This is a genomic window from Desulfotomaculum sp. (assembly GCF_982386235.1).
This window is the reverse complement of sequence record NZ_CEVWQM010000012.1, coordinates 1-55,964: the sequence shown is the minus strand read 5'-3', so window position 1 is coordinate 55,964 and position 55,964 is coordinate 1. Positions and strand designations below refer to the sequence as shown.

General features: G+C 43.2%; 62 protein-coding genes, 4 tRNA genes and 1 other annotated feature (1 of these 67 running past the window's edge). Of the genes, 44 read left to right on the top strand and 22 right to left on the bottom strand.

Annotated elements, in window-relative coordinates; genetic code table 11:
• Both AC1U9Z_RS08980 and AC1U9Z_RS08975 read left to right on the top strand, forming a co-directional pair.
• On the top strand, window positions 1–3,173 hold the 3' portion of the coding sequence (locus tag AC1U9Z_RS08980) for a DEAD/DEAH box helicase (RefSeq protein WP_479957117.1). Its footprint begins 94 nt before the window's first position; only the last 3,173 of its 3,267 coding nucleotides appear in the window; its start codon lies beyond the left edge, outside the window; it ends in the stop codon at window positions 3,171–3,173.
• A gap of 11 nt (window positions 3,174–3,184) precedes the next feature.
• Window positions 3,185–3,388 carry a hypothetical protein gene (locus AC1U9Z_RS08975; RefSeq protein ID WP_479957115.1) on the top strand — a complete coding sequence of 68 codons (204 nt, stop codon included), beginning with the start codon at window positions 3,185–3,187 and terminating at the stop codon, window positions 3,386–3,388.
• A 74-nt stretch (window positions 3,389–3,462) separates the two neighbouring features.
• On the opposite strand, the gene AC1U9Z_RS08970 is transcribed toward AC1U9Z_RS08975, so the two are convergent.
• The 3 genes from AC1U9Z_RS08970 to AC1U9Z_RS08960 all read right to left on the bottom strand — a co-directional run bounded on the left by AC1U9Z_RS08970 (window position 3,463) and on the right by AC1U9Z_RS08960 (window position 3,792).
• Window positions 3,463–3,538, bottom strand: a tRNA-Thr gene (locus tag AC1U9Z_RS08970).
• 94 nt (window positions 3,539–3,632) lie between these two features.
• Window positions 3,633–3,708: transfer RNA gene (locus AC1U9Z_RS08965), tRNA-Thr, on the bottom strand.
• Between the two features lie 8 nt (window positions 3,709–3,716).
• Window positions 3,717–3,792: transfer RNA gene (locus AC1U9Z_RS08960), tRNA-Val, on the bottom strand.
• Between the two features lie 174 nt (window positions 3,793–3,966).
• Here AC1U9Z_RS08960 and AC1U9Z_RS08955 point away from each other — a divergent pair.
• From AC1U9Z_RS08955 to AC1U9Z_RS08925, 7 genes are all read left to right on the top strand, one after another.
• Window positions 3,967–4,149, top strand: a complete 183-nt coding sequence (locus AC1U9Z_RS08955) for a DUF362 domain-containing protein (protein ID WP_442886055.1) — start codon at window positions 3,967–3,969, stop codon at window positions 4,147–4,149.
• A gap of 13 nt (window positions 4,150–4,162) precedes the next feature.
• Window positions 4,163–5,788 (top strand): hydroxylamine reductase, encoded by a 1,626-nt coding sequence (hcp, locus tag AC1U9Z_RS08950; protein ID WP_479957113.1) that lies wholly within the window; start codon window positions 4,163–4,165, stop codon window positions 5,786–5,788.
• Between the two features lie 193 nt (window positions 5,789–5,981).
• Window positions 5,982–6,410, top strand: a complete 429-nt coding sequence (locus tag AC1U9Z_RS08945; RefSeq protein ID WP_333530637.1) for a NapC/NirT family cytochrome c — start codon at window positions 5,982–5,984, stop codon at window positions 6,408–6,410.
• A 21-nt stretch (window positions 6,411–6,431) separates the two neighbouring features.
• Window positions 6,432–7,685, top strand: a complete 1,254-nt coding sequence (locus AC1U9Z_RS08940; RefSeq protein ID WP_479957111.1) for an ammonia-forming cytochrome c nitrite reductase subunit c552 — start codon at window positions 6,432–6,434, stop codon at window positions 7,683–7,685.
• A gap of 26 nt (window positions 7,686–7,711) precedes the next feature.
• On the top strand, window positions 7,712–8,755 hold the full coding sequence (locus AC1U9Z_RS08935; RefSeq protein ID WP_479957109.1) for a cytochrome c biogenesis ResB family protein: 1,044 nt from the start codon (window positions 7,712–7,714) through the stop codon (window positions 8,753–8,755).
• Window positions 8,755–9,558: a c-type cytochrome biogenesis protein CcsB gene (gene ccsB / locus AC1U9Z_RS08930; protein WP_479957107.1), complete on the top strand. Its 804-nt coding sequence runs from the start codon at window positions 8,755–8,757 to the stop codon at window positions 9,556–9,558. The genes AC1U9Z_RS08935 and ccsB overlap by 1 nt, the downstream gene beginning before the upstream one ends.
• Window positions 9,559–9,611: 53 nt before the next feature.
• The gene (locus AC1U9Z_RS08925; RefSeq protein WP_333530633.1) at window positions 9,612–9,944 is read left to right on the top strand and encodes a hypothetical protein; all 333 of its coding nucleotides are present in this window, start codon (window positions 9,612–9,614) and stop codon (window positions 9,942–9,944) included.
• Window positions 9,945–10,075: 131 nt separating this feature from the next.
• On the opposite strand, the gene AC1U9Z_RS08920 is transcribed toward AC1U9Z_RS08925, so the two are convergent.
• Together AC1U9Z_RS08920 and AC1U9Z_RS08915 are read right to left on the bottom strand one after the other, a co-directional pair.
• Window positions 10,076–10,660, bottom strand: a complete 585-nt coding sequence (locus AC1U9Z_RS08920; protein WP_479957105.1) for a hypothetical protein — start codon at window positions 10,658–10,660, stop codon at window positions 10,076–10,078.
• A gap of 299 nt (window positions 10,661–10,959) precedes the next feature.
• The gene (locus AC1U9Z_RS08915; protein ID WP_479957104.1) at window positions 10,960–11,253 is read right to left on the bottom strand and encodes a hypothetical protein; all 294 of its coding nucleotides are present in this window, start codon (window positions 11,251–11,253) and stop codon (window positions 10,960–10,962) included.
• Window positions 11,254–11,487: 234 nt separating this feature from the next.
• On the opposite strand from AC1U9Z_RS08915, the gene AC1U9Z_RS08910 reads away from it, so the two are divergent.
• Both AC1U9Z_RS08910 and AC1U9Z_RS08905 read left to right on the top strand, forming a co-directional pair.
• On the top strand, window positions 11,488–12,057 hold the full coding sequence (locus AC1U9Z_RS08910) for a 5' nucleotidase, NT5C type (RefSeq protein WP_479957102.1): 570 nt from the start codon (window positions 11,488–11,490) through the stop codon (window positions 12,055–12,057).
• 297 nt (window positions 12,058–12,354) lie between these two features.
• On the top strand, window positions 12,355–14,769 hold the full coding sequence (locus tag AC1U9Z_RS08905) for an S-layer homology domain-containing protein (protein WP_479957100.1): 2,415 nt from the start codon (window positions 12,355–12,357) through the stop codon (window positions 14,767–14,769).
• Between the two features lie 40 nt (window positions 14,770–14,809).
• Here the strand turns inward: AC1U9Z_RS08905 and AC1U9Z_RS08900 are convergent, their stop codons facing one another.
• On the bottom strand, window positions 14,810–15,073 hold the full coding sequence (locus AC1U9Z_RS08900) for a ribbon-helix-helix domain-containing protein (protein WP_333529193.1): 264 nt from the start codon (window positions 15,071–15,073) through the stop codon (window positions 14,810–14,812).
• Between the two features lie 231 nt (window positions 15,074–15,304).
• Here AC1U9Z_RS08900 and AC1U9Z_RS08895 point away from each other — a divergent pair, with 231 nt between their 5' ends.
• Complete coding sequence (locus AC1U9Z_RS08895) at window positions 15,305–15,613, top strand: helix-turn-helix domain-containing protein (RefSeq protein WP_479957097.1); 309 nt, start codon at window positions 15,305–15,307, stop codon at window positions 15,611–15,613.
• A gap of 176 nt (window positions 15,614–15,789) precedes the next feature.
• On the opposite strand, the gene AC1U9Z_RS08890 is transcribed toward AC1U9Z_RS08895, so the two are convergent.
• The 3 genes from AC1U9Z_RS08890 to trkA form a co-directional block, all read right to left on the bottom strand.
• Window positions 15,790–16,080 (bottom strand): zinc-ribbon domain containing protein, encoded by a 291-nt coding sequence (locus tag AC1U9Z_RS08890; RefSeq protein ID WP_333529191.1) that lies wholly within the window; start codon window positions 16,078–16,080, stop codon window positions 15,790–15,792.
• 178 nt (window positions 16,081–16,258) lie between these two features.
• Window positions 16,259–17,206, bottom strand: a complete 948-nt coding sequence (locus tag AC1U9Z_RS08885) for an NAD(P)H-dependent flavin oxidoreductase (RefSeq protein ID WP_333529190.1) — start codon at window positions 17,204–17,206, stop codon at window positions 16,259–16,261.
• A gap of 218 nt (window positions 17,207–17,424) precedes the next feature.
• Window positions 17,425–18,774, bottom strand: a complete 1,350-nt coding sequence (trkA, locus tag AC1U9Z_RS08880; RefSeq protein ID WP_333529189.1) for a Trk system potassium transporter TrkA — start codon at window positions 18,772–18,774, stop codon at window positions 17,425–17,427.
• A gap of 217 nt (window positions 18,775–18,991) precedes the next feature.
• Between trkA and AC1U9Z_RS08875 the strand changes: the two genes are divergently transcribed.
• A complete protein-coding gene (locus AC1U9Z_RS08875; protein ID WP_479957095.1) occupies window positions 18,992–20,401 on the top strand; it encodes an NAD-dependent malic enzyme in 1,410 nt (469 codons plus the stop codon).
• A 92-nt stretch (window positions 20,402–20,493) separates the two neighbouring features.
• Here the strand turns inward: AC1U9Z_RS08875 and AC1U9Z_RS08870 are convergent, their stop codons facing one another.
• From AC1U9Z_RS08870 to AC1U9Z_RS08860, 3 genes are read right to left on the bottom strand one after another with little or no spacing between them, the layout of a single operon-like run.
• Window positions 20,494–21,066 (bottom strand): manganese catalase family protein, encoded by a 573-nt coding sequence (locus AC1U9Z_RS08870; RefSeq protein ID WP_479957173.1) that lies wholly within the window; start codon window positions 21,064–21,066, stop codon window positions 20,494–20,496.
• Between the two features lie 18 nt (window positions 21,067–21,084).
• A complete protein-coding gene (locus AC1U9Z_RS08865) occupies window positions 21,085–21,339 on the bottom strand; it encodes a spore coat protein CotJB (RefSeq protein WP_333529195.1) in 255 nt (84 codons plus the stop codon).
• 30 nt (window positions 21,340–21,369) lie between these two features.
• Window positions 21,370–21,669, bottom strand: coding sequence for a spore coat associated protein CotJA (locus AC1U9Z_RS08860; RefSeq protein ID WP_333529187.1), 300 nt, complete (start codon window positions 21,667–21,669; stop codon window positions 21,370–21,372).
• A gap of 250 nt (window positions 21,670–21,919) precedes the next feature.
• On the opposite strand from AC1U9Z_RS08860, the gene AC1U9Z_RS08855 reads away from it, so the two are divergent.
• From AC1U9Z_RS08855 to AC1U9Z_RS08845, 3 genes are all read left to right on the top strand, one after another.
• Window positions 21,920–23,353 (top strand): glucose-6-phosphate isomerase, encoded by a 1,434-nt coding sequence (locus AC1U9Z_RS08855; protein WP_479957093.1) that lies wholly within the window; start codon window positions 21,920–21,922, stop codon window positions 23,351–23,353.
• An 80-nt stretch (window positions 23,354–23,433) separates the two neighbouring features.
• A complete protein-coding gene (locus AC1U9Z_RS08850) occupies window positions 23,434–23,766 on the top strand; it encodes a hypothetical protein (RefSeq protein WP_333529185.1) in 333 nt (110 codons plus the stop codon).
• Between the two features lie 435 nt (window positions 23,767–24,201).
• On the top strand, window positions 24,202–24,843 hold the full coding sequence (locus tag AC1U9Z_RS08845) for a rhomboid family intramembrane serine protease (RefSeq protein WP_333529184.1): 642 nt from the start codon (window positions 24,202–24,204) through the stop codon (window positions 24,841–24,843).
• A 52-nt stretch (window positions 24,844–24,895) separates the two neighbouring features.
• On the opposite strand, the gene AC1U9Z_RS08840 is transcribed toward AC1U9Z_RS08845, so the two are convergent.
• On the bottom strand, window positions 24,896–25,228 hold the full coding sequence (locus tag AC1U9Z_RS08840; RefSeq protein WP_479957088.1) for a YmaF family protein: 333 nt from the start codon (window positions 25,226–25,228) through the stop codon (window positions 24,896–24,898).
• Between the two features lie 191 nt (window positions 25,229–25,419).
• On the opposite strand from AC1U9Z_RS08840, the gene AC1U9Z_RS08835 reads away from it, so the two are divergent.
• The 15 genes from AC1U9Z_RS08835 (at window position 25,420) to AC1U9Z_RS08765 (ending at window position 36,286) form a co-directional block, all read left to right on the top strand.
• Window positions 25,420–25,875, top strand: a complete 456-nt coding sequence (locus AC1U9Z_RS08835) for an N-acetyltransferase (protein ID WP_333529181.1) — start codon at window positions 25,420–25,422, stop codon at window positions 25,873–25,875.
• A 16-nt stretch (window positions 25,876–25,891) separates the two neighbouring features.
• The gene (locus AC1U9Z_RS08830) at window positions 25,892–26,266 is read left to right on the top strand and encodes a zinc ribbon domain-containing protein (protein WP_479957086.1); all 375 of its coding nucleotides are present in this window, start codon (window positions 25,892–25,894) and stop codon (window positions 26,264–26,266) included.
• Between the two features lie 122 nt (window positions 26,267–26,388).
• Window positions 26,389–26,904 carry an acetolactate synthase small subunit gene (gene ilvN, locus AC1U9Z_RS08825; RefSeq protein WP_333529179.1) on the top strand — a complete coding sequence of 172 codons (516 nt, stop codon included), beginning with the start codon at window positions 26,389–26,391 and terminating at the stop codon, window positions 26,902–26,904.
• A gap of 64 nt (window positions 26,905–26,968) precedes the next feature.
• Complete coding sequence (locus AC1U9Z_RS08820) at window positions 26,969–27,244, top strand: CopG family ribbon-helix-helix protein (protein WP_333529178.1); 276 nt, start codon at window positions 26,969–26,971, stop codon at window positions 27,242–27,244.
• 7 nt (window positions 27,245–27,251) lie between these two features.
• Window positions 27,252–27,602, top strand: coding sequence for a type II toxin-antitoxin system PemK/MazF family toxin (locus AC1U9Z_RS08815; RefSeq protein WP_333529177.1), 351 nt, complete (start codon window positions 27,252–27,254; stop codon window positions 27,600–27,602).
• Between the two features lie 185 nt (window positions 27,603–27,787).
• Window positions 27,788–28,492: a gamma-glutamyl-gamma-aminobutyrate hydrolase family protein gene (locus tag AC1U9Z_RS08810; RefSeq protein WP_479957083.1), complete on the top strand. Its 705-nt coding sequence runs from the start codon at window positions 27,788–27,790 to the stop codon at window positions 28,490–28,492.
• 26 nt (window positions 28,493–28,518) lie between these two features.
• The gene (locus tag AC1U9Z_RS08805; protein ID WP_479957081.1) at window positions 28,519–29,676 is read left to right on the top strand and encodes an amidohydrolase; all 1,158 of its coding nucleotides are present in this window, start codon (window positions 28,519–28,521) and stop codon (window positions 29,674–29,676) included.
• 125 nt (window positions 29,677–29,801) lie between these two features.
• On the top strand, window positions 29,802–30,209 hold the full coding sequence (locus AC1U9Z_RS08800; protein WP_479957079.1) for a response regulator: 408 nt from the start codon (window positions 29,802–29,804) through the stop codon (window positions 30,207–30,209).
• A 196-nt stretch (window positions 30,210–30,405) separates the two neighbouring features.
• Window positions 30,406–30,891: a tRNA (adenosine(37)-N6)-threonylcarbamoyltransferase complex ATPase subunit type 1 TsaE gene (gene tsaE / locus AC1U9Z_RS08795; RefSeq protein WP_479957077.1), complete on the top strand. Its 486-nt coding sequence runs from the start codon at window positions 30,406–30,408 to the stop codon at window positions 30,889–30,891.
• Window positions 30,872–31,576: a tRNA (adenosine(37)-N6)-threonylcarbamoyltransferase complex dimerization subunit type 1 TsaB gene (tsaB, locus tag AC1U9Z_RS08790; protein ID WP_479957075.1), complete on the top strand. Its 705-nt coding sequence runs from the start codon at window positions 30,872–30,874 to the stop codon at window positions 31,574–31,576. Before tsaE ends, tsaB begins: the two co-directional genes overlap by 20 nt.
• An 8-nt stretch (window positions 31,577–31,584) precedes the next feature.
• Entirely contained in the window at window positions 31,585–32,058 is a 474-nt protein-coding gene (gene rimI / locus AC1U9Z_RS08785) for a ribosomal protein S18-alanine N-acetyltransferase (RefSeq protein WP_479957073.1), read from the top strand.
• An 80-nt stretch (window positions 32,059–32,138) separates the two neighbouring features.
• The gene (gene tsaD, locus AC1U9Z_RS08780) at window positions 32,139–33,161 is read left to right on the top strand and encodes a tRNA (adenosine(37)-N6)-threonylcarbamoyltransferase complex transferase subunit TsaD (protein ID WP_479957071.1); all 1,023 of its coding nucleotides are present in this window, start codon (window positions 32,139–32,141) and stop codon (window positions 33,159–33,161) included.
• A 268-nt stretch (window positions 33,162–33,429) separates the two neighbouring features.
• Window positions 33,430–33,672, top strand: a binding site (T-box leader).
• Between the two features lie 202 nt (window positions 33,673–33,874).
• The gene (locus AC1U9Z_RS08775; RefSeq protein WP_333529168.1) at window positions 33,875–35,179 is read left to right on the top strand and encodes a phenylacetate--CoA ligase family protein; all 1,305 of its coding nucleotides are present in this window, start codon (window positions 33,875–33,877) and stop codon (window positions 35,177–35,179) included.
• A 24-nt stretch (window positions 35,180–35,203) separates the two neighbouring features.
• Complete coding sequence (locus AC1U9Z_RS08770) at window positions 35,204–35,635, top strand: ACT domain-containing protein (RefSeq protein ID WP_333529167.1); 432 nt, start codon at window positions 35,204–35,206, stop codon at window positions 35,633–35,635.
• Window positions 35,636–35,695: 60 nt separating this feature from the next.
• On the top strand, window positions 35,696–36,286 hold the full coding sequence (locus AC1U9Z_RS08765; protein WP_479957068.1) for a 5-formyltetrahydrofolate cyclo-ligase: 591 nt from the start codon (window positions 35,696–35,698) through the stop codon (window positions 36,284–36,286).
• Here AC1U9Z_RS08765 and hemZ read toward each other — a convergent pair.
• Window positions 36,283–37,749: a coproporphyrinogen dehydrogenase HemZ gene (gene hemZ / locus AC1U9Z_RS08760; protein ID WP_479957066.1), complete on the bottom strand. Its 1,467-nt coding sequence runs from the start codon at window positions 37,747–37,749 to the stop codon at window positions 36,283–36,285. The genes AC1U9Z_RS08765 and hemZ overlap by 4 nt on opposite strands.
• A 140-nt stretch (window positions 37,750–37,889) precedes the next feature.
• Here hemZ and AC1U9Z_RS08755 point away from each other — a divergent pair, with 140 nt between their 5' ends.
• The 4 genes from AC1U9Z_RS08755 to AC1U9Z_RS08740 all read left to right on the top strand — a co-directional run bounded on the left by AC1U9Z_RS08755 (window position 37,890) and on the right by AC1U9Z_RS08740 (window position 41,763).
• Window positions 37,890–38,069, top strand: coding sequence for a hypothetical protein (locus tag AC1U9Z_RS08755; protein ID WP_333529164.1), 180 nt, complete (start codon window positions 37,890–37,892; stop codon window positions 38,067–38,069).
• Between the two features lie 89 nt (window positions 38,070–38,158).
• Window positions 38,159–39,412 carry a molybdopterin molybdotransferase MoeA gene (locus tag AC1U9Z_RS08750; protein ID WP_479957065.1) on the top strand — a complete coding sequence of 418 codons (1,254 nt, stop codon included), beginning with the start codon at window positions 38,159–38,161 and terminating at the stop codon, window positions 39,410–39,412.
• A gap of 24 nt (window positions 39,413–39,436) precedes the next feature.
• Window positions 39,437–41,371, top strand: coding sequence for a molybdopterin biosynthesis protein (locus AC1U9Z_RS08745; RefSeq protein ID WP_479957063.1), 1,935 nt, complete (start codon window positions 39,437–39,439; stop codon window positions 41,369–41,371).
• A gap of 8 nt (window positions 41,372–41,379) precedes the next feature.
• A complete protein-coding gene (locus AC1U9Z_RS08740; RefSeq protein ID WP_479957061.1) occupies window positions 41,380–41,763 on the top strand; it encodes a winged helix-turn-helix domain-containing protein in 384 nt (127 codons plus the stop codon).
• 53 nt (window positions 41,764–41,816) lie between these two features.
• Here AC1U9Z_RS08740 and fdhD read toward each other — a convergent pair whose 3' ends face one another.
• Window positions 41,817–42,605 carry a formate dehydrogenase accessory sulfurtransferase FdhD gene (gene fdhD / locus AC1U9Z_RS08735; protein ID WP_479957059.1) on the bottom strand — a complete coding sequence of 263 codons (789 nt, stop codon included), beginning with the start codon at window positions 42,603–42,605 and terminating at the stop codon, window positions 41,817–41,819.
• Window positions 42,606–42,716: 111 nt separating this feature from the next.
• Between fdhD and AC1U9Z_RS08730 the strand changes: the two genes are divergently transcribed.
• From AC1U9Z_RS08730 to groL, 3 genes are all read left to right on the top strand, one after another.
• Complete coding sequence (locus tag AC1U9Z_RS08730; RefSeq protein ID WP_479957058.1) at window positions 42,717–43,205, top strand: MogA/MoaB family molybdenum cofactor biosynthesis protein; 489 nt, start codon at window positions 42,717–42,719, stop codon at window positions 43,203–43,205.
• 307 nt (window positions 43,206–43,512) lie between these two features.
• On the top strand, window positions 43,513–43,797 hold the full coding sequence (gene groES / locus AC1U9Z_RS08725; protein ID WP_333529158.1) for a co-chaperone GroES: 285 nt from the start codon (window positions 43,513–43,515) through the stop codon (window positions 43,795–43,797).
• Window positions 43,798–43,853: 56 nt separating this feature from the next.
• The gene (gene groL, locus AC1U9Z_RS08720) at window positions 43,854–45,482 is read left to right on the top strand and encodes a chaperonin GroEL (RefSeq protein WP_333529157.1); all 1,629 of its coding nucleotides are present in this window, start codon (window positions 43,854–43,856) and stop codon (window positions 45,480–45,482) included.
• A 97-nt stretch (window positions 45,483–45,579) separates the two neighbouring features.
• Here the strand turns inward: groL and AC1U9Z_RS08715 are convergent, their stop codons facing one another.
• Complete coding sequence (locus AC1U9Z_RS08715) at window positions 45,580–46,101, bottom strand: tyrosine-type recombinase/integrase (RefSeq protein WP_479957053.1); 522 nt, start codon at window positions 46,099–46,101, stop codon at window positions 45,580–45,582.
• Between the two features lie 450 nt (window positions 46,102–46,551).
• Between AC1U9Z_RS08715 and AC1U9Z_RS08710 the strand changes: the two genes are divergently transcribed.
• Together AC1U9Z_RS08710 and AC1U9Z_RS08705 are read left to right on the top strand one after the other, a co-directional pair.
• Window positions 46,552–47,013 carry a hypothetical protein gene (locus AC1U9Z_RS08710; RefSeq protein ID WP_479957051.1) on the top strand — a complete coding sequence of 154 codons (462 nt, stop codon included), beginning with the start codon at window positions 46,552–46,554 and terminating at the stop codon, window positions 47,011–47,013.
• A gap of 113 nt (window positions 47,014–47,126) precedes the next feature.
• Entirely contained in the window at window positions 47,127–47,345 is a 219-nt protein-coding gene (locus AC1U9Z_RS08705) for a hypothetical protein (RefSeq protein ID WP_333529154.1), read from the top strand.
• Between the two features lie 69 nt (window positions 47,346–47,414).
• Here AC1U9Z_RS08705 and AC1U9Z_RS08700 read toward each other — a convergent pair.
• Window positions 47,415–47,490, bottom strand: a tRNA-Met gene (locus AC1U9Z_RS08700).
• Window positions 47,491–48,153: 663 nt separating this feature from the next.
• On the opposite strand from AC1U9Z_RS08700, the gene AC1U9Z_RS08695 reads away from it, so the two are divergent.
• Window positions 48,154–48,447 (top strand): hypothetical protein, encoded by a 294-nt coding sequence (locus AC1U9Z_RS08695; protein ID WP_333529153.1) that lies wholly within the window; start codon window positions 48,154–48,156, stop codon window positions 48,445–48,447.
• Window positions 48,448–48,828: 381 nt separating this feature from the next.
• Here the strand turns inward: AC1U9Z_RS08695 and AC1U9Z_RS08690 are convergent, their stop codons facing one another.
• Genes AC1U9Z_RS08690 through AC1U9Z_RS08680 form a run of 3 tightly spaced genes read right to left on the bottom strand, consistent with a single transcriptional unit; the run spans window position 48,829 to window position 50,822 of the window.
• Window positions 48,829–50,076 (bottom strand): DUF4153 domain-containing protein, encoded by a 1,248-nt coding sequence (locus AC1U9Z_RS08690; RefSeq protein WP_479957048.1) that lies wholly within the window; start codon window positions 50,074–50,076, stop codon window positions 48,829–48,831.
• A 40-nt stretch (window positions 50,077–50,116) separates the two neighbouring features.
• A complete protein-coding gene (locus AC1U9Z_RS08685) occupies window positions 50,117–50,338 on the bottom strand; it encodes a helix-turn-helix domain-containing protein (protein WP_333529151.1) in 222 nt (73 codons plus the stop codon).
• Window positions 50,339–50,348: 10 nt separating this feature from the next.
• Window positions 50,349–50,822: a DUF2975 domain-containing protein gene (locus AC1U9Z_RS08680; protein WP_479957046.1), complete on the bottom strand. Its 474-nt coding sequence runs from the start codon at window positions 50,820–50,822 to the stop codon at window positions 50,349–50,351.
• 189 nt (window positions 50,823–51,011) lie between these two features.
• Here AC1U9Z_RS08680 and AC1U9Z_RS08675 point away from each other — a divergent pair, with 189 nt between their 5' ends.
• Window positions 51,012–51,176, top strand: a complete 165-nt coding sequence (locus AC1U9Z_RS08675) for a hypothetical protein (RefSeq protein WP_479957044.1) — start codon at window positions 51,012–51,014, stop codon at window positions 51,174–51,176.
• On the opposite strand, the gene AC1U9Z_RS08670 is transcribed toward AC1U9Z_RS08675, so the two are convergent.
• Window positions 51,160–51,867: a formate dehydrogenase subunit gamma gene (locus AC1U9Z_RS08670; RefSeq protein WP_333529148.1), complete on the bottom strand. Its 708-nt coding sequence runs from the start codon at window positions 51,865–51,867 to the stop codon at window positions 51,160–51,162. The genes AC1U9Z_RS08675 and AC1U9Z_RS08670 overlap by 17 nt on opposite strands.
• Before the next feature lies 1 nt (window position 51,868).
• A complete protein-coding gene (locus AC1U9Z_RS08665; protein WP_479957041.1) occupies window positions 51,869–52,879 on the bottom strand; it encodes a multiheme c-type cytochrome in 1,011 nt (336 codons plus the stop codon).
• A gap of 606 nt (window positions 52,880–53,485) precedes the next feature.
• Here AC1U9Z_RS08665 and serC point away from each other — a divergent pair.
• Window positions 53,486–54,571, top strand: coding sequence for a 3-phosphoserine/phosphohydroxythreonine transaminase (serC, locus tag AC1U9Z_RS08660; protein WP_479957039.1), 1,086 nt, complete (start codon window positions 53,486–53,488; stop codon window positions 54,569–54,571).
• A 284-nt stretch (window positions 54,572–54,855) separates the two neighbouring features.
• Entirely contained in the window at window positions 54,856–55,800 is a 945-nt protein-coding gene (cysK, locus tag AC1U9Z_RS08655; protein WP_479957037.1) for a cysteine synthase A, read from the top strand.
• Window positions 55,801–55,964: the final 164 nt, after the last annotated feature.

Genomic DNA, 55,964 nt, shown 5'->3' with positions numbered 1-55,964 from the left:
AAGGGCGTGTACTTGAGCTTGAGCAGGATCCGACATATAAGACTTGGTTTGCCCAGGTGGCTGGCAGTGAGGTATATTCGGTAGAGGTTAGGTTAATGGGACGCGACATAGATGCCAGTTGCGACTGCCCCGCCTATCAAACCCATTGGACCTGTAAGCATATCGTGGCAGTCCTACTGGAAATTGAACAAATACAACAAAGGGAAATCAAGCAACCCCAGAGGGGTATGGCAAGATCGGCAAAGGCTGAACTGGATTCACGCAAATATTACCAAACAGGTCAATTGATTGATTCCTTTGTAAATGGATTTAAACCCACCAATGTAGATGAACGAAACCACCATAAACAAATGTTAATAGTTGAATATATTATCAAGGGGTATGCCACAGGATATTTTCACCGTAATAATTTACTTAAGCTGGAGTTAAAGATAGGTGAAAAACGGCCTTATATTATTAAAAATATTCACGAATTCCTACAGTGTATGGAAAATCAGGGTAGCTATTATTTCACAAAGAAGTTCACCTATCAACCATCGGAACATGCTTTTTCAGCAGAGGATCTAGAAGTAATTAAAATCCTTCAGGAGATCAGCAAACAGGAGGAATTTTATCACCGGCAACAGAGTTACTATCATTCTGCAATAGGGGAGGAGCGGGCACTGTGTATTCCGCCCATGGTGGCAGATAAGCTGTTTGCAAAACTACAAGGTCGAAATGTAACCTTTGAAGAACAAGTTGGCCTAACCTTTCAACCCGATAGTGAAGAATTTAAACTGCCCTTTCGGTTCAACTTAGAAAAAGGAGCCACCGGGGATTTTCAAATCGATCTGACCTCACTAGAAGGTACCACTTACTATGATTCCTATGGCTGGCTGGTGCAAAATAATATTGTTTATAAATTATCCCCTACTCAGAAAGATTTGTTTGATAATATTAAAAGTTTCTTAAAAGAACCCAATGGAAGTATTCTACAGGTGGCACAAAATCAAATGCAAGGCTTGATCTCCCACGTAATACCGGGATTGCAACGAATTGGTCGGGTGGCAATAGCGGAGCAAGTGTCTGATCAAATCCTAAACCCAGATTTAATTGTCAAGGTATTTGTGGATCGGCAAGCCGAGCGTCTCATGGCCAGAATCGAATATCATTATGGTGACATTATCATTGATCCTTTTCAAAGGGAGCAGGTAGAAAAGATTGAGAAAGAAATAATACTCATGCGGCAGGTGGAAAAAGAACAGGAAATTATGAAAATCTTTGAAAACACTCCTTTAAGGTTTAACGGAAGGGAATGTTACCTAGAGGGTGAAGATGAGATTTATGAGTTTCTATATATGTCTCTGCCAAGGCTTCAGGAGCAGGCGGAGCTGTTTTTGACCAATGCTGTTAAAGCTTTGATTATGCCCAGGCAACATGCACCTATGACCAAGGTGGATATTAATTCCGAGGGTAATTTATTGGAGATTAACTTTGACCTGGAGGGAATTGACCGCCAAGAGATAACACAGATTTTACAATCCGTGGTGGAAAAAAAGAGGTATTATCGCTTAACCAATGGTGCCTTTATTTCCCTGGAGGACGAAGCCTTTCAAACAATGAACCACTTGTTTGGGGAATTACAACTTCCAAAAGGGTGGCATAAAAAGGAAGCACTCCAACTCCCGGTATATCGTGGCTTGCAAATTGATGGCATCATTAACGGCGCAAATCAGAATTTTGTCAAACTAGGCAAGAAATTTCGCCGCTTAGTTCAAGATCTGAAGAATCCCGAGGCAATTGATTTTGTACTACCAGCAGACCTAAAAGCAACACTGAGGGATTACCAACAGACTGGCTATCAGTGGCTGAAAACCATGGCACATTACAGGCTGGGCGGCATCTTGGCTGATGACATGGGTCTTGGCAAGACGCTGCAAGCCATTGCTCTTCTCCTTTCAGAAAAAATTGAAGCGAAAGGGCAGGAACGAATTTCGCTTGTTGTTTCTCCTGCTTCTCTGGTTTACAACTGGAAAAGTGAGTTTGAAAAATTTGCACCTAATTTAGAGGTTGTGGTAGTTTACGGTACACCTGATGAACGAAGCAGACTTCTACGTGAATGTAAGCCAGATGTCTTTATCACCTCTTATCCATTATTGCGACAGGATTTTGAATTATATCAAGGGATGGAATTTGACACCCTAATTTTAGATGAGGCACAGGCCATTAAAAACCATTTAACTAAAACGGCCAAAGCAGTCAAAGGGATCCAGGCAGCCAAACGCTTTGCCCTAAGCGGAACGCCAATCGAAAATTCCTTGGATGAACTTTGGTCCCTCTTTGATGCCATACAGCCGGGCTTTTTTCAGAGTCAACGCAGCTTTAGCAATCTGTCACGGGATCGTATTGCCCGGATGGTTCGGCCCTTTATATTAAGGCGGATAAAACAAGACGTACTAAGAGAGCTGCCGGAAAAAATTGAAACCGTGCATCAATCTGAATTAACCAAAGGACAGAAGGAACTGTATCTTGCTTATTTAGAAAAAATAAGACAGGAAACGAAGGATTCCTTACAAGTCGAGGGATTCGAAAAAAGCCGCATTAAGATCTTGGCAGGATTAACACGTCTTAGACAATTGTGCTGCCACCCTTCCCTCTTTCTGGAAAATTATAACGGCCAGTCCGGTAAACTAGAGCAGCTCATGGAAATGATTGAAAACGCCCTGGAAAATAATCGAAGGCTCTTGGTATTTTCTCAATTTGCCAGTATGTTGCGGCTCATTAGTGAAGAGCTTAATCGAATGAATAAGAGCTATTTTTACCTTGATGGACAAACCCCTGCAAAGGAACGTGTGGAAATGACCCAACGTTTTAATAGTGGGGAGAAGGAGCTTTTTCTTATCTCTTTAAAAGCGGGAGGAACTGGCCTGAATTTAACAGGTGCCGATACAGTGATTTTATATGACTTATGGTGGAACCCTGCCGTAGAAGAACAGGCAGCGGGACGGGCCCACCGCATGGGACAAAGAAATTGTGTTCAGGTGATGAAACTCATTACCAGGGGTACCATTGAGGAAAAAATATACGAGATGCAACAGCAGAAAAAAGAATTAATTGAACAAGTCATTCAGCCGGGGGAAGCAGCCCTGTCTAGCTTATCCGAGGATGATCTTAAAGAAATATTAGGTATTTAGAGTTCTCCCAGGTGGAAAAAATCAACAGCAGGGAAGGATTTTCGAGGGATGTTAAAGCACCAATAAATAAAGAAGGCCGTTGCCTTTCTCCTGGCGGAAAGGCACTAACCGGTAGATGGTGCTATACAGAAGAACAGTTAGAAATAGTAAGGTCGGGAGAGAAAGAGCAAAACAGTGGCAAACGAAACCTAGGCATAGGTGGTAAAATATATTAATTGGTAAATTATGTAAAATGATTATGGTAAAAAAATCCCTTGGTATTCATGGTAATACCAAGGGATTTTTTTACTGGAGCTGAGGAAGGGACTTGAACCCTCGACCTATTGATTACGAATCAATTGCTCTACCAACTGAGCTACCCCAGCCTAATTCAATTGCTATAGTATCAAAGACGAACCTAGAATGCAAGTGGTACTTACAAACAAAAGAGGATCTTGCCAAAAAGCAAGATCCTGACATTGGAGCTGCTAATCGGGATTGAACCGATGACCTTATCCTTACCAAGGATACGCTCTACCTACTGAGCTATAGCAGCATAATGAATGGTGGGCGATGACGGGATCGAACCGCCGACATCCTGCTTGTAAGGCAGGCGCTCTCCCAGCTGAGCTAATCGCCCATTGACATGACTTATGTTAACAGAAATAAAAAGACAAGTCAACAAAAATCTATATTTGCGACAACCGTTACAATAACCTTACATTTTGCCACTATTTATTGCTAGTTGTCAACAAGCCCTGTATAATTAAAAAAATAGGTTAGTTGTAAAATTGTGGTAAGGGGAGGTGTGAGCTTGCGTCCAGTGGTTAATGAAGAAACATGTATTGCCTGTGCTACATGTGAAGGTGTATGTCCGGCTGACCCCAATGTCTTTGAGGTAAGGGATGTATCAAAAGTAGTAAACCCAGATGCCTGCACGGAATGCGGCGCATGTGTGGATAATTGCCCTACAAGTTCAATTCAACTAATTGATTAAAGGGGGATATAATATGTTTTGTAACCAATGTGAACAGACTGCCAAGGGTGTTGGCTGTACCGTAGTTGGTGTATGCGGCAAAAAACCGGAAGTTTCCAATTTACAAGATCTACTATTACATACAGTGAAGGGCCTGTCCCTTTATGCAGCAGAAGGTCGAAAAGTAGGAGTGGTAGATGCCGCTGTAAATCATTTTACAGTGGAAGCTATTTTTTCCACACTGACAAACGTAAACTTTGATGCTGCTCGCTTTCAAAAGCTAATTAATCAGGGTATGGAACTCACTGAAGGGATGAAGGAAAAGGTAGCCGCTGCAGGTGGCAATACTACCTTTGCCGACCCCTCTGCCAACTTGAAAATAGCGCAGGATTTAGAAGGTTTAATCAAACAGGCTGAAGAACTGGGTCACGTAGTAAGTAAAGATGCCGATACAGATATTCAATCCCTCCAGCAAACCCTTGTTTATGGGCTAAAGGGTATTTCCGCCTATGCAGACCATGCCAAGATTCTAGGTCAGGAAGCGGATAAGGTGTATGCCTATATCCATGAAGCAATGGCAGCACTGGCCAATAAAGAACTTGGTTTGAACGATTGGGTGGGCTTGGTTCTCAAATGCGGTGAGGCCAACCTCTGGGCTATGGAACTGCTGGATGCAGCCAATACCGGTAAATTTGGTCATCCAGTACCTACCGAAGTTCCACTGGGACATAAAAAGGGTAAGTGCATCCTGGTATCCGGGCACGACTTGCTGGATCTTGCGAATCTTCTTGAGCAAACCGAGGGCAAGGGAATCTACGTTTACACCCATGGTGAGATGCTCCCCACCCATGGTTATCCCGAGTTGAAGAAATATAAGCACTTCTATGGCCATTTTGGAACTGCCTGGAACAATCAAAGAAAGGAATTTCCCACTTTCCCAGGGGCAATCCTAATGACCACCAACTGCATTCAAGATCCCCAGGCCTATATGGAAGGTATTTTCACCACTGGACTAGTTGGTTGGCCCGGTGTAACGCACGTTAAAAATGATGATTTCTCGGCAGTGATTGAAAGGGCTCTGGCTATGCCTGGTTTCGAGGAAGATGAAGATAAAGGCAGCGTGCTGGTAGGCTTTGCCCGCAATACCGTGCTGAGTGTAGCAGATAAAGTAATTGCCGGAGTCAAGGAGGGGGCCATCAAGCATTTCTTCTTAGTTGGTGGCTGCGATGGTGCCAAGGCTGGCCGCAGTTACTATACGGAGTTTGTGGAAAAGGCACCCCAAGACACAATCATCCTTACCCTGGCCTGTGGTAAGTTCCGTTTCTTTGACAAGAAACTAGGTGATATTGGTGGTATTCCTCGGTTGCTGGATGTTGGTCAGTGCAATGATGCTTACTCTGCCATTCAAATTGCCGTGGCCTTGGCCAATGCCTTTGAGTGCGGCGTAAATGATTTACCACTTTCCCTGGTACTCTCCTGGTATGAACAAAAGGCAGTGGCTATTTTACTGACATTATTACACTTAGGAATTAAGGACATTCGGTTAGGACCCAGTTTACCGGCCTTTATTTCACCCAATGTTCTGGATGTACTAGTCAAGAATTTCAACATTAAGCCGATTACCACTGCGGAAGCGGATCTAGCAGCTATCTTGGGTTAAAAGCTTTATGAATACATTGAAATAGGACTTGGGGTATTTGCCCCAAGTCTTTTTTCAAAAAAGAACATGGCATTTAAGCTATTGGTTAATACCAAAAAAATATTTTCAGAAACCTTTTATCTGGAATAATCTGTCTAGAGTTGCCAGTTCGTTTACTATATATTAATCATAAGGAGGTGAGGTCGGCGGGGTAATGAAGAAAAAACTTATGTGGTTAGCTGCTTTTGGTTTTATCAGCTTTGCTTTGATGCTGATAACAAAGGTTCCTGCTCTTGGGTTAGACAAGGCAGAGTTTTGCGGCCAATGTCATGTTATGGATGAACAGGTAGACACATATTTACATTCAGCACATAGGTCAGGAGCTACCTGCGGGGATTGTCATATTCCCCATAGCCTGGTGTACGGTGCTACCTATAAAGCATATACCGGAACAAGGGACATCGTTGCTGTCGTCACGGACACTGCTCCCAAGGAAATTAGAGTGACAAAACTAGGCAAAGACATTCTTCAAGAAAATTGTTTAAGATGCCACGGACAAATGCTGGAGCTAGTGGGGGACACGAAAAGGGACGGTGGAAAATATTGCTTCGATTGTCACCGCAGTACCCCGCACCAGAAATGATGAGAGGGGTGGTTATTTAAATTGATTCCAAAAGAATACCGTAATTTAGTTTTCTTTTCCCTGGTAGTAATCGTGATCTTGGGGGCTTCGGTATTTTATTTCTATAATGCTCATAACACAGACCTAGAGGAAGGTCCGCTTGGCGAGATTGCAGCCAATGAGGTTGACCCAGCGGTGTGGGGCAAATATTATCCTAAACATTACGATAGTTACTTGGAGAATTCTCAAAACACAGCTAAGCCATCACACTTTGAGACCAAGCCCTATATGGAACCCATCTATGCAGGCCTTGGTTATGCTGTGGAATTTAACGAACCACGGGGCCATCTCTATACGCTGGATGATATCAGAGAAGTAAACCCTAATCGCTATAAAACAGGTGCTGCTTGTAATACCTGTAAATCTTCCCAAATACCCGGGCTTATCGATAAGTACGGCGAAGATTACTACCTTAAATCTTTTGAGGAAATAAATTCACAGCTTAAGCATCCCATCGCCTGTCTTGATTGCCACGATCCTAAAACAATGGATCTGAGAATCAGCAGACCTGCCTTAATCGAAGCCTTTGAACGCCAAGGTAAGGACATTACCAAGGTCACCAGGCAGGAAATGAGAAGCCTGGTCTGTGCCCAATGCCATGTGACGTATTACTTCCAACCAGAAACCAAGAAACTAACCTTCCCCTGGGATAATGGTATTAAAGCAGATCAAATCCTCGCCTATTTTGATGAAAAGAACTATAGTGAGTGGCATCACCCGGATGCTGGAACTGGACTAGCCAAGGCAAGGCATGCCGAATATGAAATTTTCATGGGCAGCACTCACCAGTCGGCGGGGTTAGCCTGTGCGGATTGTCATATGCCCTATGTTAAGCAGGGCAATGTAAAAATCAGCTCCCACTACTGGACCAGCCCCCTAAACAACATCGAGGAAAGTTGTACCGTCTGCCACCGGGAGGGTGTGGACTGGCTTGAGAGCAGGGTCAAGGACACCCAGACAAAAACCAAAGAAATACAGGACATTGCCGGTGAGGCAGTGGTTCAAGCCATTAACGAGATAAAAGCTGCCAAAGATACCCCTGGCGTAAACCAGGAATTGCTTAAGCAGGCCCAGGATATGCATCGCAAGGGTCAATGGTATTTGGATTATGTGATGGTAACCAATGGTTACGGCTTCCACAACCCCACAGAATCAATGAATAATTTGGGCAAGGCCATCGACTATGCCCACAAAGCAATACAATTTGCTAAGGATGCCGTAAAGAATCCAGCCTAAAACCAATCCTACTGGAGTGAAATGTATTGACAGATACAAATAGCAAATTTACAAGACCTGGGGGGAAGGGAGTTATCCATCTCCTTTCCTCCATGAAAATGGGTCTTTTTCTTTTATTATTAATAGGTGCCGCATCCTCCCTCGGTAGTTTAATTCCCCAGGGCGAGGAAGCATTCTTTTACAAAAACCACTATGGGGAGTTAATGGGCGCTTTCATTTTACTATTGTCCCTAAATAAGTTGTATGGTTCTTGGTGGTTCATTCTACTGGGGGCAGTTTTTGCAACCAATATTCTATTGTGTTCGGTTAAACGCCTTAAAACACGAAACAGTATTCGTGCAGTAGGTTCAGTGGTTCTTCACCTAAGTATACTGGTTATTTTCATTGGATCACTGGTATCCGGACTAATTGGTCAAAGTGAATACCTAGAACTAGGTACAGGGGAGTCAATCGATCTTGCCACAAAGGGCTTCCCGGGATATACCTTGCATGTTAAGGATTTTAAGATTGAGTATTATGATAACCTTGAGCCAAAGCAATACATTAGTAAGCTAACCTTATCCGGTGAAAAAAATGAGGTAAACAGTGAAATAAGTGTCAACCATCCACTCAAGGCTGAGGGCTTTACCATTTATCAGCAGAGTTATGGCTGGAAGGTCAAAGGCCATATTGACGTCGGAGGGAAAGAGCAGCAATTTGACCTGGTCAATGGTGCGGATGTAATTGTTAAGGAAAATATTAAAATGAGGGTCATCTACGTACCAGATTTTGACCCAAGCAGTGGCGATCTTCGTTCAAGGTCCCCTTTACCCAATAACCCACATCTAGCATGCGCTATCCTGCAAAATGATCAGCTGCTTGCCGTAGAAGTGATTCCAGAAGGGGCAACAAAGGAACTAGCTGGCTACCCCGTTACCTTTTCCAGCTATCGCTACTATACAGGGCTAGAGGTAAAACAAGATCCTGGTGTGAAAATTATCTACACTGGCTTTGTATTAATCGTAATAGGGTTCTTAATAAGATATCTTGCACCGTTAAAAACCGCGCAAAAAAGTGAGGTGGGGCTTTAATGGAAGGGACACTGAACCTAGCTGCTTATGGTCTGCTCTTTCTTGGTGTAGTGACTAGCCTGGTTTGCCTTTGGCAGCCTAATAAAATCCTTAGCAAAATCTCCTTAGCTACAGTTGCCTTAGCTTTTGTCTGCTTAACCCTGGCACTTATTGCCAGAAGTGTTACCAGTGGTCGGCTGCCCTTTGCAACTATGTATGAATTTACCTTTCTTTTTGCCTGGGGTATTTTATTCTTTTTCCTGATCCTAAGAACCAAGTTTGTTTCCGATCTCCTAACCTCGCTGGTTGCCTTGCTAGCAATCATTATTATTTCTTATGGCAGCACCTTGCCTTCTGATATTCGGCCATTGATGCCAGCCCTGCAGAGCTTCTGGCTAGAACTCCATGTTATCACGGCAATCGTTGCCTACGGTGCCTTTGGACTTTCCTGCTGCTTGGGTATTTTATACATGGTAAAGGAAAAAGTAGGGGATCAAGGCATGGGTAAGTCTCTGCCTGAGTTATCGAAGCTCGACAATATGCTGCACTGGTCAGTGGCCCTAGGATTTCCCTTTATGACGCTTGTCTTAATTACAGGGGCTGTGTGGGCCGAAGAAGTGTGGGGCAGATGGTGGAGTTGGGACCCCAAGGAAACCTGGGCACTGATTACCTGGTTTATCTACGCAGGCTATTTACATGCCAGGAAGACCTATGGATTGCAGGGCAAAAAGGCAGCAATGATGGCAATCATAGGTTTTGCTGCCGTATTGTTTACTTTGTTTGGCGTATCATTATTATTACCCGGTGCCCATAGCTATGTGTAAAAGGAACCCCCAAGAATAGCCCATCATACCATAGTTAAAAACGGGGGTAAATGATGGCATATGAAAATGGCTATGATGTGATGAATTACATTGGTGGCACCATTGAAAGCTATCGAGCGGATTCACATATTTTTTCAAAGGCTGCTAGCTTTTTGCATCTTTTTTTATTAAGGAAGGATTGGCCCCATTGTTATCCGGAGTTAGATCAAGCAATAACCACAATTTTGGCACAACCACTTAGTTACCTACTGGAGGAATTTGCTCAAAAATACCTGGATGATCCTAAGATGGAATGGCCAATGGATATTCCGGCAAAGTTTCAAGATGAATTTAAGGTTTTCTATTTAACAGTTAGCCCTCTTTTGGAGCAGTGTCAAGAGAATTAAAAAGTAAGAAAAGAAAACCGGACGGCAAAACCGCCCGGTTTTTAATAGTTGTTAGTCGTTAGCTTGTAGCTATCCCCAAGATCCTTTGCTGTCGCTTGGATGATACCAAAGCCGGTAGGGTGAATTCATTATTATCTAGGATTTTGGGCAATTTGTGAACCAGTACAGGTAATGGGTCCAATTACATTGGCCTGACCGCCATTAAGGAGTTGGGCAGTTACAAAATAATTTACGCTAGGTACTTTATGACAATGATCATCTTCACAGGGATTGTGAACTTTGTGGGCAAAGGGTAAATCAACGTGGGTAAAGGTTGTGGTTTGCAGGTTATCTTCGGTTGCATTAGCACTTTGGCAGCAGCTGAAAATAAGATCACGATGGTGCTTCCGATTCTCCCTAAAGATTTTAAATAATATATCCACATTATTCCCCTGTCGTGCCCCGTCCGGTGCATTGGCAATTGCTTCCCAGCCAACTGTACAAGTTAACCAAACACGGTCGCAATCATCCTCAATGCTAAGTTCATTTTCATCAGTTAATGATGCAATGGTGGTAGGTGTGCTAGTAAGGGGTATGGAGGTAGCACCACAGGTATTACTGGGCTCCAGGGTAAAGGCTTCAAATTCAGTTAATAAACCGCGCCTTTTATTAAAGAGAGAGTTTGAGGATACAACATCGTCAGTGGTTTCTGCTAAATCTTTTTCATCCTTCGTCATAAAACAGACCTCCCCTACATAGTTTGATAATTTATATATAGTATGCAGGAGAGTTGGTATTGTGAGGGTGTTATGTAACAAATTGGCAGGTTAATTAGCTAGTAGCCATTAGCAGGAAGCTGGAAGGTAGAAAGTAAATGACCTTAATTTTAACGGTTCAACGAAGAAGAAAATTTGTGTCATCCTGAGCGATAGCGAAGGATCTTGGGTTTAACCTTTCAATGCAGGAGGATCCTTCGCTATCACTCAGGGTGACAAAGATTTATGGCAACCGGTTCTTGGTGGCTAACAGCTAATAGCTAAACGAATCCTTCGTGTTTTTGAATAATACTAATGGCCTTGTTGACTAGGTCATCCTTGGTTTTTAGCGTAAAGAAAAAACCGCGGTTAAAGTCTACCTCGCCTAGCTGCTCCCCAAAACCATCTGGATGAAGTGTGGAGGCAGAAAGGTAATCTGCACTCTTATGACGATCAAGCCTATCAACAAAGGGATATTCAAAACCAGCTTCCTGCAATGCTTCTGCCGCGCCGCGGGCAGCTACTCTGTCATTAAAAAAAGCATAGATGGTTCGTTCACCGGGGGATAGAGTCATGGATTACACCTCACATTGTTATTTATGGTTATTATGTCCAAAGGATTAGTTCTTTATCTATGTTTATCTTTTATACGATCTGAAATTATAATTTAATGGATGGTAGTACAAGAAAAGCTAAGTTCGCGCTATCGGATATGGCGCGAACTTGGCTTTTCTAATTTGACGAAGTAGAAAGTTTCTCGCTATACTATTTTACAGGGACAAAGGATGCTGGGATACTAGGAGGGGAACATGAGAATTGGGATTGATCTAGACGGAACCGTTGCCGACAATCTTGAATTGTTGGTGGAAACAATGAATAAGTATTCTGGTAAGAGTTTGCGTGGGGAAGAAATCAACCAATATAGCTTATGTAAAGTCTACAATGTGAGCGAAGAACAATTCTTTAAATTGATGGCTGAGAAGGAAGAGGGAATTATTAAAAAGAGCCCAGTTATACCTTTGGCCAGAGAAAGTATTTATAAACTGGTTCAGCAAGACTGGGAGGTTCATATTATCACGGCCCGAAATCCCAGATATCAGGAAGTGACGGAAAAATGGTTAAGGGACTATGATATACCCTATAGCCAGTTACACCTATTAAATTCCCATAATAAATTGGCAGTTTGTCAGGATTTAAAAGTCAAACTTATGGTCGAAGACAATATTCATAATGCCTATCAGCTTAATGGTGGTGGCGTTCCAGTGATATTATTTGAGGCTCCTCATAATAGGCAATGGCCCTGGCAGGGTATTCGCTGCACCTCGTGGCAGGATATTTATCAGTCAATTGATCAAATGTTTACTAAAAAACGGCCATGAGCCATGAGCAGTGAGCTTAAAACAATAGCGATGTCATCCTGAGCGACAGCGAAAGATGACACAAAATTTTTATTCTTAGAGTATTTTAACTTTCTGCTAATAGCTAAAGGCAAAAGCCCAAGGCCCAGAGTCATCTAACAGGGTGCCATTTATTTTCCATTTTTGATACAGGAATTATTATTTTTGTAACGAAGTGTTAAATAAAGCGTCTTAACTATATAGAAGCATGTTGGCCCAGTCGGATACCTGTCGTGCCCCCAATAGGCATCCGCCTGGTCCAACCAAGGAGGTATTGTTTTGTTAGGAAAAAGGCACCTTTTTTCGGTAGTGATTCTGATCTTTGCCATGTTAGTCGGCACTTCAGCTTGGGCGGCATCTCCCCACCTTTATAAAGATACCACAGGCCAGTGGTGGGAGCAGTCTGTGGCCGAATGTAGTGCCGCCGATTTAGTAGGTGGCAGGGGACAAGGGGTATTTGACCCCAAGGCTTCGGTATCCCAGATTGAAGCCATTGTTTTCTTAAATCGCGCCCTTGGGCATCGGGTCGCAGCGGATGATTATAATATGTCAGCAGGTGGTTACAATTTTCCGGCCGATTTCCCCGAGTGGGCAAAGAAAAATATTGCCTTTGCCGCAGATAAGAAGTACATATCAAAGGCAGGAATTCCCACGATGAAACCCCAGGGTGCTGCTAGCAGGGCTGAAATAGCAGTACTTTTTGCCAATGCTTTAGGCCTCAAGGCAGATGGTTTTGAACTAACCTTTAGAGATAAGGCCCAGATTCATGAAAGTCTACAGTCCTTTGTGGCCGCGGCTGTGAAGCATGGGGTTATGTCTGGCCGCCCAGACAATACCTTTGATCCCAATGCTTCTGTGACCAGGGGTGAAATGGCGGCAATTATTTCACGCCTATTTGAAAATGGCAAGATTAACCCCAATGCTAGCAAATATTATATTGCTAAGCTCAGTAAAGTGGATACGGCTGGGCAGAAAATTACAGTTAGCAAGGATGGACAATCAAAAATCCTTGATGTTCAGACCGATACGCTATATTACTTGGATGGCAAAAAAGTAACCTTAGCTTCTTTAAAAGCAGGTGATAATTTCAGGGTAGTGGTGGATACTGCGGGTAAAGTGCTGTATCTAGCAAATACCAAGGCAAGCCCAGGCAGCAGCGTATCCATAACCACTACCTACACAGGAACCATCAAGGGCATAACCAGTGGCAGCCAATGGCTGCTGGCTTTTCAGACGGATACAGGGACATTGACTTCTTACCCATTGGTTAGTTCGGTAAAAATAACACAAAATGGTACCACAAAGGATATAACAGCCTTAACTACTGGAGCCAGTGCGGAAATTTTAGTGGCTAATGGCAGCGTTACAGAAATTAAACTGCTTAGTACGGCAGCGGATAACGGTCGTAAGGGTTATGTAGTAAACATGTATTTGGATTACTTCACAGTAAGGTATGACGATGGCACCACGGAGGAGATTAATAAAAGCAATGTCAGTACAACCTTCTACCAGCTATCCAGGGGCCAAAGGGTTTCCATTGTGAAGGTGGGGAACATTATCTCCGGCATTGTGCCGCTCAATGAAGCAAGTAAAGTTTTCGGTGATGTTGTTAGCGTAAATTCATCGTCTATCACCATCGAAGATGGGGATGGCTATGAGCGTTCAATTAAATTAGCCAGCAGCTATAGAGTTAGGGATAAAGATGGAGACTCCATGGATCTGGAAGATATTGAAGAGGAAGATTTTGTAGAGGTTGAGATTAATAGCAAGAATGAAGCAGTCACAATCAAACTTAACGATAGTTCATCCTCCTCTTCAGCCTTAGAAGGTGAGGTTACCAAACTGGTTACCTCCGGTACTTGGAGAATCACCATTGAAAGGGCCGATGGAACAACTAAAACCTACGATGTGGATGACGATGTGGATGTCTATGAGAGTGGAAAAAGTAGGGATTTTGATGATATCAGCAAGGGGGATTATGTTAAGTTAAAGCTGGATAGCCGTGATGACGTTACCAGGATTGACGTTCTGGATGTTGAGATCATTAATGGAGAGGTCATTAAGGTAGGTAGCTCAAGTAACTGGAGTATCACCATAGAGAATTCAAGCGGCAAGGAGAAATCCTATGATGTCTCCAAAAAGGTGACTGTCCTTGAAGGCAGTAAAAGCAGAGACTTTGATGATGTCAGCAAAAGGGATTATGTTAAACTAATTTATGACAATGACAGCGACAAGGTTATTAAAGTTATTATTACCGATGAAACATCCAGCAGTAGTTATACAGGGACAATAACCAGTCTGACTAGCAAAAAGATAACCATCAAAGGCAGTAGTTCTAAAACCTATGACCTTGACAGTAAGGTTACCATCGAAAGGGACAATAAAGAGATTGAGTTGGAAGAGGTTCTAATTGGAGCGAAGGGAAAACTAACCCTAAAAAGTGATAAAGTTTCAAAGATTATCATTACCGATGATGAAGACATTGAAGTTGAAGGCGAGCTTTATAGTGTTAGTTCTCGGTATATCTACCTTGAGCAAGATAATGGCAGACATAAACTATATTTTGCAAGCAAAGTGACTCTTGAAGATCGAAAAGGAAGAAGCATTGATGTAGATGACCTGGAAGATTATGAAGGATACGATGTGATCATAGAACTTAGGGATGGGGAAATAAAAACACTGGAAGTGCAATAAAGGAAAGAAGGCAGACCGTTGGTTTGCCTTCTTTTTTACATCATCGTTTATACCTCCCCATATCCAATAGAGAACTATAATAATCTAGGTCGGATAAAGCCAGATCATTATTCACTTCCGGGGCAACGGATTTGTTCTCAGGGGGAATGATTACACTGGCCATATCTTTTTTAATTAGTAGGCGGATATACTGACTACGGTTGGTTTCTTCAAAGGAGTTTCGGTTAATTTGGGAGATTTTCCTATCCAAATATTCAATTAAGTCTTCCGGGATACTAATGGTTATGGTTTTATGTCTACGCAAAATAAATACCTCCCTTACCATATTCTTAATATATCTTATGTATCTGTAACAGTATTAAATAACCAAAAGTGGAAATTGCGTCTAAAAATAAGCTCAAATCCAGGTGCAAAGCTTTTTAACCTTTGTAACATCCAAATTATTTGACAAATGTATAAGAAAATTTACCACTCATACCTCTGGAGTGAAAACAAATAATATAAATAGGATTTTTAATAAGGAGGCATCAGCAAAGTGTATAGCCCAAAAGAATTAGGCCTCAAAGTAAAAAGAGCCCGGGAACATAGGGCCAAACGAAGTGGACAAGATTTTACCCAAAAAATGCTTGCCTTTAAGATCGGGGAAACATCAAAATGGGTTCAAAAGCTTGAAAAGGGACAATTTTATCCTGAATGGGAACCGTTAAATCTTATCGCGGATACCTGTGGTGTTTCGATTGAATTCTTGATGGGTGAAGGGTTTGAGGAAGAGGTCGATTATGAAGAAGCTATTAGAGGTGGTGAGATTTCAAGAAAAATATATCAAGAAGAATTACCCCTATAAATAGTTAAACGCCTTCCAGGCGTTTTTTTTTAAGCACAATCAGATAGTATAAGACGCTTATGCCGCTGGTGGGCACCATCCGAACAAGGATAATAGAAAGCTATTATCCGGATAGAAAAGCATTCGCTTTTCTAATAAAAAACCGAATGCTTATCCGCACTCGGTTAATTAACTAATTATTGTCTTACGCGGTTAAAGCAATCGCGGCAATAAACCGGCTTGGTACCACTGGGTTGAAAAGGTACCTGTGTGGTGCAGCCACACTCATCACAAACTGCTTCAAACATTTGACGCTGGGGACGATATCCCTCGTTGCCTTGCATCCGTTGCTTACGTGCTGCACGGCAGGAAGGGCAACGGGAAGGATCATTCTGAAAACCTTTTTCAGCAAAGAATTCTTGCTCACGAGCAGAGAATACAAATTCTGCGCCACAATCACGGCATGTTAGATTTCTGTCGGAAAACACCAAATATCTCCTCCGAATAAATAATCTCCCTAAATTCTCCGGGGCCAACCATACGAACTACCGATATCCTGACACCGATCCATTTTTCGGGAGGAGATAGCCAAGTCAGCGCAGTAAAACTTAGAGGTATATTAAGTATACCCCCCATAAAAGGAAAAATCAATCAATTCTTTCAATACTAGGCATTATTGAACTCTGAAATTAATTGGTTAAAAATAACCTTAACAGGTAAAATATCCTTTATCTTACTAACATTTTGGCCACAGAATACAAGCCCATCGTCAATTTTTCCATCACGGCTGTTCATCAAGGCTTGCATAATGCAGAAGGATTTAGAACAATGCTTTAAACAAGCCCCACATTTTTCTGGTTTCGGAGCGTCATCATTAAAAAACCGTGTAACAAAATTATTTTTTAATGCCCTACCGGGTAGACCAACGGGGCTAAGGATTTCCACTACGTCATCGGCGGTAGAATTTATGTAGAGTTTCTTAAAGGCATCGGAAACAGTACATTCTACACTGGCGACAAAACGAGTGGCCATTTGAACACCGTCTGCTCCCAGGCGAATCATTTCTGCAATGCCTTTGCCGTCGACAATACCGCCGGCGGCAATAACCGGAATTTTAACGGCTGCTCTAACCTCAGGCAGGATTTCTTTAACGGAACGATCGGTTCCCAAATGTCCGCCGGCTTCGGTGCCTTCTGCTACCACTGCTGCAGCACCTAATTTCTCTGCCATTTTAGCAACCTTTCCGGAAGAAACAATGGAGACAATGGCAGTATTGGATTCTTTGCCCCAACCAAAAATATCCCTGGAAAACCCAGCACCAGTAAAAATAATATCAATTTTTTCTTCAATGGCAGCATGCACAATTTTAGAAAACTCCCTGGCTGCGTACATGATATTTATACCAATGATACCGCTGGGGGAGATTCTGCGGGCTTCACGGATCTCATCCCGTAGTTCTTGTTCTTCCATACCGGTGGCACCAATGACACCTATACCGCCAGCTTCCGCAACAGCTCCGGCCAGCGGGGCTGTTGAAACTCGAACCGCCATACCCCCTTGGATGATAGGGTATTTTGGAGTAAATTTACCAATTGTAAGGGTGGGGAATTTCACTTCTATTGCTCCTTCCTAATATGCCGTAAAAAATCACACTAACTTTATTAAAACAAAAAAAATGTCAATTTGCAAATAATTTATAACTTAGATCAAAAAATTAAGGTATCTTTAGTATTACACATTTGGAAAATTTTAACGCATAACGAAAAGTAAAAAACCTACTAAAAGATGGCCCGCGCTAAAAGACGATAGCAAGTTGTGGTTATTAATAAATATTATTTTCCTCCCACACCAAATAGCTTTTCGATGGTGCTTAATGGATGTCCCATGGCAAATACAACAATTCTATCATCGGCCAAAATCTTTTCCGTACCCTCGGGGATAATGGCATGATTGCCCCTTAAAATTGCACCCACGATAATGTTTTTTGGCAAACCCAATTTGGCCAATGGTTTACCAATAATACGACTGCTGGAGGGAACAATTAATTCCGCCACCTCTGCCTTGCCATTTAACAGCATAACCAATGATAATAGCCTGCCGCCCTGGATAAAGCGAACAATTTCCGAGGCCGTAATTAAACGGGGACTAACGGCAGCATCCACACCAAGGGTTTCGACAATGGGTGCATAACTGGCTCGACTAACCTTAGCCACTACCATTTTAGCCCCCATTTGTTTTGCTAACAAAGATATTAGCAAATTTTCTTCGTCTAAACCGGTCACAGCAACAAAACCGTCTGTTTCCTCAATGCCTTCCCGGTTTAGTAAATCCACATCGGTACCGTCGCCATGTAAAATAAGAGCTTCCGGTAATCTTTCAGCCAACTCCTGGCATCTATTGTAATCCTGTTCAATAACCTTCACTGCCATACCAAGGGAACAGAGCCTATTTCCTAAGTAATAGGCTAAGCGACCGCCACCAAGGATCAAAACGCTATGCATCTTTTTCTGGCGGCACTTTTTAACCTTTGATACCAAAGTGTCAATACTGCTGGGTAACCCCAATACATAAAGGGTGTCACCCGGTAAAACGATGTCCATACCACCAGGAACGATCATACCTCCCCGGCGGGAAATAGCAACAATTAAGCAGGAAGGCGGCATATCTAAATCTTTAATATGTTTATTAACAAGGTGAGGCATTTTTTCATCCACAGCAATATCGGCCAATTGTACTTTGCCTTGACCGAAGGGCTCGGTGTGAACGGGCAAGGCCATCGTCAGCATACGAACAATTTCCCGGGCCGCTGCAAATTCCGGGTTGACGATTAAATCAAGTCCCAAATCCTCTCTAGAAAAGGAAGAATCCATGGCATAATGGGGGTCCCGTACCCGGACAATGCACTTGGAGATGCCCAGTCGTTTACCTGTCATACCGGCAATAATGTTAACTTCATCGCTGCTAGTTACAGCTAACAAATAATCACTGTCAACCACATAAGGATCCCTTAGTACCTGAGCGGTGGTTCCATTTCCCTTTAAAATCATAACATCCAGCTGTTCGTCCACCCTTGCCAGCTTAGTTTCATCCTTATCAACCACCAGAACATCGTGGCCTTCTTCACATAAACGGCGGGCTGTCTCAAACCCTACTTTTCCAGCACCGATAATGGTAATTTTCATAATAATCGGCCAACCCCTCGGTAGTTAATTTTATATAATACTGTAATACTGTATCGTTAGGAAAAAATCAAGAACTATTTTTAGAAATTTACCTAATAAAAATTCAAAATAGGATTATAATTAATTTTAGGTTTTTATCCGTAATATTTTTAAGAAATGCAGCTATTCATTCCATGGAAGCACGGCAGCAAAAACATAACAAAGTGAGGTTTTCAACATGGTACTTTCTCCTAATGTAACGATCAGAATAAAACTACCTAACAGACCTGGCAATTTGGCTCAGGTACTAAGTATTATTGCCTCAGAAGGTGGCAGTCTTGGTGCCATTGATTTGGTTTCGGCTACTCCTTCCCATACAACCAGAGAGTTGATGATACGCCTGGAGGATAAAAGCCATCTTGACACGATGTTGGCTACACTGAAAGAATTTCCCTTTGTCCAAATTATTCATGTGGCGGATAGAGTTTTTACCAGGCATTTGGGTGGTAAAATTGAAATAAATGCTAAAAGACCCGTTCAAAACTGGGAAGATCTGTCCCTGGTGTATACTCCAGGAGTGGCACTAATATCGGAAACTCTAGCGAAAGAACCGGATATGGCCTATTCATTAACGATGAAAGGTAATACAGTGGCCATTGTTACGGATGGTTCTGCCATATTGGGATTGGGCAACCTGGGGCCGACGGCTGCTTTGCCGGTGATGGAAGGAAAATCCGTGTTATTTAAACAGTTTGCCAATGTTGATGCGGTGCCTATTTGTCTTGATGTACATGAACCCCAGCAGATTATTGATGCAGTGGTAGCCCTGGCACCGGCCTTTGGCGGGATCAATCTAGAGGATATTGCTGCACCTAAGTGCTTTGAAATTGAAGAGAAACTAAATGAACTGCTGGATATACCAGTTTTTCATGATGACCAACGTGGTACCGCCACCGTAGCCCTGGCAGGATTGATCAATGCCCTTAAGGTAGTAGGAAAGCGACTAGCCGAAGTTAAGGTCGTACTAAGTGGGGCTGGAGCTGCTGGTATGGCTATCTGTAAAATGCTAAAGGTTGCCGGGGTAAGTGACATCATTGTTTGTGACAGAAATGGGGCCCTTGCCCGAGATGTTCCAAACAAGCAGCCAGCAAAAATTTGGCTGGCAGAAAATACAAATGAAGAATGTATTCACGGTAGTTTAAAAGAGGTTATTAAGGATGCCGATGTTTTCATCGGGGTTTCAGGACCGGGGTTACTGAGTCGGGAGGATATCCTTAAGATGTCTGAAAAACCGATTGTGTTTGCTTTGGCTAACCCGGAACCGGAAATAGAACCAGAGAAGATCTATGATATTTCAGGGGTTATTGCCACTGGCAGGTCTGATTACCCCAATCAGATTAACAATGCCCTGGCTTTCCCTGGCATCTTCCGTGGCGCATTGAACAGTCATGCCAAAACCATTAGTAATGAAATGTGTCTTGCTGCAGCCTATGCCTTAGCCCGTATTGTGGGTGAAGAGCAGCTAAATGCTGAAAATATTATTCCTTCCGTGTTTAATGAGGAAGTTGCTGCAGCAGTGGCAAAGGCTGTTGAAGAGGTGGCAGAGCAAACGGGAGTGGCTAGGAAGGTCATTACGAACATAGAATAAAAGACCAAGACGAAAAGGGGTTTCCGTGGCTGGAGCACGGAAACCCTTTGGCATATAACGAGAGGCTATCAAGGGGGGACTTTCAAAGGCGTTTAGTAAAACTTCTTTTGCTTCATATGTTCCTGAACATCCATTAGAGTTTCACCAAAGCGTTGGAAGTGCACAACTTCTCTTTCCCTAAGCCAGCGTAAAACATTGGTTACTTCTGGGTCATCCGACAACCGGATTAGGTTTTCATAGACTGCTCTGGCCTTTTGTTCGGCTGCTAAGTTTTCGTGCAGATCGGCAACCGGGTCGCCGGTGGCGGATACATAGGCGGCAACCCAAGGAACCCCATTAGGATCTTGCCAAAACAATGCTTTGCCGTGGGTGGCATAGTGTCCTCCTAAATCCGCAGCTTTTATTTGCTCAACGGAGGCACCTTCCAATAATTTGTAGACCAGAGTGGCAACAATCTCCATATGGGCCAGTTCCTCGGTGCCGATATCCGTTAATACCCCTTTGGCTTTATTTGTAGGCATGCTATAACGCATATTTAAATATCTTAATGAGGCAGATAGCTCCCCTTCGGGTCCGCCATATTGAGTAATGACGTATTTGGCAAGGCGTGGATTGGGGCCACAAACTCTGACTGGTATTTGAAGCTTCTTTTCATATAGCCACATACTCACAAATCCTTTCCGTTAATATTTAATTTCCCAGGGCCAGGGGGTTTCAACCCATCTCCAGCAGTTACCCACATTTGGCGAAAAACCAAAATTAATCAGTGGGCCGCACATCTGCTCGTAGGCATGTTTACACTGCATCAATTGTTGATGAATCTGATTAAATTGTGCCAGTGATTCCTGGCAATCAGGGTGAGTGTCTAAGAAAAGGTTTAATTCAACGGCAGCAAATTCTAGTTGCATAATTTGCAGAAGGAGTTGATTTTGAGGCATAGCATTAAGATCCACCGTATTCACCTCCAGTTATTTATGGGGATAGGGATAGGGTCTATAAAGGTCGGGATAAAGGGTTCCGACTTCAAGTGCTTTTCTCAGGTCAAATTGTGGGCTGCCACAGGGTTGAATGAGGATATAGGCCTGGGCCAGAACCATTCCAGGGAAGGGTGTCCCAGGGCAAAAACCTGGTTGTGTGCCGGGCATATTGGGGAAAGGAGGGTTCATATTTGGGAAACCGGAGTACCCCATACCTGGCTGACCAGCCACTGGTCCCATTGATGCCGCCTGGGCCTTAGCCTGATCATTTTTTTTGTCATCCTTGGACATATTCATACCTCCAGACTTAGATTTTATAAAGCTCTTTCTGCTACCACATTATGTAAAAATAGCCGTAATGTTACAGATTTAATAAAAAAGGATATCCTATGAGGTTTCATAATCATGGTTCTTTGCCTAACAAAGCATATATTTTTGGACAATAGCATCAGAAAATGGGGTAAACTATCACAATATTTACGGAGGAATTATTAGGTTTGTTATAGTAAAATATAGAAAGTATTTTCTGAGGAGGTTTGTGATGATGAGATATCAGCAACCCCAGTGGCAGGATGAAATGAAGCTTATTATTGATTTTAACAATATGATGGAGGAATTTGTTGGCTCGGAGGAAGGGTTTAGTAAAGAGCATATTGATGCTATGGCTGTGAAAATTTCCCAAGCACATCAAAACATGGTAGCTAAAGGGACCAGGGGAGAAATGGATTGGAGAAAGCTACCCTTTGAACAAGCGGAAGTTGTTCAGGATATTCTAGGGACAGCCCAAGAATTACGTACCTGGTGTGAAAATTTTGTGGTGCTGGGAATCGGGGGGTCTGCCCTTGGTCCGTTGGCAGTGCAAACTGCCCTTAATCATCTGCATTATAATGAGTTGCCTGCGGAAAAACGTCGGGGTCCTAGATTCTACGTTTTGGATAACGTAGATCCCGAACGGGTTCATGATCTCCTTGAGATTATTGATCCTGCCAAGACGGTCTTTAATGTGATTAGCAAATCCGGCAGCACATCGGAGACGATGGCACAATTTATGATTGTTTATAAGTTATTGCAAGAGAAAATTGGCCATCCGTATGCCAAACACATGATTGCCACCACCGATGCCGAAAAGGGAAATTTGATTAAGATTGCCCAACAGGAGGGCTTTAAGACCTTTATTATTCCTAGGGGTGTGGGTGGACGTTTTTCCGAACTCTCCCCGGTTGGCTTACTGGCGGCGGCGGTATGCGGCATTGATATCCAAGAGCTATTAGCTGGAGCTGCTTTTATGGATAAAATTTGCCAGGGGGAAGATGTTTACCAAAACCCAGCCTACATGTTGGGTACGCTACAGTATCTAGCCATGCGTAGAGGTAAGAATATCTCAGTAATGATGCCCTATACGGATTCATTAAAATATTTTGCCGATTGGTATGCCCAGCTTTGGGCGGAAAGTCTAGGCAAGCGCACGGACCTAACTGGAGAAGAAGTATTTGTTGGTCAAACGCCTGTTAAGGCCCTGGGAACCACAGATCAGCATTCACAGGTGCAGTTATACACGGAGGGGCCTTTTGATAAAGTTGTTACCTTTTTAGCAGTTGGTCGATACCGTAAGGAATGTAACATTCCCAAGGTCTTCGAGCAAATTCAGGGAATAGCCTTTTTGGGAGGGCATACACTTTCTGAACTAATTACGGCGGAGCAAATGGCTACGGAATATGCTTTAATGAAATCCCAGCGCCTTAATTTTACCATTACCTTACCGGAGGTAAATTCCTTTACCGTTGGACAGTTAATCCAGTTACTTGAAATCGAAACAGCCTTTACGGGGGAACTGCTCAAGATTAACGCCTTTGACCAGCCCGGCGTAGAGGAAGGCAAGAATGCCACCTATGCCTTACTGGGTAGACCAGGCTATGAAGATAAAAAAGCGGAATTAGAAGCCCGCCCCGTAAAGAAAAAAGAATTTATCATTTAATATGCAAAGAATGAGTCCAGTGAAATGGCGGCATGCTAGAATTAGAAAACTTAACATTTGAAAGAGACGGAGGAGAAACGATGCAACGTCTGCCGGAACAAGATTTTTATGTTTACAAAACACCGGGTGAAGAAGTCCATAAAATTATGGTGGGGGATATTGAAGGCAAACGCCTTAAAGCATTCGCCAAGCTAGAAACAGCGAACGGCAAAATTTCCTATAAGATATTCACTGAAGATGCCGACCAAAGGATGCAAACCCTTGTGGAAGGTGAAGGTACTGCAGCGGATTTTGAACGAGAGGTGCAAAGGATAGGGGAGCAGTATCTGCAGCCCATTGGTGAGGCCTGGCGGGAAGTACAGCCCAAGTATATGAAAGACTTTAACCCTTTAAATCCATGTCCCAAGCATTAGCGTGAGAACGATCCTGAAAAATGGCCATGAGCCGTGGGCCAGGGGCCTGAGGCTTTGAACCATCAGCCATCAGCTATGTCATCCTGAGCGATAGCGAAGGATCTTTTCGGCATGGAAAGGTTAGCCCTAAGATCCATCGCTATTGCTTAGGATGACATTAAATTTTTATTCTTTTGCTGTGCTATTAAAGGCTGAAAGTCTTTTGGTTATGGACGAAGGGCTGACGGCTGATGACGTAAGGACCATGGCTCATGGCCCAGGGAATTTTAATAGATGCCATATAATCATGAGGTGTATTAATAAAGGGGGGGCGTCGCTTCTTACTAAAAAAGTATTATTGCGACCCTCCCCTATTATTTTTCTAAAATATTATGACGCTGCCATAAATCTAAACATAATATGATATATAATATTTAAAAACTGGAGGTTAAACGTGTGATTCCCTTAAAGGATAATATCCCTTCGAGGAGATTTCCTCTGGTTACGGTAACCCTTATAATAATAAATACCTTGGCCTGGTTGTTTGAGTGGTCCTTGGGTCCCGCCATGGAAAATCTTATTTTTACCTTTGGTGTTACCCCGGCAGAATTATTTAATTATGGATTAGATGGACAGCTGCTTCTAATGACCACGGCAATGTTTTTACACGGTGGTTGGCTGCATTTTTTGAGTAACATGCTATACCTATGGATCTTTGGGGACAATGTTGAGGATCGCATGGGAAAATTTCGCTTTTTATTGTTCTATCTCCTTACCGGTTATATTGCAACGCTAACCCATGTTTTCTCTGATCCCACTTCAACTTCACCACTGATTGGTGCCAGTGGTGCCATCGCTGGTGTATTGGGAGGATATTTTGTTTTGTTTCCCCATGCCAGGGTGCTTACCCTAATTCCGATATTTATTTTTATTCAAGTTATTCATATACCGGCTTTATACTTTTTAGGATTTTGGTTTCTCTTGCAAATATTGAATCAAACCTTCCAAGGTGCCCAGTCAGTAGCCTTTCTTGCCCATATTGGTGGCTTTGTCGCGGGAGCCTTAATGGTTAAACTTTTTCAAAAGTATAGGGATTAAGGTAAAAAACCCTGACGTTAAAAAACGACGGGGTTTTTGCTATATAAGTATCTTATTTAGAAATCCTAGAGGCACCGAAGAAATTGTGAGTATGGTCATCCGCAGCACAGGGTAGTGTGCAACCACAAATAGTATGATAGTGTTGGGTTTCTGAAACCCATATCGGGGGACCGGTGATACCTTTTATTTGATGGTTATGAAGATTTAAAAAGGAGCAGTGTGTTATGAATATTTCGTGGACATGGTCTAGCTCAGAACAGTTGGGCAAAATAATTTCCTGCCCGGTAACTCCTGAAAAACTATGACTATGATTTTCATCTGTCATGGTGCTACCAGTGAATAGGTGCTGATGTAAGGGGGTGGGGTTAGCAACAACCACTGACATATAAGCTTTCCTCCTTCCTGGTTCATTTTATGTGTAGATTTTACTTCGGGTTCCCGCCTAAACCGTATTTCTTACAATAATATTTTTAAAATCATTCGTGAAATTTGTTGAATATAGCAGGTTATCTGTAGAATAAAGCGAATACAACTGATATATTACGATATATATTCTTATTACTAAGGGGTGTAACAGTGCTTATAAGGAAAGCCAAAATATCTGACGTAGAGGATATACATAAATTAATTACCCATTATGCAGCAGAAGGATTAATGTTGGCTCGGGCACGCACGTTTCTTTACGAGGGGATAAGAGAATTCTCTGTGGTAGAAATAGACAATAAGATTGTGGCTGCAGGTTCACTACATGTTCTTTGGAGTGACCTTGCTGAAATAAGAGCATTGGCAGTGGCACCGGAATATTTACGCCAAGGGCTGGGGAAGTCCCTGGTGCAGGTTTTTTTAAAAGAGGCAAAGGAACTGGAATTACCCAGAGTATTCTCCCTTACCTATAAGCCGGGTTTTTTTGCTAAGTGTGGCTTTCACTTAATTGATAAGGAGATGTTACCTCAAAAGGTTTGGAAGGAATGCGTTAACTGCCCCCAGTTTCCCAACTGTGAAGAGAGTGCAGTTATTTTAGAACTGGCCTAAAAAAGGAGGTAGAAGGATGGAATTCATTAAAAACATTAGTGAAAAAGCAAAAGATATTGGGGAAAAGGCAAAGGGAATAACTAAAAAATCCGGAGAATTGTTGGAAGTCACCAAAATGCGTTATGAAATTAGTAAGCTGGAAAAAATTATTCTAAACAACATTGAGGCTATTGGCGAGCTTTATTACCGTAAGTTTAAGGGCGAAGAGCAACTGGCGGAGGAAATAGAAAGACTGTGTCAAAGTACCAAGGGTATTGAAGAGGAAATTCAGAACTTTAAGGAACAGATAGATAAATTGTCACCTAAACCACCTGCTTGCCCACAGTGTAATACAGAGTTACCGGAGGAAGGTAAATTCTGCCCAAACTGTGGTACCAAAGTTGTCGAATAGCATTACCACATTTTACATACATTTATATACAGGGATATAGAACGTGTGTGTAGAAAAAATAACTCTAGCCGCTATAACAGAGTGTTAAAATATAGTGGTCTTGGGGATAAGGAGAGTTATCTATGAGACATAGCTTGGCCGTTCTAGTATTAAACAAGCCTGGGGTTTTGGCAAGAATCTCTGGGTTGCTCAGTCGCCGGATGTTCAATATCGAGAGTATTGCTGCGGGTTATACGGAAGATCCTAATATTACCCGAATTACTTTGGTGGTTCAGGGTGATGAAAATATCCTTTATCAGGTGGTTAAGCAGCTTAGTAAACTGGTGGATGTTATTAAAATTCATGAATTGGCTGTTTCTGATTCCATTGACCGGGAGTTGGCTCTAATTAAAGTAAGGGCCGATGAGCCAAGCCGGCGTGCCGACATTGTAAATATTGTAGATATTTTCCGAGCCAATGTTGTCGATGTAAACAATGAAACAATGGTAATTGAGTTAACCGGCAATGAGGAAAAAATTGATGCCCTTTGTAATATGCTTCTGGAACACGGCATCGTTGAAATGGTGCGTACAGGGAAGATTTGTCTGGATAGGGGACCAAGTGCTGCTAAGGATGCCCCGGACAATGATCTAACATAATTTACCCACTTTTGGGTATATATTTAACATATAGTATTAAGTATGGAACAAGGGGGTCCGGTAGGTGTCACAAGCACAGGTTAAACGAATCATGATTAGCCTACCCGACAGTCTGCTGGAAGAAGTAGACAATATCGTCGAGGAAGAAAGAGTCAATCGCAGCGAGTTTATTCGGGAGGCAATGAAATTATATATTGCTGAGCGTAAACGTCGCCTTTTAAGAGAGCAAATGAAAAAAGGCTATTTGGAAATGGCTAAATTGAATCTGACGTTGGCCATAGAATACCAGCATATCGAAAATGTTTCCAGTGGTTTTGGGCTGGCCAAAGCGGAGGGATAAAACTTTCATGCAAATCCGACGGGGAGATGTTTTTTATGCTGACCTTAGCCCTGTGGTCGGATCTGAACAGGGAGGCATTAGGCCGGTATTAATTTTACAAAATGATATTGGGAACCAATATAGTCCCACTACCATTATTGCTGCTATTACTTCGCAAATTGCCAAAGCAAAACTGCCTACCCATGTAGAAATTCTTGCCAAAGTTAGTGGGTTGGAGAAGGATTCGGTGGTACTTTTGGAACAACTAAGGACCATTGACAAAAGCAGGCTATTTGAGAAAGTATCCTCCTTAAACGATGATTTGATGAATAAGGTAGATCAAGCAGTTGAAATTAGCCTTGGGCTGGTGGAAATCTAACAGCGTAATGAATACACTCCGCTAAGGGGTGTATTTTTATTAACCATCACCGTTAGTCATTGGCTGTTAGCTTATGGCTAGGGGTATTTCGGCTATTAGCCAATTCATGTCATCCTGAGCGACAGCGAAGAATAACGAAGTTTTCATAAGCAAAAAAAGCTGACGGCTACAAAAGGAGGTTCGAGATGGTTCCGATCATTGGCATTACCAGTTCCTATGATGAGCAAAACCACAATATATTATTAAGACAGTATTACGTAGAGGCTGTGGCGGCAGCTGGGGGATTGCCAGTAATTTTACCTTGCATTTTGTCGGAAAACAACGCAAAATCCTTGTTAAAGTCCATGGACGGCATTATTTTATCGGGTGGTGTTGATGTTGATCCTCTTTTGTTTGGTGAGGAGCCGCAACCAAATATGGGAGAGATTTGCCCGGCAAGGGATAAATTCGAACTGACCCTTACCCGTTTGGCCCTGGCCCAGGATTTACCGCTGCTGGCCATTTGCCGAGGCATTCAGGTACTTAATATTGCGGTCGGGGGTAACATTCTGCAAGATATCGGGACGGCGATTCAAGACCCGGTAAAACATAGTCAACAAGCCCCCAAATGGTATGGCACACATACCATCAATATATTACCTGGCAGTCGCTTGGCGGGGATTTGGGGGGAGAAAATCGTGGTCAATTCCTATCATCATCAGGCGGTTGGTACAGTGGGGGAAGGTTTTGTTGTTAATGCCCGGTCCCTAGATGGTGTAGTGGAAGGGATTGAGAGTTTAAACCACTCTTTTGTACTGGGGGTACAGTGTCACCCAGAATGCATGTGGTATAAAAATGAACGTGTTTTTGAATTGTTTAAGCGCTTTATTCAGGCTTCAAAAAATAACTAACTGGTTTATGAAGGCGGGGAGTATTGATGCTGGCGATTATCAATGGAACAGTGTATACCATGAACGGACCGACTATACCCAAAGGGATTGTCCTAGTCGATGACGGGAAAATACTGCAGGTGGGATCCGATATAGATTTGCCCAAGCAAGCTGAAATCATTGATGCCACAGGTAAATTTGTCATGCCAGGGCTAATTGATGCGCACACCCATGTTGGCATAATGGAGGAAACCTATCGCATAGAAGGGGACGACACCAATGAAACAGCGGACCCCGTAACACCCCATTTGAGGGCCGTCGATGCAGTAAACCCGGCTGATCTAGGGTTTCTGGATGCCCTGGCAGGGGGGGTTACCACCGTGGTTACGGGGCCTGGCAGTGCCAATATCATAGGTGGCGAAATGGTTATTATGAAAACCGCAGGAATAGTCGTTGATGAAATGATTATACGTTTTCCTGCAGGACTAAAATGTGCACTCGGTGAAAATCCGAAGCGGGTTTATGGAAACGGTAATAAGATGCCGGTTACCCGGATGGCCTCGGCGGCCCTGCTTAGGGAAACTTTGGTGGCGGCCCAAACCTACCAGGAAAAGATCCACAGGGCGGCTAAGGAAAACTCGCTGCCCCCGGAGAGGAATTTAAAGATGGAGGCTGTTGTTCGGGTATTACAGAGGGAAATCCCCTTGCGCGTTCATGCTCATCGGGCAGATGATATTATGACCGCCATTCGAATTGCTAAGGAATTTCAATTAGAACTGGTGATAGAGCACTGTACGGAAGGGCATTTAATTGCACCCCAGTTAGCTGCAGCCGGCGTGAAGGCTATCGTGGGACCCATCATTAGTAACCGAGCCAAGGTTGAACTGATGAACAGAAGTTTGGCAACGGCCATGACTTTACATGATAAGGGGATACCCTTTGCCATTATGACGGATCATCCGGTTGTACCAATTAATTTGCTAAGTTTATCGGCCAGCCTAGCTGTCAAAGGAGGACTGCCAGAAGAGGAGGCCCTCAAGGCGATTACGATAAACGCAGCTAAACTATTGAACATTGACGATCGGGTGGGATCACTGGAAACTGGCAAAGATGCAGATGTTATTATTACTGACAAACCATTATTTGACCCAAAACATCAAGTTGAAAGGGTTTTTGTAAATGGCTGTCCTGTACTGGCGATATAGGAAAAATTTCCTAAAAAAATTTATTTCTTAGAAGGATTTGGCAAACTCCCGTCGAAACACAGTAGTAAATGGTAATATGTACCTAATATGGAATTATGTCACATAATGTCGGGAGGAGTAGAAAAATGAAACCTAAACTGGATGTTTTAATTGTAGATGATCAAGCGGGGGTGCGTTATCTACTCGAAATATTGGTAAAAGAATCGGGGCACAGGGTTTATACGGCACAAAACGGTGTCGAAGCGGTGGATCAAGTTCGTATGGTTAAACCAGATTTAGTTTTCATGGATGTAAGAATGCCTATTATGGGGGGGTTAGAGGCCCTCGGCAAAATTAAAAAGATTGCTCCTCTGACAGAAGTAGTTATGATGACAGCCTATAGTGCCGAAGATACAGCAACCATTGCTATTCAAAAGGGTGCTATGAAGTGTATGAGTAAACCCTTCGATGTCGAAGAGGTTAAAAATTTGTTGGATAAATTACCGATGAATGAGGATTCCTATGAACAAAGTTGTATTGAAAACTATGCGTAAGTAGCATAGTTTTATTTTTTTTATGGAAAAGTTGCTTTGACAGGATTCGGATCTTGGATATAATAACCATAGTTTGTCAATAAAGGGGTTTTTGATTTTATGCGTTCGGCTGATTGGAAAAAATAGATAGGGGATGCCCTTTATGGTCGGGTAGGTTTTAGATTTTAGATGGAATGAATGAAGGTGAAATAAAACGATGGAAAAGTTTAATATCAAAACCCATTCTCCGGAGGAAACAAAATTATTAGGGGAAAAGTTGGCGGCTTTTTTGATGGCTGGAGATATCCTATGTCTTAACGGAGACCTTGGGGCAGGGAAAACAGCCTTTTCTCAGGGAGTGGCCAAGGGACTAGGCATTAGCAATACCGTAACAAGTCCGACCTTTACCTTAATTAACGAATATGAAGGAAGATTGCCTCTCTATCATTTTGATGTCTACCGTTTGGGTGGTCCAGAGGATATGGAGGATTTGGGCTATGAAGATTATTTTTATGGACAAGGTGTGTGCCTGGTTGAGTGGGCTGAAAGGGTAAAGGAGGTTCTGCCTGGGGAAAGGTTAAATATAAATTTATTTAGGGGTTCAAATGCTGAGTCAGTCCGCAGCATTTGTTTTGAACCTGTGGGAAGTCGTTATTTGCAGCTAGTAGAGGAGTTGACGAAACTTGTTTGTTCTAGGAATTGAGGCAGCAACACCAGTGGCTGGGATAGCTGTGGTAGAGGATGGACGAATTTTAGCGGAACGTCTGGTAAACAACCGACGCACCCACTCAGTTAATTTATTGCCTATGATTAAGGCTGTTATTGAGGACGCAGGAATTACCCCTAAGGAAATAAATGGGGTGGCGGTTTCCGCTGGGCCTGGTTCCTTCACAGGTTTGAGAATCGGCATGACCACAGCTAAAACCCTTGCTTGGATTTGGCAAATCCCGGTCATTGGGGTGTCCACCTTAGAAGCCTTGGCTTTGCCTTTGGTTGCCAGGGATCAAATCCTTTGTCCAATACTAAATGCACGTAAAAATGAAGTTTATGCCAATATCTTTAAGGGAAGAGTTGGGCGACCGGAGAATTTGTCGGGGCCCCTGGCCATTCGTATTTCCGAGTTAGTACAAAGGTTAGATAAATGGCCGGAGAAGATCACTTTTATAGGGGATGCTGTGCCAGTTTATCAAGAAGAAATACAAACTCTAATGGGGGATCGGGCAGCATTTGGCCCACAGGCTAGCCAACTGCCCAGGGGTGCTGCGGTGGCTGAATTAGGCTACCTGGAAATGGTAGCTGGGGGTGGCGTATTGCCTTTGGAACTTAAGGCCGACTATATCCGTTTATCCGAAGCGGAGGTAAAGTTAGCCGCAAAATGCGGGAAGTAGGTGAAGCTATGGATTATAGGCTGGTGGAGATGAAAATTGAACATATTCCGGGAGTTCTGAAAATTGAGCAGGTGTCTTTTCCAACGCCCTGGACCCAGCAATCCTTTACCTATGAAATTACTCAAAATAATTTTGCTTGCTATCAGGTAGCTTTAGACAAAGAAGAAAAAGTGGTTGCATATGCTGGTATGTGGCTTGTTCTTGACGAAGCACATATTACAAATGTTGCTGTTCAGCCTAATTGCCGGGGGAATCAGCTAGGTAAGGTTTTAATGCTGGAAATGATGCGTCAGGCAGTTATGAGGGGTGCCGTGCGTATGACCTTAGAAGTAAGGCCTTCAAACTATATAGCCCGTAAGCTATACGAGAAACTGGGCTTTAAGGAAAGAGGGCTCCGCAAAAAGTACTATACGGATACAAACGAGGACGCCATTATTATGTGGATGGATATTGTGAAATTCCCAGATTATGGTCCTGAATAGCCCTTAGCTATTAGCGAGGGACCTTTCCGGCAGGGAAAGGGGTTCGCACCTTTAATTATAAAAAAACATTGGAGGAAAGTATGAGCATAACAATCCTAGGTATTGAAACGTCCTGTGACGAAACCTCCGCAGCGGTACTAGTTGATGGGATCGACCTGCGTTCCAATATAATAGCTTCCCAGATTGAGATACATAAAAAATTTGGTGGTGTAGTACCAGAGGTGGCTTCCAGAAAACATCTGGAAAATGTTCACCCGGTTATTATTGAGGCGTTGGACAAAGCGGGAATAGGTCCCACGGAGCTTAGTGCTGTGGCCGTTACCTATGGTCCCGGGTTGGTGGGGGCGCTGCTGGTGGGGGTGGCCGCTGCCAAAGCGATGTCCTATAGCCTGGATATTCCTTTAATTGGTGTTAACCACCTAGAAGGACATATTGCGGCCAACTTTTTAGCCCAGCCTGAGTTACAGTTTCCACTGCTTTGCCTTGTGGTATCTGGGGGGCATTCCGATCTAGTATATTTGCCCAGTCGCGGCGAATATAAACTTCTAGGACGTACCCGTGATGATGCAGCGGGAGAGGCCTTTGACAAAGTAGCCCGTTCCATGGGGTTGGGTTACCCTGGGGGGCCGCTAATTGATAAACTGGCCAAAACCGGAAATTCTGAGGCAATCAAATTTCCCCGGGCCTATCTGGAAGAGGGGAGTTTTGATTTTAGCTTTAGCGGTCTAAAATCCGCCGTACTTAATTATCTAAATAGAGCCAAGATGTTAAACGAAGAGATAAACCAAGCCGACCTGGCTGCCAGCTTCCAAAGGGCAGTGGTGGAGGTCCTAGTGGATAAAACCATCCAGGCAGCCAATGAAACGGGTGTTAAAACCATTGTTGTGGCGGGTGGTGTGGCAGCAAACCAAGGGCTGCGGCAATTACTTCAGGAGAGGTCTGCCTCAGCTGGTTATCAGGTGTTTTTTCCGCCCCTCAATCTTTGTACGGACAATGCAGCCATGATAGCCTGTGCAGGTTACTATAAATACCTCCGGGGTGATTTTGCACCATTAACCCTAAATGCCGTCCCAGGCTTGCCGCTGGGGGAGGAGAAATACTAGCTGTACATTAAAAAAGCTGACGGCCAAAAATATATCCACAAAGGCAAAGGTCCAAGGTTTACAGCCCAGGGCTCAAGTCCCACGGACCATGGCCAAAAGATGCTTTATCCACTGTTCGGTGGAAGAAAGCCTGTGGACAATGTGGATAAGTCTGTTAATAACTTATAAAATAAGGGGTTTTCTTGTGTATATTAAAGCACAGCAACCGAACAGTAAAATTTATTGACTTAGGGCTAAGATTATGGTAACTTAATGTTTAAGTTGATATGAAAAGTCGATGATGGAGAAAAGTAAATCATTCCCAGCCTTACAGGGAAAAGAAGTCGAGACTGGAAGCTTCTTTATGGTATGGTTGATTGAAGTTCCCTCCGGAGTTTCTGTGCTGAAAGAATAGTAGGTGCAGACGGGGCTTCCTGCCGTTAAAAGGGAAAAGGTATCGGATCATATCCCGTACCGGTAAAGTGGCTCTTAGCAAGTAGGGTGGTACCACGGAAACAACTCCGTCCCTTTGGGATTGGGGTTTTTTGTTTTGTTGGTGTCTTTACCGGGGTGATTTGCTCCCGTATCTGTGAGTAGGGCCTATGGCCAATTAGGGTGGTACCGCGGATGTATCTCCGTCCCTTGCTGGGACGGGGGTTTTTTTATTTTTTTTAGAGTTCTCTTATTTAATTTAATAAGATCTATAAAAATTTGGTAAAATGGGGGTATAGGAGATGGCTTTATATTGGGATGTTCATCATGAAACAATGTCACGGGATCAACTGGCAGACATTCAGTTAAAGAGGCTGAAAAGGCTGGTGGAAAGGGTTTATACTTCGGTTCCTTTTTACCGTCAGGCCTTCCAAGAGAAAGGAATTTCTCCTGGGGATATAAATTCTTTGGCTGACCTAAAAAATCTGCCCTTTACTACTAAAAAAGATCTACGGGATACCTATCCCTTTGGCCTTTTTGCGGTACCCCGCAGTGAAATTGTACGGATGCATGCTTCATCTGGAACCACAGGAAAACCCATCGTGGTAGGCTATACCAAAAAGGATTTGGATATCTGGTCTGACTTGGTGGCCCGTTGCATTACGGTTGCCGGTGGTACGAAAGAAGATGTGCTGCAAAATGCATACGGCTATGGGCTTTTTACGGGTGGACTGGGAATTCATTATGGTGCTGAACGTTTAGGAGCTACCATCGTACCCATTTCCGGCGGCAATACGTCTCGTCAAATTATGCTCTTACAAGACTTTGGTGCCAGCATTCTAACCTGCACACCCTCCTATGCGATGTATCTGGCAGAGGAAATTCATGCGGCAGGCATTGATCTAAAAAACCTGCGGCTAAGGGTTGGTATCTTTGGTGCAGAGCCTTGGTCTGATAATATGAGGGCCCAACTGGAAGAAAAACTGGGTATTAGGGCCCATGACATCTATGGTTTAAGTGAAGTATTAGGTCCTGGAGTTGCTGTGGAATGTCCTTGTAAAAATGGACTCCATATTTTTGAAGATCATTTTATCCCAGAAATTATTGATCCCGAGACCGAGCAACCCGTTCCCTATGGTCAAAAGGGTGAGTTGGTCTTCACCACCTTGACCAAAGAGGGTTTCCCTGTCATCCGTTATCGAACCAGAGATATTTCAGCCCTGCATCAAGAAAAGTGTGCCTGCGGCAGAACCCACCTGCGTATGGAGCGCATAACTGGCCGCACCGACGATATGCTGATTATCCGGGGTGTCAATGTATTCCCATCTCAAATTGAGAGTGTGCTGCTGGAATTTGGTGAAACAGAGCCCCATTATCTTCTTGTGGTAGATCGCAAAGCGGGCATGGATGATCTGGAGATCCAAGTAGAGTTATCCCAGAAAATGTTTTCAGATAAGGTGGCAGGCCTGGAGGTTTTGGAAAGAAGATTGCGGCAGCGCATATTAAGTGTGTTGGGTATTTCTGCTAAAATAAGACTAGTAGAGCCTAGAAGTTTACCGAGAAGTGAAGGCAAGGCCCAAAGGGTAATTGATAAAAGGGAAGCGTAAAATTAAAAAGAAGGGGGTATTCATTTGCGAGTACAGCAAATATCCATTTTCCTGGAAAATAAGAAGGGTCGGCTGGCCAATGTGAGCGAAGTACTGGGGAACAATGGTATTAATATTCGGGCTCTTTCCATTGCTGACACCACGGATTTTGGTATTCTTCGGTTGATTGTCAACAAGCCCGAATTGGCCTATCAGGTTTTAAAGGAAGGCGGGTTTACCGTCAGTTCCACCGATGTCATAGCAGTAGAGGTTACGGATCAGCCAGGCGGCTTGAGCCAAATTCTACGTTATCTTGAAAAGGCAGAGATTAATATTGAGTACCTATATGCCTTTGTTACGCAAAATTCCAGTGCGGCTTTAATTGTCTTCCGAGTAGAGCAAGTGGATGAGGCCATTCATGTACTAGAGGAGAATGGGGTCCGTGTGGTACCAGGTGATAAGGTATATCAAATTTAGTATAAAATCCTCCCCCAAAGGGGGAGGATTTTATACTATTTAATAACAGAGGTTACGAGGATGGAGAAAAATAAAATTAGAAAACAGGTATTGGAAGCACGTAGTGCCCTTGTTCAAGCGGAAGTTATAGAAAAAAGCGGCCAGGTGATAGAAAGATTGCTTGGGATGAATCTTTACCAAGGGGCCGGTACAATCATGGTTTACTTGGACTTTCGAAATGAGGTAAAAACGAATAGCTTAATTAAGCATGCTTTGGGTGTTGGGAAAAGGGTTATGGTTCCTGTGGCCAACACAGTAGACCGCTCCATGACCCCTTCTCAGTTGGTGAATTACCCCTCCGACCTTACCCGTGGTTCCTATGGTATTTTAGAACCTGCACCAGATAAGGTACGACCCATTGACCCATGGGAGATTGATTTCGTTATTGTGCCGGGGGCAGTATTTGACCATAAAGGCAACCGCATGGGCTACGGCGGCGGGTACTATGACCGTTTCATACCCCGCCTTAAAAAAGGTGCCGTTACCGTGGCTTTGGCCTATGAATTGCAAGTTAAGCAAGATTTTTCAAACCGGATGGGACAGTACGATCAACCAGTGCAATATATTATCACGGAAAAGAGGATCATTGAGTGTTCGGGCTTTGTCCCTTAGAAGATTTCCTTGAGATGTTTTAGTTTACGCACAATATATTCATCCAGCCGTTCCACATATTGCTTGGGGTCCTTGGCATTATACTCATTTACTAAGGTTAAGGTTTCCGGGTCTAGCCACTTGGAGCCAGCTCCAACTCCCAGACCAATAATGGTTTGTCGTTCCTCAATCATTTGAATGTTATAAATACATTCGTGGCCAGGCAGAGCATAGCCGATGTTTTCCAGATTACCAACCATTTGCTTCTGACGATACATATAGTAGGGTCGTTGGCCAAGGTCTGCTGCACCCTGGGCAGTTTCCTGCCACATGGCCACTGCCTCTTCGGCCTGCAGCAGAGGAAATTCAGCCAAACGCTGCTTGAGGTTAGAAGCCCGTTTGAGGGCCAGTGCATGGACTGTTATATTTTCTGGTTTAAGCTGTAGCACACGGTTTATGGTCCTAGCCACATCTTTAACTGTTTCCCCGGGCAAACCAATAATTAAATCCATATTTAAAGTAGCGAAGGGATATTTCCTAGCTGATTCGAAGGAACGATAAATATCCTCAACGGTATGGGCACGGCCAATTATATCCAGGGTTTTTTGGTTCATGCTCTGGGGATTGATGCTCAGCCGATTTACCCCGGCATCAGCTAGCAGGGCAAAAACATCATCGTTTAATGTATCAGGACGTCCTCCTTCCACCGTTATTTCTAGGGTGCCGGGGGTTTTCAAATGCTGCTGGATAGCCTGCAGCAGTAGCTGAAGCTGATCATAATTTAGGCTGGTTGGCGTGCCACCTCCCAGGTAGATGCTTTGCACAAGAAGCCCCTGGGATTTTATTGTTTCTCCGATGACTTTTATTTCTGTAAGCAATGCCTTAAAAAAAGGGTCTACCATGTCCCGGTGACGCTTAATGGAGTAGGAAGGAAATGAGCAGTAAAGGCATCTGGAAGGGCAGAACGGAATGCCGATGTAGATACCAAGCAATTTTTTAGTTTGTTCCTTTGATAAAAGTAAAGGACGCTGCACCGCCACTACGGAGGTGATTAGTTTTGCTTTATCTGCGCGAAGGGCATAATGATCCTGTAAGTAAGTCTTTACTGTCTCTTGGTCCCAGCCAAGAGACAGTAAGCGATGCACCACCTTGGTGGGTCGAATGCCAGTCATAATACCCCAGGGGGAGGGACTTCTTTTGCTATAGGAAGACAATAGCCTATACACGGCCAAACGGGCCAGTCGTTTTAGTTCATTGGGGGTTTCCTCTGCTGCCAGGGGTAGTCCTTCTTCCCTCTGGGCCAGGGCTGAACCATTCGCAAATAGTTGGGCCTCTGCCCAAAGTTTTTTTGCCTGGCCTAGGTTTAAATGGAGCGAAAAATCTCCCTCAGACTCAACGAATATGGCACCTGGGTAAAATAACCAAATAATGTCCTGAATCGTTCCCCTATATTCAAAGGCTGTATTAGAAAGTCCAATAATCAAGTTTCTCTCTCCTTTTTACAAATAACGGCATCGTTATGCAAAAACAACATAGCACTTACTGGAATCGGCAGGATATTTTGACATTGTATTGTAATAATAACACAAATAGGCTGCATTCCAATATGAGGGGAGATTTCACAATGGACGAACAAAAAGAAAAAATCCTACAAAGTATTAAAGCAACAGCAAAGGAAGGTAAACTCTCCTGTACTGCTGCTAGAAAGATTGCCAGTGATAATGATGTACCCCCAAAGGTTGTGGGGGATATTTGTGATGAGTTAAAAATAAAAATAAAGGCCTGCGAATTGGGCTGTTTTTAAACTAAATCTAGGGAAATTCCCATGCATCCTGACAACACCATCAGAGGATGACATAGATGATGGTTTAAAGCCCATGGCCATTTTTCAAGATGGATTTTGGAGGAATCATTTTGGCGGAATTATTTAATGTACTCACCGTGCAGCAGGCCCGAGGTGTCTTAGCTTCCCATTTGCCTGCCTGGCAGAGTGAAGAAACGGTACCACTTCTACAGGGATTAAATAGAATATTAACCCGAGATATTACTGCCCAAGAGGATATCCCGGGGTTTGATCGCTCCACGATGGATGGTTATGCCCTGCGGGCCAGAGACACCTTTGGGGCTTCTGAAAGTTTACCATCCTATGTGGATGTGACCGGAGAGGTATTGATGGGGCAAGAGGCCCTGGGTCCCATCGGATCGGGACAAGCCTGGGCTATTCCCACAGGTGGCATGCTGCCCCCCGGTGCTGACGCAGTGGTTATGGTGGAATATACAGAGGAGTTAGATGAAAGAACCATTGGTGTGACCAAACCAGTGGCACCCGGAGACAATCTGGTACGGCGGGGGGAGGACGTTACCAAGGGCAGTGTGGTATTAAGGGCAGGTCACCGACTGCGCCCCCAGGATCTGGGCCTATTGTCGGCGGTAGGTGTTACAGAGGTAGCGGTGACAAAACCTGTGCAGGTTGGTATTCTATCCACTGGAAACGAGCTAATTGATCCGGAAAAACCCACCAGCCCCGGCAAGGTGAGAGATATCAATTCCTATGCCCTTTATGGGCAGGTTTTAGAGGCTGGGGGGAGACCCACTCTATACGGAATTATTGAAGATAATTTTGCTGCTTTGCAACAGGCTATGTTAACCGCTCTCGAGGAAAATGAGATGGTGCTGATTTCCGGTGGCAGTTCGGTGGGTGCCCGGGATGTTACGGCTAAGGTTATCGAAACCTTGGGCAATCCGGGGCTATTATTCCATGGTATTGCTATAAGACCGGGCAAGCCTTCGATTGGGGCTGTGGTGGAGGGGAAGGTTGTCTTTGGTTTACCAGGTCATCCAGTCTCAGCCATGGTTGTTTTTGACCTATTAGCAAGACCGATCATTAAGGGAACCCTGCACAGGGTGACCGATAGAAGTTATCCCTTACGGGCAGCCATTACTCGAAATATACACTCCGCCACCGGACGAGAGGATTTTGTAAGGGTTGCTCTGCGCCGATTGGATGATGGCACCGTCGTGGCTGATCCTGTGTTGGGTAAGTCAGGACTGATCAGTACCATGGTGAAAGCTGACGGCGTGGCCCACATTCCCCTGGGTAAAGAAGGGGTAGAAGCTGGGGAATTACTAGATGTATGGCTTTTTTAGATAAAAAGAACAGGAGATTAAGCCATGAGAAATAAACGTGATGTATATCTGGATGATCGCCCGTGGGAAGAAGCATTAGAGGGCTTGTTCCAGCACCTCAGGGGAAAAGGCACGTTGGCTCCCCTTGCACCAGAGGAGATTGTTACCGAGGAAGCTTTGGGGCGAGTTACCGCAGAACCTATCTTTGCCTTTCATTCTTCACCCCATTACAATGCTTCGGCCATGGATGGTATTGCGGTGGATTCCGCCATTACCTTTGGGGCCTCCGATGCTGCACCTAAGACGATTCAATTGGGTGAGAAAGCTCAGGTGGTGGATACGGGCGATCCGATCCCTGCTGGTTGTGATGCAGTGATTATGATTGAAGATGTTCACTTTGTGGCAGAGGATGTCTTTGAAATAACCTCCGCAGCGGCCCCCTGGCAACATGTGAGGGCCATTGGGGAAGATGTGGTGGCCACCGAGATGATTCTGCCAGCGAATCATAAAATTCGACCAATGGATATTGGGGGAATTTTGGCTGGGGGCATCGGTAAAATTAAAGTTCATCCCAAACCCAAGGTGGCTTTATTGCCCACTGGTACAGAATTGGTTCAACCCGGGGGGGCTCTCAAGCCCGGTGATATAGTAGAGTATAACACCAGGGTTTTTGGTGCCCTAGTTGAAACCTGGGGCGGTGAACCCCTGCGTTGGCCGATTACTGTTGATGACTGGGGCGAATTAAAGCAATCGATTCTTACAGCAGTGGCAAAGGCAGATGTTGTTGTTATTAATGCGGGGTCTTCCGCGGGACGGGAGGACTATACCGCGGAGCTGGTGCGGGAGCTGGGCACACTTTTAACCCATGGTGCGGCCATAAAGCCGGGGAAACCCGTTATATTGGGTGAAATCCATGGCAAGCCCGTAATTGGTGTACCCGGCTATCCGGTTTCAGCCTATCTGGCCATGGAGTTATTTGTTCGTCCCATTATTTATAAAATGTTAGGCTCGATCCCGCCCAATCCGGTCACCGCCGAGGCCATTGTTTCACGCAAGATGCCATCTCCCATGGGGGTAGAGGAATTCATCCGGGTAAAGATGGGTCAGGTAGGTGAGAAGTTAATCGCCACTCCCATCTCTAGGGGCGCGGGGGTCATCATGTCCCTGGTTCGGGCCGATGGCATGCTAAGAGTTCCCAGGCTTTCGGAGGGTTACCGAGCGGGGGAATCCGTTAAGGTAGAACTGATGCGGCCACTGGAAGAAGTAAGACAGACCACGGTGGTCATCGGAAGTCATGATATGTCCCTGGATATTTTAGCCAATCACCTGCGCCGCAGGTTTCCCGAAGCCAGCCTTTCCAGTGCCAATGTAGGCAGTTTGGGAGGTCTTTCGGCCTTGAAGCGGGGCGAATGTCACTGTGCTGGAACCCATCTATTGGATGAAGAGACGGGTGATTACAATGTGAGCTATATTCAAAGATTGTTGGGGGATCGTCCGGTCGTTCTGGTGAATTTAGTCTACCGTCAGCAGGGCCTGATGGTGGCTAAGGGCAATCCCTTTGAGATTCAAGGTTTAGAAGATCTGGCCCGGGAAGGGATTCGCTTTATTAACCGACAGCGGGGAGCCGGTACCAGGATCTTGTTGGACTACCGCCTAAAGCAACTTAATATTGATCCAGATAGCATTTATGGCTACAACCGCGAAGAGTATACCCATATGGCAGTGGCAGCGGCAGTGGCCAGTGGTGCCGCCGATGCCTCATTGGGTATCCTGGCGGCGGCTAAGGCATTGGATTTAGATTTTGTGCCAGTGGTAGAAGAACGTTATGACCTTTGTATTCCAGGTGAATATTGGGATACCCCTTATATCAAACGATTGTTGGAAGTGATTGCAACCCCAGAGTTCAGACACCAGGTGGCAGCCTTGGGTGGCTATGACCTGCGGGATTGCGGCGGGGTTATGTATCGTCAGGGGATCTAGGAGGAAGTATGAAGAAGAATGACCCGGACAACCTGAAGCGGCCTCCGGCAGAACCTTTTCGACCAGGCTGTAAAGTGTGGCTGGAAAAGGGGGAGACCAATTTTGGCGATGGGCTCTATTATCTTCTTTTGAATGTGCACGATTATGGGTCCATATCCCAGGCAGCTAAAAGAATGGGTATGTCTTACCGGGCTGCCTGGGGAAAAATCAAAAGGGCAGAAAAAAGCTGGGGGGTTTTGCTGGTAGAAACCCAAGTTGGCGGGGATCTCGGCGGCGGTGCTACACTGACACCTGAAGGCAACAAATTAGTTAAGTGCTTTGGTGAGTTTCGGGAAAAGGTGGAAAGGGTTTGTCAGGAGACTTTTGCTGAGTGCTTTGGGAATGGGCCGTGAGCCATGGCACACGCCCATTGGCCCATGGCCGATCCATAAGTAATACTCCAAAGCTATCCCAAAATCCGCTCGGGATAGGTATAGACATTCATTTTTTCTCCCTTGGCAAAGCCGATCACGGTGATACCTAACTGCTGGGCCATTTCTAAGCCTAGATCGGTCGGGGCAGAGCGGGAGATAATTACAGGCAATCCCATTTTGCCAATTTTGATAACGATTTCCGAAGAAATTCTACCGCTGAAGACCAGGATCTTATCCTCCAAAGGAATTTTGTCTAAAAAGGAACGACCAAATATTTTATCCACAGCGTTATGACGTCCTACATCTTCATAGAAATAAACAACCTCGGTGGGGGTACATAAGGCGGCATTATGAACACCACCTGTTTCCTGAAAAAGGGTAGACATTTCCTCTAGACGGTCAGAGAGATCCCAGACCATGCCGGGTGTTATCATTAGATCGGTGGTTACCTTGTTCATGCTTTTTGCATCGTTGACGAAGTAAAAGACGGGTCGTCCCCTGCCACAACAGCTGGTTATGTTTCGTTTAAGAAACTTAGACTCGGCCTCGATACCTGGCGCATCCAGGTAAACAATGCCGTTTTCTTCGTCAAACCGAATGTTTTTAATTTCATCCAGTGATTGTAAAAGGCCTTCCGAGCAAAGAAACCCGATGGCCAATTCTTCCACTGCCTGAGGAGAACAAACCATTGTAACAAACTCTTTATCATTTAGAAACAGTGTTATGGGTACTTCCCGCACAAGAAAGTCTTCGGTGGTTATTATTTTGTCCCCTTTAATACGTATAATTTGAGAAGTTGTTTTATTTGATTGCTTGACCATTTGATAACCCCCTAGAAGGTAAAAGCATAATAAAGCAAAATTCAGTTACTTTTATTGTACCCCAACGCAGCCAATATGTGAAGATTAGATCAAAAGGTGAGGTGGGAGCAAATGTACAAAATAGGAATTGTCACCATGAGTGATAAAGGGTCCCAGGGGCAAAGAGAAGATATTAGCGGTGCCACAATAAGAGAAATGGTCAAGGGTTTAGGGAATGTGGAACAATATTGCATTGTACCGGATGATCCAGAGGTTATAAAAAATACCCTCATCGAATTTGCTGATCAGGCGGGTATGGACTTGATTCTCACCACGGGTGGAACCGGGTTGGGACCCAGAGACAATACGCCGGAGGCTACCCTTGCCGTTATCGATCGGCAGGTGCCAGGATTGGCAGAAGCCATTCGGGCTGAAAGCCTGAAAAAAACCCCCAAGGCTATGTTATCCAGAGCAGTCAGTGGCACCAGAGGTAAAACCCTAATTATTAACTTACCTGGCAGCGTAAAAGGAGTAAGGGAATGCCTGGATGTTATTTTGCCGGTATTGCCCCATGGCCTGGAGATCTTGACAGGCCGTGGTGGGGAATGCGGACATTTTTAAAATAATCTAAAATTTGTTAAAAACATTGCATAAAATAACCAGGAATAGGGCAAAAATACCTAGTGAGGGAAATAATAGATAAAAGCCAATGTAAATGTAATGTAGAAGGAGAAATTAAAAGATAAATACCCGTATTATGGATTATAAGCAACATAATTGGTTGTATTTGTTTTACGGGGTATTTGATTTTAAATTTCTTGTTCTATATTATATTTATTAGGTGTTAGCACTCAACACAGATGAGTGCTAACAAAAATCTTACCCGTATATTCTAAAAACCTTAAATATTTCAAAGGAGGGGTTTTTTGTGATTAAACCATTAGGTGACAGGGTAGTCGTTAAGGCACTGCCCCAGGAAGAAAAAACTAAAAGCGGTATTGTACTGCCTGATACTGCAAAGGAGAAACCCCAGCAGGGTGAAATCGTGGCTGTAGGCCCCGGTCGTCTGTTGGAAAATGGTCAGCGTGCTGCCCTTGATTTAAAAGCAGGGGACAAAGTATTTTTCTCCAAGTATGCTGGCAACGAAATTAAACTAAACGAAGAAGAATATTTAATCCTGCGTGAAATGGACATTCTGGCTGTTATTGAATAATTTATTTTCTGTTTTTGTACTTACCCAGTATTTAAGATTCTAAGGAGGTCAAAACCTTGGCTAAAGAAATTATTTTCCGCGAAGAAGCTCGCAGGGCACTGGAAAGAGGCGTTAATGCTCTGGCCGAAACTGTTAAAGTAACCCTTGGACCCAAGGGTCGTAACGTAGTCATTGAGAAAAAATTTGGTGCTCCCACCATTACCAATGATGGTGTAACCATCGCCCGTGAAATTGAGCTGGAAGACCACTTTGAAAACATGGGTGCGCAGCTGGTTAAAGAAGTAGCCACCAAGACTAACGATGTTGCCGGCGACGGCACCACCACTGCTACTGTTTTAGCCCAAGCTTTGGTACGTGAAGGTCTCAAGAACGTAGCCGCCGGTGCGAACCCCATGATTATCAAGCGTGGTATTGAAAAGGCAGTAGAAAAGGCCGTTGAAGAAATTAAAGAAATGGCCAAGCCCATTGAGAGCAAAGAAGCGATTGCCCAGGTTGCTACCGTTTCTGCTAACGATGAGTCCATCGGTAACCTGATTGCCGAAGCCATGGAAAAAGTGGGTAAAGACGGCGTTATTACCGTTGAGGAATCCCAGAGTATTGGGACCAATTTAGAGGTTGTTGAAGGTATGAATTTCGACCGTGGTTATATTTCTCCTTACATGATCACGGATACGGATAAGATGGAAGCGGCTCTCACCGATCCCTACATCTTAATCACCGATAAGAAAGTTTCTTCCGTACAAGAACTGCTGCCCGTTTTGGAAAAAGTTGTCCAAACTGGCAACAAGCCCGTACTGCTGATTTGTGAAGACCTGGAAGGTGAAGCACTGGCTACCCTGGTGCTGAACAAACTTCGCGGCACGCTTAATGTAGTAGCCGTTAAGGCTCCTGGTTTCGGTGACCGTCGTAAGGCTATGTTAGAAGACCTTGCTATTCTGACCGGTGGTACCGTAATTACCGAAGATATCGGTCTCAAGTTAGACAAGGCTGACCTAGAAATGCTTGGTACTGCTCGTCAAGTTCGGGTTAAGAAAGAAGAAACCATCATTGTTGGCGGTGCCGGAGAGCAAGCTAGTATTGAGGGACGTATCGCTCAAATTAAGAAGCAAATCGAAGATACCACTTCCGAATTTGACCGCGAAAAACTACAAGAGCGTCTGGCCAAGCTGGCTGGCGGTGTAGCTGTTATCCAAGTTGGTGCAGCCACTGAAGTTGAAATGAAAGAGAAAAAGCTGCGCATTGACGATGCTCTAAACGCTACTCGTGCAGCTGTTGAAGAAGGTATCGTACCCGGCGGTGGTGCTGCCTTTGTAAATATCATCTCTTCCCTAGACAGCATTCAGCTTGAAGGTGACGCAAAAACTGGTGTAGATCTAGTCAAGCGTGCCCTGGAAGAGCCCCTACGTCAAATCGCCAACAACGCAGGCTTTGAAGGCTCTGTAGTAGTAGAAAAAGCTCGTACCACTGGCAAAGGTTTCAATGCCATGTCCGAAGAATATGTTGATATGATCGCTGCCGGTATTATCGATCCTGCTAAAGTGACTCGTTCCGCTTTACAGAACGCTGCTTCCATCGCAGCCATGGTTCTGACCACTGAGACACTAGTAGCCGATAAGCCCGAAAAAGACGGCGGCAACCCAATGGCCGGTATGGGCGGCATGGGTGGCATGGGCGGCATGATGTAAAACGGTCTTAAAACCCGTGTAATTACTGGTGCCAACGATATAAGTAGCCCGTAGTGCTCACAAAATGCTCACGCAGGCTATGAAAAGATGTTACAGATTAGAGGTTGCTCATTAGTTTACTGAACTTTTGGGCAGCCTCTTTTCTCATTGTTTTTGTAACGTGCAGATATACTTTCTTGGTGGTATCGTCATCATCATGCCCTAACCTCTCCATGATCTCAGGCAGGCCCACACCAGCTTCTGACAATAATGAGGTATGAGTGTGACGCAAGGAGTGGGGGGTAAGGCTCTCGTCTAAACCAGCCAGCTTTAACAACCCTTCCATCCTGTATTCTATCTTCTTAATATATTCCGGTAATCCAGGATGCTTTTGAATCCTTGCAAAGATATAATCTTCATCGCAGTCTTTTTCACTTAGGATAGAATTAATAATTTTACTAATTTCGGTAGGGTCATTTGTTATTAGAATTTGATTCTCTGGTAAGCCCATGACGGTACTATACTTTTCAAAAGTAATTTCTTTGGCACTTGTTAAGAAGTACATTTCATTAGATTTGACATTTTCCTTGCAACCAGTCAAGGTAAAAAGCAGTAATAAAATAATTATTGTTCGTTTCATTAATACACCTCAAAAACATAAGATATCAAAACTGTTATTCTTGTCTCATTCAATACAAAATCTCTAATCCCTGTAACATTTTAATAACATTAGTGAACATTCCATCCATGATGTTACAACAAAAAACTCCTTCCCTAAATCAGGAAGGAGTTTAGTAGTAAATCTATTTGCGCTTATTGTATGCATATTCAAAAGCAACATCTGCAATGAAGAGAAGTTCTTCGATTAGTTTACGCATTTTGTTGCACCTCTTTTCGGTTTGAGTCATTTGTTTCTTGCTATGGTTAAATTCTACATCCGAAGAGGTCTGAAGTAAAATACAGATATTGTGATGAACCACATAAGGTAAAACTTATAGGAACCCAACCGGAATAAGCAAAAGCCCCACCCGCATGGGCAGAGCGGAGATCTAGCAATTTCAGTATATCATAATCGTGGGGGTGGGGGAAGATGGCACTAAAAAAGGAGATTAAAGCATATATAGAGGCAGAACTTAGGGATTATCCTCAGACGAAAATGGAATTAATAGAGCTTAAAGAGGATATTGCAGAAGGAGCACCTACGATGGTTGATGATGTTGGTGGTAATACAAGTGCATTTACCCATCGTATTGGGAGACCAGCTGAAGCCAAAGCAATTGCCATTCTTACTAACAAGCGAATAAAAAGAATGGAGCAGGTAATAAAAGCTATTAATATAGTTATTGGAGAGTTACCTGAAGAAAAGGTTAAACTGGTAGTACTAAAGTACTGGCAACGTCCAAGAAGACTAACTGATGCTGGTATAGCACTAGAAATTGGCTGCGATAGGGCGACATTATATCGTTGGATAAATGGGATATTACTTGCCATTGCAATAGAGTTAGGGTTAGCAAATGAAACATGCGACAAATATGCAACATTTGGTAGTTAAAAAGGCCCTATAATGGCATAAGTAGTAGTGTGAACCGCCAGGTGATGGCAGTTTTTGTTTTGCAGGAAATTGTTCTCCTTTTGCCGAAATTTGCGGGAGGGGAGGTGCTTTAAATGATAGGGAGCCGTATAGTTATAAAGACTATTGATGGACAAATTTGCTCAGGTATTTTAACTGGAGATCACGCAAATTACTTTAAAGTAGCAGAAATAGAAGAGATTAATTGCAACTTAGACTCTAGATTACCTAATCTAAAAAAGCCAGGAGAGTTATTTGTAGGAGAGGTAAGGTATTATAAGAGGAATATTATCTATAGTTACATTGTAAAATAGAGCCTCCGGGCTCTTTTCTTATGCCAGGATAAATACAAAAACCCCACCATTCGGCAGGGTTAATTTTCTTGGTTGCGGGAGCAGGACTTGAACCTACGACCTTCGGATTATGAGCCCGACGAGCTACCAACTGCTCTATCCCGCGGCAACTTGTTAATTGTATCACGGATTTTTTATTTGTCAACTTTAGCGTGGTAGTGCATAATGATTCAACTTGTCGTACGAAAGCAAACTATAGATAGAAGGGTGTCATCTTTGTAAGAGAAAGCCGCCAGTGATGGCGGTTTCTAATTGTTTCCTTGACATGCAAGGGTGTAGAGATGTAAGAGAAGTTTAAATTATTCGCCTTTACTTTCATTCAATAATGACCGAATAAAAAGATAGTGCTGAAGGATTAAACCATATTAGAAATTTAATATTATTTACGAGGAGAATGAACTATGATAGAGATTAAAAATACGTACTTAGAAATATTTGTAGTATAGTATGATGTTACTATTATATCAGCAATTTGTATTTTGGTATGGTTAAGTGGATTAAAAAGATATAATAGACCCAGGCGTATTCTTCTTTTTAACTAAACTTTCTATGGGCGGAGTAGGAGCTCCTACGTGGTTGGTGCTTAATGAGCCCCACCAATTCTTGTCGCCCGGGCTAATACACTTTTGCAAGCGTCTACTGGCAGAGGGGCCTAAGTATCTGGTAGCACCACTGTTTCTGTTCCTCAACTTCAAGCGGTTACCGAGTGCTTTTGTGGAGATTCTTTTAAGTAGTTCGCTTAACTGGCATATATTCAAGAATACAAACGATGCCGTGTATCAACGACTGGAGAACGGAGAACTACCTTTACCCAACCTTTACGCCTGAGACGGCCATGCAAGGAACCGCAAGGTTTCAGTATATTGCTAGCTGGTTAGATGGAAAAGGAGAGTACCGGGAACCGTTTTTAGTTAACGCTCCCGATCTGGTGGGGAATAGATATGAGAGTCAGGATAATTCTTTCTTAACCAAAAGGCACTCTAGGATATACGGAAGGCCGGTGGCTGATGTGTTGGCAGAGATGCGGGAAAAGGAGCGGCAGATGTTTAAAAAGAAAACATAAATAGAATAGCTTAAGCCCTTAATTAGCAATGATAATCCGAATTTTAAATGCTCACAAAATGCTCACGCAGGCTATGAAATACATATTAAAAATCATCGTAGATGTTACAGTAATAAATTAACAAATCCTTTTGTTTCAGCACTTTTAACGCACTCACATAATAATTGTTACAGCTCGTATGTGATGGGCGGCATGATATAATAAATGCCTGAAACCCGGTAAAATCAAGGGTTGAAGAATTCTTAGATTGGTCTATGATCACATTTTGACCACATTGGTCACAATAATGACCACATCAGCTTATGCTGATGTGGTCATTTAATTAAATAGAATTCCAGTAACATATTCTTCTGGCCCAAACCAGTGCCTGTCTTAACTTTTCTAAGAAAAAATTAAAGGAAAAGTAAAGGTAACGAAAGCTGCCCAGAGTCCATAGATAGGCAAATATGTGGTAACGGCATTTTGGATGGTTAAAGGTCCTGTTTTGTTTTGTAGAAAACGCATATAGGAGAGCATAATCCAAATTAGATTGGTCCAGATAAGGATGTTTACTCCTAACACAGCGAGTCGGTTGGGTGTAATGCCAAAAGAAGAAAGCCTGAACACGATGGCTGATAACGCCACACTGTCAATGACAAGCGCAAGAACGATTAGGGCAAAATTTATATAACTAGAAATGTTCTTTTTCTCGTCTGTGCTGCTTTCGGTAATGGAGAATATGGTGATGGCCAATACACTTAGGAGTATTCCGTTGAAGACGATAAGGAAATTGCGGTCCGAGAATGGATTTTTACCAACCCAAATAACCGTTATAAGATAGACCAACAAAGTAACCAGTACAAGAGGACTAAAGATTTTGGCTATATATGGTGCAATATTTTTAGCAAGTTTAAGGTTCCTTGATACCAGGTGTGTCGACACAATAGCGAGGGCGGCGGCTCCAAATAAAACGACATTTTCAAAATAGAATTCAGATATATTCATGCCGATCATTCTAAACAACTGCATGGTTAATGCTGTTAGTAGCATGCCGCTGATTGCCATGCTGGCATAGAGTATGCAAAATTCCCCATTAAATTTAAGGTAGGCTAATCTTGCACTGCCTAGGCCATATTCATTTCCTGTAAATGCTAAACCTAATAGTACCCATAAGAAAATAGGAAGGTGTAAATAAGCCAGGATAATACTGTCTTTTTGCTCCAATGGCAGCATATTAAAATAAAAGCCAGAGATTAGGAATAACGATGCAAGGGTGTAAAGAACCTTTTTGTTAGGCGTATTATTATATACAAAATAGGCAGCAATAAAGGGAACGATACCAAAAATAAGGTTAATAGGGGCTATTGCTTGCTGTTCGACAAAATGCCAAATTACCCGGGTACTTATCCCGGCCAGAATTGCTAAAATGCCCATGGATAAGAAATCCTTCCGAAACAAGGAAGGTTTTTCTGGATTTACTGTCTCCTTGAAATACAATCTTTCATACCAAACCGCAAGAACCTGCGAATTAGGGTTCTTTTTCCAGGTGTATGAGATAGACTTTTTAAAAGCCTCGGGTTCTTTTCTATATATTCTCTCCAGCTCATGGGGGTTAGCAATGTTTTCTATAATCAAATTGCTAATGTCCATGGTTATACCTCCCTAATCCTTGTTTATTAACCATACGTTATTATATTTGACGGTCATCGTCACTTTTGTATTCTAAAATATCTCCAGGCTGACATTCTAAAGCCTTACAAATTGCCTCCAGAGTTGATAATCGAATCGCCTTTGCCTTTCCATTTTTTAAGATGGATAGGTTAGCCATGGTTATTCCAACCTTCTCCGAAAGTTCAGTTACGCTCATTTTTCTTTTAGCTAGCATCACATCAATATTGATTATAATGGCCATGTTATTCACCTCAAACCGTTAAATCATTTTCTGATTTTATGTCGATGGCATATTTTAATAGCTTTTGAAGAACAGCAGCAAAGACTGCTATCACCATTGAAGCAAAGATAATGACCATTCCGATTATAAGGAGACCCGGAGCATCGTCCTGCTCGGCGAAGAGATAGACAAATGGCATGATTAGCACGTACAAGGTACTGATTGCGATTGCACAGTATTTTATATTCTTTAGATTCTTAACCGATAATTCCGAGAATGCTTTGTTTTTGTCAATATGGCTTAATAGCTTAATCGCTTGATACAAAGCAAAGTAAAAAGGAATCGACGCACTATACATACCGATTACAATGGGATATAGCATAGGGGCATAATCTGGATTTACGGTATCTTTAGCTAACCAAAACAACCCCAATAGGCACAAGACAAGGACTGGAAGGCCCATAAGAATAACAGCAATCTTTAAAAAGAGTGTTTCAGGTTTCATAAAAGCACCTCGCTCATTTTTAGTAGTTTAATATTAACACGATATTTATTGTTTGCTGTTTAATTTTTGTTGTTATAATAGAACTTTTATTTAAAAAGATAAAGAACAGGGAACATATACAACAATAGAGTAAGCGGTAAGGGATTGCTGCTCTGGGAAGCGGTAACCAAAAATGGACTTGAGGGTATCATGTCTAAAAAGAAAAACCGTCGGTATGAACACCGACGGTCAGCGAATTGGATTAAGATAACGGATGATAAAGAGATGGTTATCAACATCCTAAATCCTTTTAGTGATCTAGGCATTAGCTGCAAAATTTATAACATTCTCACACGCATCAATCGCCCCATTTAGGATGATGAAGTTTAATCCATTCTTTGGCTACCATACCATGGGCGATAGACCCAATTGTTCCAGGGTTAGCAAAGCTACCTAAATAAGCATGACCTATAACCACCGCTATTAGCATAACCGCTGAAACACCATGAATAATGGATGCCCATAATACCATGTAGACAGAGAATTGAGCAGGGTAAGTTAATAAATAGCCGGAAAATATGATAAAAATGCTTAAAAAAGTGGTAAGCCAGTAAAAAAGCTTTTGTCCTGCGTTAAATTTGCCGGCGGGAGGATGGATTTCTTTTTTGGTTAGATATCCTCCCATTACCTTAAACCATTCCCAATCATATTTTTTAAAGGTATTATCTCTAATCCAGATTAGGATGGATACGAATGAAGAAAGGGCAAAGAGTACAGCAAAGAAAAGGTGGATATGTAAAATAAATTGATAACTTAGACCAAGGGTGTTGTAAACAGCAAAGGCTATACCCGTAATGGCTAAAATGATCGTGCTAGCCATTCTTATAAAATGGGACGATATTTCCAGAAAATTAAGTCTTTGTATTTCCGGCTTTAATTTGCCTAAACCTTTTGCATTAGGGCCAATTGCAATATAATGAGCCACCGTTATCATAAGCGTTCCGACGATTGCTATTAATATTAACAACCCAATATATTGGATATAAAGATTGTTTAGGGTAATCATTTTACTCACCCCCTTTGGATGAGTTTTTGATTGTTTTAATCGCTTCGGGGTTCGTTATTTCAATTTCCTTAGTTTCTGGCTTATCCCCTAAATCTTCATATAGGAGTTTACCAAAACTATGATCCCGGGTGAAATGACCGCGAAGATCGGTAGGGTTTTTCCACATAATTTCATCTTGGTTAAATTTCATCCGTCCATGACAGGTAGCACAGTTTTCATTAAAGGAGTCTTGTTTTAGCATGTTCCCCTGTTTATTCGTGCTGTGGGGAGTATGACAACTTAAACAAGCTAAATAACCGCTGGTGTAATGGTCAGAAACAAACCAATTCCGAACCCCGTAATGGGTATCAGCAATCAAAAAATCCCCAGTTTCAGCTTGCGCTGGCTCTCCCAGAGTGTGACACGTAATACAGGCATTCTGATTCGCAATAATAGTTTCTGGTTTTTTTGTTTGGGCATGGACAGCTCCAGGTCCGTGGCAGGTCTCACAACTTAGCCCGGATTCAAGGTTTTTTGCTCCTATTCCTGTAACGCTTAATCCCGGACTATGGCAACCTACACAATTAGAATAACTTTTGGCCACCCATTCCTTGTCATTCCCATCTTTTATGTCTAGGGGTTGTAGCTCATAACCAGTATCGGTTTTCTCTAAAGCAGCTACTCTGTGAAAACCCGGAATTCCATCTATCTTACTGACCACATAGTGATCTAGCATTACTCCTAGGGAGTTTTTCAAATTCAATTCTGTACTTTGGGGATCTTCCCCCTCGGCATTAGCCCAGATAGTGACGTTTTGATCCCAGTTTACAGGATATTTATCGATGCCTGTAAAAATTTTGGCGTGAGTTGTCATGCCATAGTGATCGGCAATATTTTGGTGGCAACTGATACAGGCATCCGAACCTATATAGGAGGCATTTTCAATAATCTCCTCATCAGCAGCACATCCTGATAATAGTAATAAGCCCAAAACAATAATTAAAGTTAGAAAAAAGACCCATTTTTGTTTCAAGTTATTGTCCCCTTCCAGCATAGAAAAGTATCCATTTTAAATAGTTGAATTTATTATAACCAGGACGGATATTTTTATAGCTAAGTTCACTGGCACTGGCAAAGTTCTGGGTAAACCGAGGGGATGGTGCTTACGGTTTGCTTCGAGTTTATAGCGTCAGGGGAATATCTGTACAATCTGAACCGAGCGACATAGAAACAAGGGCGAAACTCACTGCCTTTATTGCATATACATCAATTACGTAGTAACTTTAATCAATGGTAATGCAAATCACTCAGCAGCGGCATACTACTCCTGGGATGATATCTTGCTTTCCTTTCCTGTTAAACCAATGCTACTGGAAAAAGCGGTTGCTCCATTTAATTCCGGTGTCCATAGCTTCAAATGGACACATTTTTTAACACCCAACAAAAAACACAACGAGTAGCATAAAAATATTGTAGAAATTACATTGAATTTACTAACTTATTCCAATATAATCTAGAATAACCGCTTTAGAATTGCTGTGTTACTCTTTAAGAGAAAAAGAATGAATTACCACAAAAAATTCAGGGTTAGCAATGATGAAGGATTAAAAATAATACTTATAACTAGGGGGAACCGAAGATGTCACGAGTGTATAATTTTTCAGCAGGCCCAGCCGTATTGCCGGAAGAAGTTTTAAAAGAAGCTGCCAATGAAATGCTGGATTATAACGGTACAGGAATGTCTGTTATGGAAATGAGCCATCGCTCAAAGCCCTTTGAGGAGATTATTACTACTGCAGAGCAAGATTTAAGAGATTTAATGAATATTCCCGACAACTACAGAGTGTTGTTTCTTCAGGGTGGTGCGAGCCTTCAATTTTCGATGATTCCTATGAATCTGATGAAAAACGGTGTTGCAGATTATATCGTTACCGGGCAATGGGCCAAAAAGGCTTACCAAGAAGCCCAGAAATTTGGGAAGGTTAATAAAATTGCATCCAGTGAGGATAAAACTTTTTCCTATATCCCTGATTGCTCTGACCTCCCGATTTCAGAGAATGCTGACTATGTTTATATATGTGAGAACAACACCATTTACGGAACTAAATTTAAAAAGCTACCCAATACAAAGGGCAAAATATTGGTATCCGATGCTTCCTCATGTATCTTATCAGAGCCGGTAGATGTAACCCAATATGGTGTTCTTTATGCAGGGGTTCAGAAAAATGTAGGGCCCGCAGGTGTAGTAATTGTAATTATCAGAGAAGATCTAATCACAGAGGATGTGCTTCCGGGTACGCCAACCATGTTGCGGTATAAGACCCATGCCGATGCAAAGTCCTTATATAATACGCCGCCTGCATATGGAATTTATATTTGCGGTAAGGTTTTCAAGTGGCTGAAAAAATCCGGTGGTCTAACAGCAATGAAGGAATACAACGAGAAGAAAGCAAAGATTATTTACGATTTCCTGGATCAGAGTCGGTTATTCAAGGGTACGGTTGTCAAAGAAGACCGCTCCCTTATGAATGTTCCCTTTGTAACTGGTGATGCAGATCTGGATGCCAAATTTGTTAAGGAAGCCACAGCTGCAGGTTTTGTGAACCTAAAAGGTCATAGAACGGTTGGAGGCATGCGTGCATCTATTTATAATGCAATGCCGATTGAAGGTGTTGAGAAGTTGGTTGAATTAATGAGAGAATTTGAAGCAAACAATCTTAAATAAATAATCACCAAAATATTGAAGAGATTACAGTAAATTCAAGTGAAATATTGACAATATTGCTATATAAAATGCAATTAAAGCCGACCGGACATGTGTTTGGATCGGCTTTTCTATTTATACGGAGTGGGGGTTCAATTAGGGATTTTCAAACTAATTGTTAGTGATAAAATATGGATATAATCTACAGATAACGAATTAAAATTCATAGATCATGCTGGATTATTACTTGGTTAATATGCAATACTAACCTAAGGGTACATAAATTTTGTTATGGAGGGTTTAAGATGCCGGTGTACAACAGTATTTTAGAGACCATTGGTTATACACCACTTGTCAGGCTAAATAACATTACGAGGGAAATAGATGCTGAAGTACTGGCCAAGGTGGAATTCTTTAATCCGGGTGGTAGTGTGAAAGACAGAATTGCTTATGCTATGATTTCCGATGCCTTACAGAGCGGTGCCATCAACAAGGATACAATTTTAATTGAGCCTACCAGTGGTAATACGGGGGTAGGTTTAGCCCTGACTTGTGCTTCCATGGGCATGAAATTAATTCTTACCATGCCGGAAACCATGAGTCAGGAAAGGCGCAGTTTATTAAAGGCCTACGGGGCAGAAATCGTCCTGACCCCTGGGGCTGATGGTATGAAGGGTGCTATCGCCAAGGCTGAGGAATTGGTGGCAACAATGAGTAATGCCAAGATTCTGCAGCAGTTTGCCAACTTAGCCAACCCCAGGGCCCACAGGGAATCTACCGGCCCGGAAATCTGGGAGGATACGGGTGGGAATGTGGATATATTTGTTGCCGGTGTAGGAACTGGCGGAACCATTACTGGAATCAGTGCCTATCTTAAGGAGAAAAAAGCTTCTTTGCAAGCTGTGGCAGTGGAACCAGCTGCCTCACCGGTATTATCTGGAGGAAAGCCGGGACCACACCCTATTCAGGGCATTGGGGCAGGTTTTATTCCTGAGGTACTTAATCTCGAAATGGTAGATGAAGTTTTTCAGGTAGAGGGTGAAAGGGCCATGGAAACCGCCCGAAGATTAGCCCGGGAAGAGGGAATTCTGGTGGGAATCTCTGCTGGAGCAGCAATGTATGCTGCCCTGGAGGTGGCACGTCGGCCAGAAAATAAGGGGAAAATGGTGGTCGTGTTATTGCCCGATACGGGGGAACGATATTTATCTACGGATTTGTTTAAGGAAGAGTCACCGAAGGAAGGTTTTTAATCAAATCAATAATTAGCAAAGGGGGGCGTGTCGCAAAACGTTTAAATGAAAACGTATGGCGACACGCCCTTTTTTATTTGTGACATAAAAATTATTACATCTACGAAGGCGAATTTTACCATTTAGGCCCCGGTTTGGGCACAACAAAACAAGGGAAGAGATTT

Bases quoted from the DNA above. Each gene is read 5' to 3' on its own strand.
- AC1U9Z_RS08855 (WP_479957093.1), top strand. From the start codon at position 21,920: ATGATGAGATATCAGCAACCCCAGTGGCAGGATGAAATGAAGCTTATT.
- AC1U9Z_RS08715 (WP_479957053.1), bottom strand. From the start codon at position 46,101: ATGAAACGAACAATAATTATTTTATTACTGCTTTTTACCTTGACTGGT.
- AC1U9Z_RS08840 (WP_479957088.1), bottom strand. From the start codon at position 25,228: ATGTCAGTGGTTGTTGCTAACCCCACCCCCTTACATCAGCACCTATTC.
- AC1U9Z_RS08830 (WP_479957086.1), top strand. From the start codon at position 25,892: ATGGAATTCATTAAAAACATTAGTGAAAAAGCAAAAGATATTGGGGAA.
- AC1U9Z_RS08765 (WP_479957068.1), top strand. From the start codon at position 35,696: ATGGAGAAAAATAAAATTAGAAAACAGGTATTGGAAGCACGTAGTGCC.
- AC1U9Z_RS08675 (WP_479957044.1), top strand. From the start codon at position 51,012: ATGTCTAAAAAGAAAAACCGTCGGTATGAACACCGACGGTCAGCGAAT.
- AC1U9Z_RS08745 (WP_479957063.1), top strand. From the start codon at position 39,437: ATGAGAAATAAACGTGATGTATATCTGGATGATCGCCCGTGGGAAGAA.
- cysK (WP_479957037.1), top strand. From the start codon at position 54,856: ATGCCGGTGTACAACAGTATTTTAGAGACCATTGGTTATACACCACTT.
- AC1U9Z_RS08755 (WP_333529164.1), top strand. From the start codon at position 37,890: ATGGACGAACAAAAAGAAAAAATCCTACAAAGTATTAAAGCAACAGCA.
- AC1U9Z_RS08870 (WP_479957173.1), bottom strand. From the start codon at position 21,066: ATGTGGCTATATGAAAAGAAGCTTCAAATACCAGTCAGAGTTTGTGGC.
- AC1U9Z_RS08815 (WP_333529177.1), top strand. From the start codon at position 27,252: ATGCAAATCCGACGGGGAGATGTTTTTTATGCTGACCTTAGCCCTGTG.
- AC1U9Z_RS08915 (WP_479957104.1), bottom strand. From the start codon at position 11,253: ATGACTCTATCCCCCGGTGAACGAACCATCTATGCTTTTTTTAATGAC.
- ilvN (WP_333529179.1), top strand. From the start codon at position 26,389: ATGAGACATAGCTTGGCCGTTCTAGTATTAAACAAGCCTGGGGTTTTG.
- AC1U9Z_RS08730 (WP_479957058.1), top strand. From the start codon at position 42,717: ATGTACAAAATAGGAATTGTCACCATGAGTGATAAAGGGTCCCAGGGG.
- AC1U9Z_RS08690 (WP_479957048.1), bottom strand. From the start codon at position 50,076: ATGGACATTAGCAATTTGATTATAGAAAACATTGCTAACCCCCATGAG.
- AC1U9Z_RS08680 (WP_479957046.1), bottom strand. From the start codon at position 50,822: ATGAAACCTGAAACACTCTTTTTAAAGATTGCTGTTATTCTTATGGGC.
- AC1U9Z_RS08710 (WP_479957051.1), top strand. From the start codon at position 46,552: ATGGCACTAAAAAAGGAGATTAAAGCATATATAGAGGCAGAACTTAGG.
- serC (WP_479957039.1), top strand. From the start codon at position 53,486: ATGTCACGAGTGTATAATTTTTCAGCAGGCCCAGCCGTATTGCCGGAA.
- AC1U9Z_RS08945 (WP_333530637.1), top strand. From the start codon at position 5,982: ATGAAGAAAAAACTTATGTGGTTAGCTGCTTTTGGTTTTATCAGCTTT.
- tsaE (WP_479957077.1), top strand. From the start codon at position 30,406: ATGGAAAAGTTTAATATCAAAACCCATTCTCCGGAGGAAACAAAATTA.
- AC1U9Z_RS08810 (WP_479957083.1), top strand. From the start codon at position 27,788: ATGGTTCCGATCATTGGCATTACCAGTTCCTATGATGAGCAAAACCAC.
- AC1U9Z_RS08685 (WP_333529151.1), bottom strand. From the start codon at position 50,338: ATGGCCATTATAATCAATATTGATGTGATGCTAGCTAAAAGAAAAATG.
- AC1U9Z_RS08740 (WP_479957061.1), top strand. From the start codon at position 41,380: ATGAAGAAGAATGACCCGGACAACCTGAAGCGGCCTCCGGCAGAACCT.
- AC1U9Z_RS08875 (WP_479957095.1), top strand. From the start codon at position 18,992: ATGGTACTTTCTCCTAATGTAACGATCAGAATAAAACTACCTAACAGA.
- AC1U9Z_RS08850 (WP_333529185.1), top strand. From the start codon at position 23,434: ATGCAACGTCTGCCGGAACAAGATTTTTATGTTTACAAAACACCGGGT.
- AC1U9Z_RS08695 (WP_333529153.1), top strand. From the start codon at position 48,154: ATGCCGTGTATCAACGACTGGAGAACGGAGAACTACCTTTACCCAACC.
- trkA (WP_333529189.1), bottom strand. From the start codon at position 18,774: ATGAAAATTACCATTATCGGTGCTGGAAAAGTAGGGTTTGAGACAGCC.
- AC1U9Z_RS08920 (WP_479957105.1), bottom strand. From the start codon at position 10,660: ATGACGAAGGATGAAAAAGATTTAGCAGAAACCACTGACGATGTTGTA.
- tsaD (WP_479957071.1), top strand. From the start codon at position 32,139: ATGAGCATAACAATCCTAGGTATTGAAACGTCCTGTGACGAAACCTCC.
- AC1U9Z_RS08805 (WP_479957081.1), top strand. From the start codon at position 28,519: ATGCTGGCGATTATCAATGGAACAGTGTATACCATGAACGGACCGACT.
- fdhD (WP_479957059.1), bottom strand. From the start codon at position 42,605: ATGGTCAAGCAATCAAATAAAACAACTTCTCAAATTATACGTATTAAA.
- AC1U9Z_RS08865 (WP_333529195.1), bottom strand. From the start codon at position 21,339: ATGCCTCAAAATCAACTCCTTCTGCAAATTATGCAACTAGAATTTGCT.
- AC1U9Z_RS08925 (WP_333530633.1), top strand. From the start codon at position 9,612: ATGGCATATGAAAATGGCTATGATGTGATGAATTACATTGGTGGCACC.
- AC1U9Z_RS08800 (WP_479957079.1), top strand. From the start codon at position 29,802: ATGAAACCTAAACTGGATGTTTTAATTGTAGATGATCAAGCGGGGGTG.
- AC1U9Z_RS08750 (WP_479957065.1), top strand. From the start codon at position 38,159: ATGGATTTTGGAGGAATCATTTTGGCGGAATTATTTAATGTACTCACC.
- AC1U9Z_RS08705 (WP_333529154.1), top strand. From the start codon at position 47,127: ATGATAGGGAGCCGTATAGTTATAAAGACTATTGATGGACAAATTTGC.
- hcp (WP_479957113.1), top strand. From the start codon at position 4,163: ATGTTTTGTAACCAATGTGAACAGACTGCCAAGGGTGTTGGCTGTACC.
- AC1U9Z_RS08670 (WP_333529148.1), bottom strand. From the start codon at position 51,867: ATGATTACCCTAAACAATCTTTATATCCAATATATTGGGTTGTTAATA.
- AC1U9Z_RS08775 (WP_333529168.1), top strand. From the start codon at position 33,875: ATGGCTTTATATTGGGATGTTCATCATGAAACAATGTCACGGGATCAA.
- ccsB (WP_479957107.1), top strand. From the start codon at position 8,755: ATGGAAGGGACACTGAACCTAGCTGCTTATGGTCTGCTCTTTCTTGGT.
- AC1U9Z_RS08860 (WP_333529187.1), bottom strand. From the start codon at position 21,669: ATGTCCAAGGATGACAAAAAAAATGATCAGGCTAAGGCCCAGGCGGCA.
- AC1U9Z_RS08910 (WP_479957102.1), top strand. From the start codon at position 11,488: ATGAGAATTGGGATTGATCTAGACGGAACCGTTGCCGACAATCTTGAA.
- rimI (WP_479957073.1), top strand. From the start codon at position 31,585: ATGGATTATAGGCTGGTGGAGATGAAAATTGAACATATTCCGGGAGTT.